Genomic DNA, 57,671 nt, shown 5'->3' with positions numbered 1-57,671 from the left:
CGGCGCGGAACCCCAGCCCACAAGGACGCCCAACGGCCCAACAGGTGCTCCGGAAAGCCGTGCGCCACCATGACGTGGGGCTGAAAACGACGACAGAGCCGGGCCAATGCCCAAAGAGTGGCCAAGTGGCTCCAGCCCGGCACGATCTCCAGGGCCAGGCCAGAGTCACGGAGTCTTTGCACCCGCTCGGGGTCGGTGCTTCGCTTGCGCCGCAGCACCAGCAGGGGCTCGAACTCGGTGCCTTGGGCCTGAGCCCGGGCCAGGTCGATGGCCACTTGAGTGGCGCCTGAGAAGCCGCCGGTGACGAAGTGGATGACGCGAATGCGCTGCGAACTCATCGGCCAAGTTTAGGAGCCCCGAGAATCCGCGCCAGCCATGAGTTCGACGCACCCCGACCCCATCCCCCTGAAGCCCACCGCGCAGCGGGTGTTGGGTTTCGTGACCCCTCACCGCCGCGGCCTGTTCGCGGCCATCGGCGCTTACGTGCTGGCTGCCTGCACCGAGCCTTTGATCCCGCAGTTGCTGAAGGTCGCTCTGGACGACGGCTTCTCCAAAGAAGCCCCCTTCCCCCTCTGGTGGGTGCCGGTGGTGCTTATCGGCTTGTTTGCGCTACGAGGCGTTTTCAGTTTTCTGGGCCAGTACCTGCTGCACTGGACCATTGGCCGCACGGTGGTCGACCTGCGCCGGGCACTGTTGGACGCCTTGCTGCGCGCCGATGCCAAGGTCTACACCCAGATGAGCGGCGGGGCAGCCGTCACCAAGGTGGTGGGCGACCCGCAGCAAAGCATCCAGTTGCTGGGCACGGCCTGCATCACGGTGCTGCGCGACGGACTGCCAGCGCTCGCCATGCTGGGCTACTTGCTCTACATCAATTGGAAGCTGACGCTCTTGACGCTGGTGACCCTGCCGGTGATGAGTTGGGTGCTGAAGAAAGTGAACCGGCGCGTGCGGCAGACCGGCACCCGGGCCTACGACGCGCAGATTCACCTCTCGGGTGTGGTGGACGACATCGCCCGCGCCTGGAAGCTGGTGCGCAGCTTCAACGCCGCTGCCTTCGAGCGCGAGCGTTTCGCCCAAGCCGCCGCTGCAGTGCGCCTGAACGCCTTGAAGCAAACCGCGGCCAACGCGCTGGCGCAGCCGCTGTCGCAGATGGTGGCCTCGGTGGGCATCTCGGTCATCGTCAGCATGGCGCTGTACCAGGGCCGCGAAACCGGTGCCACGCCGGGCGAGTTCGTGGAGTTCGTCGGGGGCTTGCTGCTGTTGATGAGCCGCGCCCGCCACTTGGCCGAGGTGGCGCAGCCCATCACCAATGGCTTGATCGTGGCTCGCGGCTGCATGGACCTGCTGGACACCCCGGCCGAAGCCGACCCCGGGAGCACGGTGCTGGAGCGGGCCCGTGGCGACTTGGACCTGCAAGACCTGCAGCTGACCTACCCCGGCGCCAACCACCCCGCACTGAACGGCCTGAGCCTGCGCATCCAGGCCGGGCAAACCGTGGCCTTGGTGGGCCCCTCGGGCGCGGGCAAGAGCAGCGTCATTCACCTGCTGCAAGGCTTTGCCGAACCCCAGGGCGGACGCTTCTTGGTGGACGGGGTGGATGCCGCCAGCCTCACCCGGGCCAGCCTGCGCTCGCAGTTTGCGGTGGTCAGCCAGGACATCGTGCTGTTCGACGACACCGTACTGGCCAACGTGGCCTACGCCCAAACGCCCGACCCCGCCCGCGCCGAGGCCGCGCTGCGCGACGCCGCGCTTTGGGACTTCGTGCAAACCTTGCCCCAGGGCCTGCACACGCGCATCGGCAACAACGGCAGCACGCTCAGCGGCGGGCAACGCCAGCGCCTGGCCATCGCCCGCGCGCTGTACCGCGACGCCCCGATCTGGATTTTTGACGAGGCCACCTCGGCGCTGGACACCGAAAGCGAACGCGCGGTGCAAGAGGCCTTGGCTCGGCAACAGGGGCGCAAAACGCTCATCCTCATCGCCCACCGCCTGAGCACCGTGCGCCATGCCGATGCCATCCATGTGCTACAGGCCGGCCGCGTGGTGGAAAGCGGCACGCATGCCGACCTCATGGCCCTTGGGGGCGCCTACGCGGCGCTGGTGAGCCTGGGGGACGAGGCCTAAGATCGACCCATGCTCCAAGGCGTGCGCACCCTGCTGCTGTTGACCCTGCTGCTGGCCTTGCCGCTCAAAGGCATGGCCGCCGTGGGGTTCATGGCCTGTGCCCCGCTGCCCACCCCGCCCTCCGCCCTGTCGGTGGCGATCGCCGTCGCAGCACCGGCGCCCTGCCACGGTGAGCACAGCCAGACCATGGCGCCCCAAGACAGCGATGCACCGGCCCCTGAGCTTGCCGCCAGCGGCAAGCCCGGTTGCCAAACCTGCGCGCCCTGCTGCACGCCGGCCATGCCCGCGCCATGGCCGCTGCTGCCCACCGCCCCCAGGGAGCAGGCCGCGCCCGTGGCCGCGCTGCCCACCGGGGCCACCGACGCGCCCCACCCGGCCCTGGACCGCCCTCCGCGCAGCGCGCGCTGACCGCCTCGTCCCGCCCCCACCGCCTCGCGGTGGGCTGGCGCACCGCCCACCCACGCCGGCGGTGCGCGCCTTGTCAGCGCATGCCCCATGACTCCCCTGCCTTGCCCGCCGCCGCTGGTGGCCTGTGTTCTGGCCAGCGTCTTGCTGGCACCCATCGCCACCCCCCACGCCCAAGAAGCGCCCCCCCACGCGGGCGCCGTCCCACCCAGCATGGCCAGCGTGTTGGATGCAACCGCCCCCGTGCCACGCCCCGTCACGCGCGAGGCCTGGCGCCGCTGGTCGGCGCTCGGCCTGGAGCCCCTACCGCCCCTGGATTGGCGGGCGGCCAACGCCCAAGTGCTGCGCGTGGGCGGCTGGCGCACCTACGCCCGCGAGCCCCTGCCGGGCACCGAGCTGCAGCCCACGCCAACCCCCAAGGGTGAGCCGCGATGAAGGCCCGCCGAGCCCACCGCTGCCGCTTGGCGGTCACCCTGACTCTGGCCATGGCCCTGGGCGGGTGCGCCACCGCGCCCCCCGAGGCGTCGGCCCCCTGGGTGCACGCCGAAGTGAACCGGCGCCTACCGCCCGGAGCAGCCAGCACCGAGCCCCCCGCGCCCTTGAGCGACACCGCGCTGCGCGAAGCCCTGGCGCAGCCCCTGGACGCCGACGCCGCGGTGCGCCTGGCCCTGCGGCAGCACCCCAGCGTGCACGCGCGCCTGCACCGCCTGGGCGTCGCCGAGGCCGAGGCCTGGCAGGCCCTGCAATGGCCCAATCCCGGGCTGTCCCTCGGCCGCCTGAGCCAAGGCGGCGCCCTGAGCTGGGAAGCCGGCCTGCACCTGGACCTGGTGCGCCTGCTGATGCGTCCTCAACGCCAGCGCGTAGAAAGCGCCAAGCTCCAGGCCGAACGGCGCGAAGCGGCCGCCGAGCTGCTGCGCTGGGCCCACGCCACGCGCCGCGCTTGGGTGCAGGCCGTGGCCGCCCAAGAAGCCTGGCGCTACCAACGCCAAGTCATGGACGCCGCCGAGGCCAGCGCCGAATTGGCGCGCCGCATGGAAGCCGTGGGCAACTTCAACGCCCTGCAGCGGGCCCGGGAGCAAACCTTTCTGGCTGAGGCTGCGCTCGGTCTGGCCCGGGCGGAACAACGCCGCCACCAGAGCCGCGAGCGGCTGGTGCGGCAACTGGGCCTGTGGGGCGAGTCGGTCGATGCGCTGAAACTGCCCGACCGCCTGCCCCCCTTGCCTGCCACACCGCCCCCCTCGGCAGGGCTCGAAGCCCGCGCGCTGCGCGAGCGGCTGGACATCGACGCCGCGCGCTGGACCCTGACCCAGAGCCAGGCCGACGCCGACCTCGTGCGCGGCACCCGTTGGGTCGATGCGCTGGCCTTGGGCCGCAATTGGCACCGGGGCCACGACGAACCCACGGAAACCGGCTGGACGCTGAGCCTGGCCTTGCCCGTGTTCGACGGCGCTGGCCCCCGCGTGGCCCGCGCCCAAGCGCTGCAAGCGCAGCGGCTCCAGGAACTGGCCGCGCTGGCCCTGCAAGCGCGATCGGAGGTGCGCGAAGCCGACCTGCGCCTGCAGCACGCCCACGACATCGCCCGCCTGCACCGCGACGCCCTGCTGCCCTTGCGTCAACGCATCGCCGACGAGCAACTGCTGCGCTACAACGGCATGCTCACCGGGGTGTTCGAGTTGTTGGCCGACACCCGCGCCCAAATCCAGGCGGTGGCCTCCACCATCGACGCCCTGGAGGCCTACTGGTTGGCCCAGACCGACCTCGACCAAGCCCTCATCGGCAGCCCTGGCGCCAGCGGTGCGGAGCCCCACGCCGCGCCCACTGCTTCGTCCTCCTCGCCCTCCCACGCCGCCGTGACGGCCCCCCACTGAAAGCCCGCATCCCATGTTTCAACGACGCTTTTTCCTGGGCGCCGCCAGCGCGGTGGGCGCCGCGGCCGTCAGCCGCCCGGCGTTGGCCGGCCTGCCCGAACCGGTTCTGCAATCGCGCCCCGACACCATGCCGCCGCTGGAGCCCCCCAACGGCCGCCCCTACCGCCCCGTCCTCACGTTGAACGGCTGGACCCTGCCCTGGCGCATGAACCAAGGCGTCAAAGAGTTCCACCTCGTGGCCGAGCCCGTGGTCCGCGAAATGGCGCCCGGCTTCAAGGCCCACCTCTGGGGCTACAACGGCCAAAGCCCCGGCCCCACCATCGAAGTGGTCGAAGGCGATCGCGTCCGCATCTTCGTCACCAACAAGCTGGGTGAAGTGACGAGCATCCACTGGCACGGCCAGCGCCTGCCCAACGGCATGGACGGGGTCACCGGCTTGAACCAACCCGGCATCCCGCCCGGCAAAACCTATGTCTACGAGTTCGTGGCCCGTCGGCCCGGCACCTTCATGTACCACCCGCACGCCGACGAAATGGTGCAAATGGCCATGGGCATGATGGGCTTCTGGGTCACCCACCCCAAAGGCCGACACCCCCTCATCGACGACGTGGACCGCGACATCTGCTTCCTCCTCAACGCCTACGACATCGACCCCGGCAGCGCCACGCCCAAGATCATGACCATGCTGGACTTCAACCTCTGGAGCTGGAACAGCCGCATCTTTCCGGGCATCGACCCGCTGGTGGTGGGCTTCAAAGACAAGGTGCGCATCCGCATCGGCAACCTCACCATGACCAACCACCCCATCCACCTGCACGGGCACGAATTCCAGGTCACCGGCACCGACGGCGGCCCCACACCCAAAAGCACCCGGCGCTTCGACATCACCGAAGACGTGCCCGTGGGTGCCATGCGCCAGATCGAGTTTCTGGCCGACGAAGAAGGCGACTGGGCCTTCCACTGCCACAAAGCCCACCACACCATGAACGCCATGGGCCACAGCGTGCCCACCCTCATCGGCGTGGACCACACGGGCGTGGCCGGCAAGATCCGCCAACTCATCCCCGACTACATGGTCATGGGCGAGCGCGGCATGAAAGACATGACCGAAATGGAAATGCCCCTGCCGGCCAACACCGCGCCCATGATGGCCGGCCAAGGGCCCTTCGGTGCCGTGGGCATGGGCGGCATGTTCAGCGTCGTCAAGGTGCGCAAGGGCCAAAAAAGGGGCGATCACACCGACCCCGGGTGGTACCGCCACCCACCGGGCACCGTGGCCTACGAGTACCAAGGCCCCCTGCCGCAGCCAGCCCGCTTCCAGGCCGAAAGCCCTGGGCTCATGCCGCGGGTCCAGCGCCCCAGTGCCGACGTCGAAGTCACCATCCGCAAGCCGGGCGCGCACTCCGGCGGCGGCCACCACTGACCCCTACAACCCACCCACCCCTCCAAAGGAGTCATCGCCCATGGTCCCCCTCCGCCCCATCAGCGGCTTCATCGTGGCCTGCACCGGGCTGCTGTCCCCCGCCCTCCATGCCGCCGACGGCCACGGTAACGGCCACGGCCATCACCCCAGCCCAAGCACCACGGCAGCCTCGGCGCCAGCCGTCGTCGACACCACCGAGGCCGAGGTGCGCCACATCGACCGCGAGAGGCAACGGCTCACCCTCCGCCACGGCGAACTGCAAGGCCTGAACATGCCCCCCATGACCATGGTCTTCCGGGTTCGCAACCCGGCCCTGCTGAACGGCCTGCAGGTCGGCACGCGGGTGCGGATCCAGGTTGTCAGCGAGGGCGGCTCGATGGTCGTCACCGACCTTCAAGTTTTGCCCTGAGGGGGCTTACCCGGATGGGCCTCAGCCGTTGACAGGAGCGTCCCGTGGGGGTTTGAACGAACCGATGGGCGGCCGCGCTGGAAACACCGCGTCCAGGAGACTCCCCCTACCGGCCTACCCCATCAGCGGTACACCCACTGCGCGCCGATGCCACTGGCGCGCAGGTCGGCGAGGGCGTCGTCGCTGGGCCAGTGCAGGGAGGCGGGCCCCAGCTCGGCCACGGCCTGCACGTCGGGCAGGCGCAGGGGCCAGCGGATGGGCAGGCCGCGCCTGAGGGTGTCGCCGTCGTCGGTGGCGATTTGCTGCGGCGGGTGGCGGTCCACCCAGGCGCGCACGGCTTGCACTTGGCCCGCGGTGGGGCGCGGCAGGTCGATTTCCAGCGCCTTGGCGTAGCGGCTGCGCACGCCGGCCAGATCCCACACCTGGGCGCCCTGGGCGCGCAGGCCGCCGCTGAAGCGGTCGTTGCGCACGTTGGCCTGAACGAAGACGAGGCGGTCTTCGGTGAGCAGGGTCTTGTGGGCCTCGTACAGCTCGTCGTTGAGCACGACCTCCAGGGCGTCGCTGCCGTCGTCCAGCTTGAAGATGCACACGCGGCCGCGCTGGCCGTTGACGATGCGCAAGTCGCCCACGATGCCGGCCAGCAACTGGGGCTCGCGGCTGTCGGCCACTTCGCTAATCTGCTTGGGCTGCAGCCGGCGCACCTCGGCGGCTTGCTCGTCGAACAGGTGGCCGCTGAGGTAGAAGCCGATGGCCAGCTTTTCGTGGGTGAGGCGCTCGCGCACGCCCCAGGGCTTGGCGTCGAGCAAGTCGGGCTCGCTGGCTGGGGTGTCGGCGAAGTCGAACAGGCCGCCTTGGGCGGCGTTGGCTTCGAGCTGCTCCGCGTGCTGGAAGGCCAAAGCCACGGATTCGAGCACGCGCTCGCGCTGGGGGTGCAAGCGGTCGAAAGCGCCCGCCTTGACCAAGGCTTCGACCGCGCGCTTGTTGACGGCACGCCGGTCCACGCGGGCCGCAAAGTCGAACAGGCTCTTGAAGGGGCCACCTTCTTGGCGCGCGCGCTCGATGGATTCGATGGCGCCCTGCCCCGTGCCCTTGATGGCGCCCAGGCCATAGCTGATGAGCTTGGGCCCCAGGGGCACGAACTTGAGCTGGCTGCGGTTGACGCAAGGGGGCTGGAAGTCGATGCCGAACTGTTTGGCGTCGGCCAACAAGATCTTGAGTTTGTCGGTGTTGTCCGACTCGATCGTCATGTTGGCCGCGAAGAACGCGGCCGTGTGGTGCACCTTGATGTAGGCCGTGTGGTACGCCAACAAAGAGTAGGCGGCGGCGTGCGACTTGTTGAAGCCGTAGCCGGCGAACTTCTCCATCAGGTCGAAGACCTCGTCGGCCTTGTCCTGGTCGATGCCCTTCTCGGCCGCGCCCTTGCGGAACAACTCGCGGTGCTGGGCCATCTCCTCGGCCTTTTTCTTGCCCATGGCCCGGCGCAGCAGGTCGGCGCCGCCCAAGCTGTAGCCGCCCATGAGCTGCGCGGCCTGCATCACCTGCTCTTGGTACACGAAGATGCCGTAGGTTTCGGCCAGCACCTGCCCCAGCAGCGGGTGCGGGTACTCGATCTTTTCTTTGCCGTTTTTGCGAGCGCAAAAGCTCGGGATGTTCTCCAGCGGGCCGGGCCGGAACATGGCGTTCAGCGCGATGAGGTCTTCTAGGCGCGTGGGCTTGGCCTCTTTGAGCATGCGTTGCATGCCCGTGGATTCAAACTGGAACACCGCCTCTGTCTTGCCCTCGGAGAACAGCTTGTAGGTCTTGGCGTCGGTCAGCGGCAGCTTGTCGTAGTCGAAGCCGGGGACCTGGGGGGTGATGTAAGCCTTGGCCAGCTCCAGGATGGTGAGGGTGGCCAGGCCCAGGAAGTCGAACTTGACGAGGCCGATGGCTTCGACGTCGTCCTTGTCGTACTGGCTCACGGCCGAGTCGCTGCCGGGCTGTTGGTAGAGCGGGCAGAAGTCGGTGATCTTGCCCGGCGCGATGAGCACGCCGCCGGCGTGCATGCCGATGTTGCGCGTCAGGCCCTCGACCTGCGTGGCCAGGGCCAGCAGGGTGGCCACTTCTTCTTCGTTCTTCTCGCGCTCGACGAGCTCGGGCGCTTCCTGGCGGGCGTAGATGACGCCACCGTCGGGCTTGTCGGGCACGGGGGCAAGGGTGACGGTCTTGCCCGGTGGCGCGGGCACCAGCTTGGCGATGCCGTCCACGTGCCCGTAGCTCATGCCCAGCACGCGGCCCACGTCGCGCAGCGCGGCCTTGGCGGCCATGGTGCCGAAGGTGGCGATCTGGCTCACCGCGTCGCGGCCGTATTTGTCCTTGACGTAATCGATGACGCGGTCGCGGTTGCCCTGGCAGAAGTCGATGTCGAAGTCGGGCATCGACACGCGCTCGGGGTTCAGGAAGCGCTCGAACAGCAGGTTGTAGGCCAGGGGGTCGAGGTCGGTGATGCCCAGCGCGTAGGCCACCAGCGAGCCCGCGCCCGAGCCGCGGCCGGGGCCCACCGGGCAGCCGTTGTTCTTGGCCCAGTTGATGAAGTCGGCCACGATGAGGAAGTAGCCCGGGAACTTCATCTTGATGATGGTGTTCAGCTCGAACTCGAGCCGTTCGGCGTAGCGCGGGCGCGCGGCGTCGCGCTCGGCTTCCACGGGAAACAGGTGCACCAGGCGCTTGGCCAGCCCCTCGAAGCTGAGCTTGCGGAAGTAGTCGTCCATGGGCATGGGCGAGCCGTCTTCCAAGAGCGGCGTGGGGAAGTCGGGCAGTTGCGGCTTGCCCAGCACCAGGGTCAGGCTGCAACGCTCGGCAATAGACACGGTGTTGGCCAGGGCCGAGGGGAGGTCGGCAAAGCGCTCGGCCATCTCAGCCTGGCGCTTGAAGTGCTGATCGGGCGTGAAGCGCTTGACCCGCTTGGGGTTGTCCAGCGTTTCGCCTTCGGCCACGCAAACGCGCGCCTCGTGCGCGTCGAACTCGTCGGACGCCATGAACTGGATGGGGTGCGTGGCCACCACGGGCAGGCCGCACTGGGCGGCCAGTTGGGCGCTGGCGCGCACCAGCCGCTCGCGGGGCAGGCCTTGCACGCGCTGCAACTCGACGTAGAAGCGGCCGGGGAAGGCGGCCGCCAGCTCTTGCGCGGCGGCCGTGGCGCGCGCCGGGTCGGTGTCGGCCATGGACAAGGGGCCGTGGACGAAGCCGGAGAGGCAGATCAGCCCCTCGCCCAACTCGGCCAGCCACTCGCGCTTGAGGCAGGCTTGGTTGCGGATGACGTTGTGGCGCCAGCCTAGGCTCAAGAGCTCGCACAGGTTCAGGTAGCCCTGCGTGGTTTGCACCAGCAGCAGCACGCGTGGTGCAGGGCCCTGGGGCGCCCCGGGCATGGCGGCGCCGTCGGGCTCCAGCCAGCAGTCGGCGCCGATGAGCGGCTTGACGCCTTTCTTGCGCGCCGCCTTGTAGAACTTGACCGCCCCGAAGAGGTTGCCCAAGTCGGTGAGCGCCATGGCCACTTGGCCGTCCTTGGCCGCGGCCTTGACGGCGTCGTCCACCCGCACGATGCCGTCGACCACCGAGAACTCGGAGTGCACGCGAAGGTGACAAAACGGGCTGGGCGGGGCAGGGGCGCGGTCGTCGGCGGGGCTCATGGGGGCATTGTCGCGGGCTCGTCGGGCCCGTCGGGCCGGAACGGACCCAGGCTGTGGGGGGCTGGCGAGGCGTGCTCGGCGCTGTTCCACCAGTAACGCCGCTCCCGCCCGCGCCAGCACCCCTGGGGCGATGGGGCGCCGTGCGCCGACCACCACTCGAACGCGCCGCACGCCGCGCTGGTGAGCAAGGGCACATCCGCCACCGCATAGCGCTGGCGCACCACCAGGGCCGGATGGCCATGCCGATTGCGGTAGCCGCTTTGCGCCAAGGCCAAGCGGGGCGCCACGGCCTCGATGAGGGCGGGCGTGGACGAGCTGGCGCTGCCGTGGTGGGGCGCCAGCAGCAGATCGGCCCGCAGTGCCCCCGGGACGCTGCGCTCCAGCATCTCGCGCTCTTGGGCGGCGGGCAAATCGCCGGTGAGCAGGGCGGCGCGGCCGGCGCGGTCCTGCACGTGCAACACGCAAGAGGCGGCGTTGTCCCAGCCCGGCGTGGCGGCCGTGGGGTGCAGCCATTGCAGGCGCACGCCGTCCCAGTCCCACGCCGTGCCAGCCACGCAGGGCTGCAGACGCTCGTGCAAGGGGTGCGTGGGCGCCACCCGGCCCCACCAAGCGCGCACCGGCAGGCCCTGGGCCACGCTGAGCGCGCCCCCGCTGTGGTCGGTGTCGCCGTGGCTGAGCACCACGGCGTCCAAACGCCGAACGCCCTCGGCACGCAGCAAGGGCAACACGGTGCGGGCACCGGCATCCTGCCCCGCAGGGCCCCAGCGCGGGCCGGCGTCGAACAGCAGGTCATGTCGGGCCGTTTGCACCCACAAGGCACTGCCCTGCCCCACGTCCATGACGGTGATGCGGAAATGCCCGTCCGTGGGGCGATCGGGCGTCCACAGCAGCAGGGGCGCCGCCGCCAGCCCACCAGCCCAGCGCCAGCGCCACGGCAGGCGCGTCAGGGCCGCCGCCACGCCCACCAGCGCCAGAGCCATGGCCCACGAGGGCGCCTGGGGGTGTGTCCATACGGCACCGGGCCAGGCGGTGGCCCAGCGCATGAGCGCCCACAGCGCGTCGGTCAGCCACTCGGCCACGGTCCACAGGGGCGGCAGCAGCAGACCCAGCAGCGACAGGGGCGTGAGCGCCAGCGACACCAAGGGCACGGCCACCAGGTTCACCACCACCCCCGCGACCGACACCTGGCCAAAGAACAGCAGTGACAAGGGCAGCAAACCCACGGTGATGAGGGCCTGCGTGCGCACGAGCTCGCGCAGGGCCGAGGCCAGGCGAGCGCCCTCTCGCGCCACGGCGCCGCCATGCATCAGCACCGCCACGGCCACAAAGCTCATCCAGAAGCCGGGCTGCACCAGCGCCCAGGGATCGGCGGCGCCCACCACGGCGCCCGCCAACAGCAGCGCCACCGGCCAGGGCCACTGCCGACCGGCGCTGCCCAGCAGGGCCAGCACGGTGATCAGGCCCACAGTCCGTTGGGCCGGCACGCCCCAGCCCGCCAACAAGGCGTAGGCCAAAGCAGCGGCCCAACCCAGCCAGCGCGCCGCCGACGGCGCGGGCCAGGTCAGCGCCAGGCCGGGCACCGTGCGCCACAGCCGCCGCACGGCCAGGCTCGCCAGCCAGGCAAAGGCCGTGATGTGCAGGCCGCTGATGGAAAACAGGTGCACCACGCCGGCATCGCGCAGCAAGGCCCAATCGCCGGCAGGCAAGGCGGCTTGGTCGCCCAGGACCAAGCCACCCAGAACGGCGCGGTGGCGCGGGGCCTCGACGTGGCTCGCGATGGCGTCGCGCAGCCGTTCGCGCAGCGCCACCAGGCTGTGGGCCGGCGCGGGCTGCAGCTTGACGCCCCCGAGCACGCTGCCCTGCGCCCTGATGCCGCGCTCGAGCAGCCACAGCTCGGCATCGGGCAGGTGGGGGTTCTGCGGCAGGTGCACGCGCTTGAGGCGCAGCGTCCAGCGCCAGCGCTCACCGGCGCGCGGCTCCAGATCGCGGCCGGCACCCGCAAACCAGTTCAGGCTGAGCCCGCGCGGGATGGGCACGGCGTCGCCGCTGATGGGGTCTCTCGCTGGGCCTTCGGCCTCGACCATGAGCCGCCAACCGTCCACCCCGCCAAAGCCGTCCACCGCGGTGGGCAAGCCGACCACCTCGCCCTCCACCACCAGGTCGTGCCCTTCCCAAGCGGGATCCAGGCCCGATGCCAGCCGGACGTCGGCCCGCCAACCCGCCCAGGACAGGCCCAGCACCAGCGCTGCCACCCCAACCCCAAGGCCCGAGCGGCGCCACGCGGCCGCCACCAGCAGCGCCAGGCCCAGGGCCGCACCCAGCGCCGGAGCGCCGTTGGGCCAAGACGGCACGAACTGCAGACCGGCCAAACCCACCATCCAGGCGGCCAGCATCCCACCCCATTGCCAAGCCGACCCCACACCCAGCCGGGGCGGCGCAGTGTTGGAGGCTTCGGTCGAGCGCATGCGGGGCATTGTTGCGGCCGCTACGATGCCGCCCCTTTCCCTCAGTTCCAGGAGTGGCCATGAGCGCTGCCGCCATCCAACAACGACTCGACGAGCTTGGCATCACGCTGCCAGCCGTGGCCGAGCCCGCCGCGGCCTATGTGCCCTTTGTGCAGACGGGCCAACTCGTGTTCATTTCAGGCCACATCGCCAAACGGCCCGATGGCGAACCATGGACGGGGCAACTGGGCTTGAACATGGACACGGCCACGGGCCAACAGGCCGCGCGGGCCATCGCCATCGACCTGATGGGCACCCTGAAGGCCGCCTGCGGTGGCGACCTGGGCCGCGTCAAGCGCATCGTCAAGCTGATGAGCCTGGTCAACAGCACGCCCACCTTCACCGAGCAGCACCTGGTCACCAACGGCGCCAGCGAGCTGTTCCAAGCCGTGTTCGGCACCGAGGTGGGCTCGCACGCACGATCGGCCTTCGGGGTGGCGCAAATCCCGCGCGGCGCCTGCGTCGAGATCGAGCTCATCGCCGAGTTGGCCCCGTGATCAGCGAAGGCCTGATGCGCCACACGCCGCGCCTGATGGTGCTGCTGGGCTTGCTTTGCCTGGCCAGCTTGGGGGTGGCCCTGGTGGCGCAGTACCAGTTTGGGGTGAAGCCCTGCCCCTGGTGCATCCTGCAGCGGGTGCTGGTGATGGCTTTGGCGGCGGTCGCCCTGGTGGGCGGTGGGCTGGCCTGGGGCCTGAAGAAGTCGGGGCGCCTGCGCGGAGCGCAAGTCGCCTCGCGGGTGCTGGCGGTGCCGGTGGTGCTGTTGGCACTGGCCGGGGTCGTGGCGGCCACCTACCAGAACGCCGTGGCCTCGGACAGCGCCAGCTGCACCATGACGGTGGCCGACCGCTTGATCGCCGCCACCGGTCTGGAAGACCTCTGGCCCGCGGTGTTCATGATCACGGCCAACTGCGCCGAGGCGCATGCCTACCGGCTGCTGAGCCTGCCCTACGAGGTGTGGAGCGGGCTGCTGTTCGCGTCGGCCCTGGGCGTTGGGCTGATCGCCCTGCTGCGCGGCAACCGAGGCTGAGCCGCCGGCAGTGCTACAGCGGTCGGGCCCAGACGGGCCCGCCGTCGTCGATGCGCAAGTGGCGCCAATCGGCAAAGCCAGCGGCCTGCAGCGTATGGCGCCAAGGCTGTGTCGAATCGGCGGCGCGGCCCAACACCGCCTGGGTGGCAGCCGGCAACAAAGCGCCGTGCACCGGCTGCCGGGGCAACAAGGGGCCCAGGTGCGAGGTGAAGGCCGGGCCCAAGCGCTCCACCTGGCCCGGCGCCACCTGCGGCGCGAAATGCCGCACCAGCCCTTGCCAGAAGGGGCTGTGCCCCTGCGGGTCGCGCCAGCCGGGCAATTCCGCCACCACCAGGGTGCCGGCCGGACGCATGGCCCGCAACACCGACAGGGCGTGCTGCACCAAAGCCGGCCACAAGCTTTCATCCCCGCCCCAAGCGCTCAGCTCGGCTTCACCCGTGGCGTCGTGACCCAGCAGCAGCAGGGGTTGGACCTGGTAGAGGCCCAGCTCGGATGCGGCGTGCACCACGCGGCCGAGGTGGAAGTGGTAGCGGGGCCGCGACCGCCCCATCTCCGGTTGAACGTGCAGCCAGGCGTGGCGGTCTTGGGACTCGGCCCACCACCATTGGCCGCCGGTTTCTTCGTGAGCCACGGCGCCCTGGGGTGCCTGGGGCAAAAGGCGAAACGTCGGGCTCATGCTTCGTCACGCTCCAAAGGGGTGATCAGGCCACCTTCGCCCCAAGTGGCTGGGGCTGTCCCCCACAACACGCGGGCCTCGAAGCCCTCGCGCCGGCCATGGCAGGCGATGACGGGCACGGGTTCTGCACGGGGCGTCCGCGCCCGGGCCGCGCGCACGCTGCCCAGCGCATGCAAACGGCCTTCGGTGATGGGGCCGCCGTCGAAGAGGTCGATGTAGGTCTCGGCGTCGAAGCCCTCGTCCTGCAAGATGGCGAAGGGCAGTTCGCCATCGGGGTGCAACTGGCCGATGGCGCGTTGCGCCGCCTCGGGCAGCAAGGGCACGTACACGGGCGAGGTGGGCATGAGTTCGGCGATGAAGGCCTTGCTGCGCCCCCCGGCCAAGGCCTCGGCTTGCGGGTAGTCCATGGCGAAGAAACGGCGCCCCACGGCATCCCAGAAGGGACTGTTGCGCTGGGCATCGAGCCAACCGGGGTGCTCGGCCACGATGCGGTCCGAAAAGCGCTGGCTGAATTGCCGGATGAACAGCAGGCGGCCGCGAGACAACAACTGCGGCGCCGCGCCCTCGGCCCACTCGGGTTCGATGTAGAACGAGGTGAGCAGCGTGGTGCCAGTGAGGTCGTGGCACAGGTGCAGGGTGTGGGTGCGCTGCGTGATGCCCAGGCCAGCGCTGCTGGCCACCACGAATTCGTTGCGGTAGCTGTAAAAGCGCGAGCCGTACCCGGCTCGCGCGGTGATGCCGCTGCAGCCCACCAGTCGATCGGTGGCTTCGTCGTGCAACACGAACAGGTAGCGCTCCTCGCCGCTGACCTCGTCGTCATCGGTGGCAAAGGCCTGCAACGAGTGCTCGATGCGTTGGGCCAACCAGGCGGCATCGTTGCGCAGCGAGCCGATGCCGGGGCTGGCGCCCGCTGCCAGGCGCTGCAGGCCGTCGAGGTCGTCGCGCCGCACGGGGCGCAGGCACAGGGTGGGTTCAGAGGTCATGCCGCTCTCACGTCGCGGTGGCCAACGGCACCGCCCAGCTCTTGCTGGCGGTGCTCGCGCCACCCGGCGGCTTCACGGGCGCGCTCTTCGCGCGGCGTGCAGCCGAAGGTGGCCTTGTAGGCGTTGGAAAAATGGGGGCCGCTGGAAAAGCCACACGCCAAACCCACCTGCAAGATGGACTGGCCGGTGCGCTGCAGCAATTCGCGGCTGCGGTTCAGGCGCAGCTCCAGGTAGTAGCGGCTGGGCAGCGCGTCCAGGTGTTGCTTGAACAGCCGCTCCAACTGCCGGCGCGACAGGCCCACAAGTCGGGCGATGTCGTCGGTGGGCAGCGGCTCGGCCAGGTTGGCCTGCATGAGGGTCAAAGCCTCGGCCAGCTTGGGCGGCATCAGCGCGTGGCCTTGGGCTTCGCCCAGCACGCGTTCGTCGCGCCCGCGCAGGCTCGACAGCCCCAAGCGCCCACCCAACTGCCGGGCCAGCGCATCGCCATGTTCGCGCGCCAGCCATGCCAAGAGCAGGTCTGGCAGGGCCAGCGGTCGGGCGCAACTGAGCACCGGCCGGGGCGGCAGGTCGATCTCGTAGAGAGATTGGCTCCACACGGCATCCGGATGCTGCTGCTGCAGGTGACCCGTCAGCCAATCGATGGCACAGGCTCGACGTCCGTTCAACAGGCCCGCCGCGGCCAGCCACAACACGCCCCCCTCGACTGCGCCCAGCAGAGCACCGCGCTGCGCCACGCGCTGCAGTTGGGCGGGCAGTGAGGCCAAGGCGTCGCTGCTGGCCAGGAGACGCCAAGGCGCCAGCACCCACACGTGGGCCCAGTCGCGCTGGGGATCGAAGGCCTGCTCCTGCGCGGGGCCGACCGCGCACCAATGCGGCCGAAAGGCCGGCTCGGGCAGCAGGGCGTTGGCCCCCTCCAGCAGCTCCACCAGGAGCTGGCCGCCCAGGCGCGAGGCACCCGGCAGCTGGAGGATGGCCACGTCCTGCATGCGCCCTACTTCAAGCCACCCGACAGGAAGGCTTTGAGTCGTTCCGACTGCGGATTCACCAGGATGTCCTTCGGGTGCCCCGCCTCGATGACCTTGCCTTGGTGCAGGAACATCGTGTGGTTGGACACCTCGCGTGCGAAGCCCATCTCGTGCGTGACGACGATCATGGTGCGGCCTTCGGCGGCCAGGTCGCGCATGACCTTGAGCACCTCGCCCACCAGCTCGGGGTCGAGGGCCGAGGTGGGTTCGTCGAACAGCATGAGCTCCGGCTCCATGGCCAGGGCGCGGGCGATGGCCACGCGCTGCTGCTCGCCCCCCGAAAGCTGGGCGGGGTAAACGTCCTTGCGGTGCGCCACACCCACGCGGGCGAGCAAGGCCTCGGCCTTGTCCAGGGCTTGGGCCTTGGGCACGCCCAGCACGTGCACGGGCGCCTCGATCACGTTCTCCAGCACCGTGCGGTGGGCCCACAGGTTGAAGCTCTGAAACACCATGGCCAAGCGTGCGCGCCAACGCTGCAATTGCTTGGCGTCGGCCGCCTTGAGGCTGCCGTCGCGGTCGGGCACGAGCTTGAGCTCTTCGTCGCCCAACTGCAGACGCCCCTGGTGGGGTTGCTCGAGCAGGTTCAGGCAACGCAAGAAAGTGCTCTTGCCGCTGCCGCTGGAGCCGATGAGGGTGATGACATCGCCCTTGTTCGCCGTGAGCGACACGCCCTTGAGGACCTCGCGGTCGCCGTACTTCTTGTGCAGGTTGTCGACGGTCAGGCTGTGCATGGGCGAAAAGGTCCGATCAGGCGCTCAGGAGCTTGCCCGTGCGCTTGGCCTCGAACCCAGCCACCCGGGCCAGCTTCTGGCCCGCCTGGGCCCATCGCTGTTGCTCACGGGCGTAAAACAGCCCATCGACGGGGCTGCGCAGGAGGGTGGATTCTCCGCCGATCGGATCGATGACCTCGACCATCGCTTGCCCTGCCTTGACTTCGGCCCCCGGCTCGACGTGGTAGACCAGCACGCCGGCGTGCGGCGCATTCAGGGGCAGCGACCCCGCCAGCGGGCGCAGGCTGCAGTCGAAGGGCTCGGTCGAGCCTACGTCGCCCTGGATGAAGCCTTGGCGGGCCAGGAAGCGCAGCAATCCGTCGGCGTCTTGCGCCGCCAGCGCGTGGCTGACGTCGGCCTCACCCCGGTGCTCCACCGTGGCTGCAAAGCAGGCCAGGTCGACCGGGTGCCCAGGCAACAGGGCCTGCAGCTTGGACCACACCATGGAGCAGGACTCGTCGAACGGGAAGTCGCCACTCTCCTCGGCGATCAGTGCCAGGGGGGCTTGCAGGCAGCGCCCCAGGTCTCGCGTCACCTCGGGGTGGTGCGGCGTGGTGTAGAGGTGCATGACCGCCTGGTTGTCGCAGTGCAGGTCCAGCACGATGTCGGCGTCGATGGTCAGGTCCAGCAGGGTTTGGCGCAGCGACTGCAACTCGGTCTCCACCGTGCAGGCCGCGAGCGCCGCGTGCATCGCGGCACGCAGCAACCGGGTGTTGGTGCGGGCGTCGTCGCTCAGGCGGCCTTGCACCCGCTCCGCCGCAGCCGCAGCCAGGTCGGGGTAGTGGCGGTTGAAGTTGTGGCCGCTGTTGATCTCAAAACGACCCTGATGCCGCCCCCACAGGTGCTGCGCCAGGCCGATGGGATTGGCGGCCGGCACCAGCACGACTTCGTGCTTGAGCTGCCCTGCGGCCTCCAACGAGGCCAGACGCTGGCGCAGGTGGTAACCCACCAGCAGGGGCGGGATTTCGTCCGCGTGCAACGCGCACTGCAGCAAGGCCTGCCGGCCGCTGTGGGCTGGCCCAAAGTGAAGGCTGAGCAAACTGCGCTGCGTGCCGCTGGGGCTGCCGCGCAGCACGTGGTGTTGGGATCTCATGGAATCGTTCGGTCGGAGGGTCAACGCGCGTCGGCGGCGCGGTTCGGGGTCAGCGCTTGGTACAGCGGGGTATTCAGGCGCACCGGGGTCACGTCCAGCCGGATGCGGGTCACGGTGTAGTCCTCGCCGCCCCAGGCACCGGTGAAGTAGCCGCGCGAATCGGCCGCCTTGGACAGTCGGAACTCGAAGCCCAGCGTCGGATCGAGGTCGTCGGCCGCTGCCTTGCTGCCTTGCGCCAGCGCCCGCCCGTTGAAGGCCAGGCCCAACAACTCCTCGTCCGGGCTGTCCACCAACTGGGCCATGGCGTTGGCGATGGTGCTGTCGCCCAACATGTCGGGGTGGAAGGGGGCGCGCTTGAAAAAGGGCTTGAAGTCGGGGCTGCGGGGGTTGATGGTGCCCGCCAGCTTCTCCGGTGCTGGGGTGGTAACGCCGGTGGCGAAGTCGTGGCGATCGCCACGCTCCAAGTAGCTGAGCAAGGCCCCTTGCACGTTGAAGGCCGACAAGTCGGTGCGACGCTGGGCCGCGCTGAGGTCCACCACCAAAACACCGCGCGCCCCGATCACCTCCACTTGGTGCCCGCGGATGATGGCGCCGCTGTTTTCTTCCACACCCAGCCCCCAGCGGTAGCCCTTGGCCTGCATCACCGGCAGGATGCGACCGATGCGGCCCCGCTTGAGGAAGTGCTGGTCCACGAAGATGTCCGGACCGGCGAAACCCAGGCCGCGGTCGATTTCCTGCCCCTCGCGCATGCGCCCCTTGAGCACAGCCAAGGTGTCTTGCGCATCGCGAAACATCCACTCGCTCATGATGGCCGCGCCGGCGCTGGTACCCGCCACCACCCCCCCGCGCTCCAAAACCTGCCGCACCGCTTGCAAGACGGCCGTCGAGCGCCCATCGGGGCGCAGGGTGCTGGTGATGAGCTCTTGCGCACCGCCGCTGAAGAAAACGCCTTGCATGCGCGAGACGCGCTGCGCCAGCGCCGCGTCGTCGCGCAGCGCCTTCCATTCCGTGGTGGGCAATCGTGGCGCCACCGGAATCACCTCGGCCTTGGCACCGGCGGCATTCAGGGCCTGGGCGATGCGCTCCCCGCTGCGCTCAGGGTTCTCGGCGGCGGTGGCAAACACGGCGAACGTCGCCCCTCGGCCGCCGGCCTCCTGCACCAAGCGTGACCACACGGCCGTGTTGTCGACCTTCAACGCGCCCCCGAGGGCCACGACAGCACCCGGCGGACGCGGCGCCGGTGGGGTGGCCACCGCCCATGTGGCGACCAAGGCCAGGCCCAAAGTGAGGAAGGTGCGCAAAGAATTCATGGGAACAGGGGATGGCAAAACGGGAAAGGCCCCAAGGCCCCAAGGTCCGGGTCGGGCCCTTGGCATGCGATGGATTCTGGTGGGCCCAGGGCCCAGGGCGTCTGCGGGAGCACCCGCAACGCACCCTGCGGGTGCAAGTCCGTGTCGCATCGAGGCAATCCGTGCGGCGGCCGCGCCACGCCGGTTGTCGCCAAGCGACACCGATTTGCACGCATGCGACTCCTGCTCCAGAACCCGCTCCTGCGCGCCTTGCCGAGCTTCCTAGAGTTCAACCCGTCACTTCCACCGCTGGACCCCTGCCATGCCTCTGCACCCCACCCTCCGCCTGAGCCAACTCGCCCAGGCCAGCCTCCTGGCGCTGACTTCCGTGGCCAGCGCCGTCGCGCTCGCCCAGACCGCCCCACCACAACAACTCGACCGCGTAGAAGTCACCGGCTCCAGCATCAAGCGCATCGACGGCGAAACGCCGCTGCCGGTGCAAATCGTCAAGCGTGCTGACATCGACAAGGCCGGCGTGACCACCGCGGCTGAATTGCTGCAGCAGCTGACGGCCAACGTGGGCGGCCTGACCGACGGCGCCAGCATCACCGACACCGCGGGCAACCAGCGCGGCTTCAACGGCGCCAACCTGCGTGGCCTGGGCGTGTCCAGCACCCTGGTGCTGCTCAACGGCCGCCGCCTGGCCAACTTCGCTTCGCCCGGTGACAACGCTGGCGTCGACTTGAACAACATCCCCTCCGGCGCCATCGAGCGCGTGGAAGTGCTGAAGGACGGCGCCTCCGCCATCTACGGCACCGACGCCATGGGCGGCGTCATCAACTTCATCACCCGCAAAGACTACCGTGGCGTGGACTTCCGAACCTACGCCCTGGCCACCCACGAGGGCGGTGCCAGCAAGAAGACCTTCTCGGCCTCGGCCGGTGTGGGCGACTTGCGCACCGACCGCGCCAATGCATTTGTGGCTGTGGATGTCCAGAAGCTGGGCGCTCTGAACAGCAACCAGCGGGACTTCATCCTCGAGTACGACCTGGCCACGCGCCTGCCCCAGCAGCTGTCCAGCAACACCTTCCCGGCCAACATCGACCTGAGCACCGCCCAGCGCACCACGCTGAACAACTTCGTGCTCGCCAACCCGACCACGGCGCTGCGCGGCTCCAACCCCGACGGCACCTGGGGCGCCCGCCGCGTCAACCTGGACAAAGCCAGTTGCACGGGTGGCCTGAACCCCAACTCTCGCGCGCCCACCGGCCCCGGCGGTCTGGAAGGTTGCTCCTACAACTACATGGGCGACGCCGAGATCTACCCGGCCTCCGAAAAGCTCGCCCTGGTGGGCCGCGCCACGGTGCAGTTGGCCGATGACCACCAGTTCTTCGCCGAGGCGCTGCTGAGCAAGACCTCGACCGATTACGCCGCCTCGCCCGCCACGGCCCGCTTCCGCACCAGCTCGGGCATCCGCCTGCCGGCCTCCCTGCAGGCCGTGACCGGCGTGACCACGCCGATCGACTTCCGCTTCCGCCTGACCGACGCCGGCAAGCGCACCAGCCGCGTCGACAGCGAAGCCACCCGCCTGGTTGCTGGCTTGACGGGCACCTGGGGCGATTGGGACTACGACACGGCCCTCAACCACAGCGTGAACAAGGCCACCGACACCAACCTGTCGGGCTGGGTCTCGTTCAGCCGCCTGGAGTCGGGCATCCGCGATGGCCTGTACAACCCCTTCGTGCGCAGCACCAACCCGGCGGCCGGTCAGGCCTTCATGAACTCCATCCGGCTGGACGGCGCTGCCCGCATCGCCGAAGGCAGCTCCACCAGCTGGGACGGCAAGCTGACGCGCGCCATCGCCTCTCTGGGCGGCGGCGATGCCGTGTTGGCCCTGGGCGCTGAAATCCGCCGCGAAAAGACCGAGTTCTCGTCCAGCGCCGTGCTCAAGAGCAACGACGTGAACGGCGACCGCTCCAGCGCCGGCGCGCTGTTGGCCGACACCTCGCACAGCCGCGACGTGGGTGGTTTCTTCGCCGAACTCAATGCGCCGTTCACCAAGGCATGGGAAGGTCAATTCGCCATCCGCCACGACCGCTACGACGGCGTGTTCGACGCCGCCACCGGCCGCACCTCGCCCAAGCTCAGCACCACCAACCCCAAGCTGGGCTTGAGCTTCCGCCCCAGCAAGCAACTGCTGGCCCGCGCGTCGTATGGCACGGGCTTCCGCGCCCCGTCGGTGTCGGAGATGTTCCGCCCCCTGCGCTCGGGCATCACCGCCAGCTTCGTCAAGGACCCCGTCTCGGGCGAAGTGGCCCAGATGCCCATCGACCGCGCCTCCAACCCCGAACTGCAACCGGAAAAGTCCAAGCAGGCCAGCCTGGGCGTGGTGTTCGAGCCCAACCGCAGTTTCAGCGGCGCGATCGACTTCTGGACCATCCGCAAGACCGACATCATTTCGGAAATCGGCGAAGAAACCATCTTCACCAACCCGGTGTACTACAACAACCCGGCCATCGTGGTGCGCTTCTCGGACGGCTTCGTCAACTACGTGAACGTGAAGAAGGAGAACCGCGGCAAGCTGAACACCTCGGGGGTGGACGTCAACCTCAGCTGGCGTGGCGAATCCACTGCGGTGGGGCGCTTCGGGGCCAGCATCAACGGCACCCTCGTCACCGAGTACAAGTTCAACACCGACCCCCGCTCGCCGCTGGTGGACGGCCTGGGCAAGTTCCGCGATGACAAGGCCGTGCAGCGCTGGCGCCACAAGCTGAACATCGACTGGGACTACGGCGATGTCGGCCTCACGCTGGGCAACACCTTCATGTCCGGCTACCGCGACCAAAACGTGGACGGCCTGTCGGCCCCGGCTTGGAGCAACCGCGACGTCAAGGCCTACTCGCTGTGGGACCTGACGGGCAGCTACCGCTTCAACCAGAACCTGCGCTTGCGTGCCGGCGTGCTGAACCTGTTCAACACCGCGCCGCCGTTCACCAACCAGTCGCGCTACTTCCAGGTGACCTGGGACCCGACCTACGGCGACCCCCGCGGCCGCAGCTACTTCGTCAGCCTGAACTACGCCATCAAGTAAGACGGGCCCGACGACCCAAAGCCCCGCCGGCTCGCGCCGTGCGGGGCTTTGCTTTTGGGCGGCGGAAGCCGCTTAGCCGTCGGACTTCGGCCGACGCTCGTGCCGCAACTGGTCGGCCATCTCCTCGCGGCTGATGACCTTGACGCCCTCGACGCGCCCTTTGACCTTGTGTGGGATACGCGAACCTGTCAGCGTCAACTTTGTAGGCGCGTCGGCATCCACCGAGGCGGTTTGCGATGAAGGTACGGCACAAGCCGTCAAGCCCAACGCAACGAGCAGGGACATGAGGGCGAGTTTGGGGCGATAGGTCATGAAGTGATCCCAGAGCAAACGCGAAGCGCTTAGTTTCCGCTCAATCCCTGACTCGCGCCGTGCGGGGCTTTTTCATGCCAGCGACGCCAGCCCGCCCGCTCGGCGCCAGGGCGGCAACGCCGCCCCTCGGTCCATCGCCTGGGCCACCGCATGGTCGGCCGCCGAGTCGTGCAGGCCCTGACGCTCGCACCAAACCGCGTCGAAGCAGGTCTCCCGGTAACGCTCACCGCTGTCGCACAGCAAGGTGACGATGGAGCCGCCCTGGCGCTGGGCGGTCAACTGCTGCGCGCACACCAAGGCCGCCAGCAAATTGGTGCCCGTGCTGGGCCCCACGCGCCGACCCAAGCGCTCGGACAGCAGGCGCATGGCCGCGACGCTCCACGCATCGGGCACCTTCACCATCGCGTCGATCACGTCGGGCAGGAAGGAAGCCTCGACCCGAGGCCGACCGATGCCCTCGATGCGAGAGCCGCAATCCAGGGTCAGCGCGAGGTCGCGGCTCAGGTAGTGGTCGAAGAAGACCGAGCGCTCCGCGTCCGCTCCGCACACCCGCGTGGCGTGTCGGCCGTATCGCACAAAGCGCCCCAGCGTGGCCAAGGTGCCACCCGTGCCGGCGCTGCACACCAGCCAAGCGGGCACCGGGTGCCGCTCGCGCGCCATCTGGGTGAAGATGGACTCGGCGATGTTGTTGTTGCCCCGCCAGTCGGTGGCCCGCTCGGCGTAGGTGAATTGGTCGATGTAGTGGCCCCCGCCTTCGCGCGCCAGGCGCGCAGCCTCGGCGTACACCTGGGTCGGGTCGTCCACCAGGTGGCAGCGCCCCCCCTGGAACTCGATGGCCTGGCGCTTGGCCTCGCTCACCGTGGCCGGCATCACGGCGATGAAGGGCAGGCCCAGCAAGCGCGCAAAGTAGGCCTCGCTCACCGCCGTGGAGCCACTGGAGCTTTCCACCACCGGCGCACCCTCTTTGAGCCAGCCGTTGCACAGCGCGTACAAGAACAGCGAGCGCGCCAGCCGGTGCTTCAGGCTGCCGCTGGGGTGGATGGACTCGTCCTTGAAGTACAGGTCCACACCGGGGAAGCCGGGCAAGGCCAAGGGGATCAAGTGCGTGTCGGCGCTGCGCTGGAAGTCGGCCTCGATCCGCCGCACGCATTCGGCCACCCAGGCCCGCGCGCCGCCGCTTGAACTCATTCGGTCCACCCCTGTGCGGCCATCAGCCTCGCCACCTGGGCCTTCAGCGTTTCCACCTCGGCGCGCAAGGCGCTCAGCTCGTCGCTGGCGGCTGGCGGTGCCGAGGCGTCGACGGTCACAGGGCCGCTCAGCAGTGCCGCCCAGCGCGCTTCGCGGGCGCCCGGCGCTTTGGGCAGCTTCACGGCCAGGGGCGGTTCGCGCTCGGCCAACTCGTCGAGAAAGCCTTCGACGGACGAGATGTCCACAAAGCGATGCAGGCGCTCCGTGTTCAGCCGCAACTCGGCCGCCGTTTGCGGCCCGCGCAGCAACAGCACGGTGAGCAAGGCCTCGGCTTGGCCCGGCACGCCGTACACGCGCTTGAGGTTGTGCTCAAAGCGCGTGACCCGCGCGCCGCTCACCTCGAACACCAAGCTCAGGTCTCTGAGTTCGATCAACGCGGCCAGCACCTCGGCGTCGCTCAGGGCCATCACCGGGTCGCGCGCCGTCTTCTGGTTGCAGCCCTGGGTCAGGGCGTTGAGCGAAAGCGGGTAGGTGTCGGGCACCGTGTGCTGCTTTTCCACCAGCACGGCCAGCACGCGGGCTTCCGTCGCAGTCAAATCTCGAATCACGTCAGTCCTGTTGTTTCGGGCCTTGGGCCGCGTCGGGGGTGCGCGTCAAACGCCAAAGCCGTCGTCGGCCTGGATGATGGCGCCGTTGATGAAGTGGCTCTCGTTGGCGCACAGCATCAGCAGCGTGGTGTCCAGGTCTTGCGGCTGGCCCACTCGCTTGCGCGGCAGCATCTCGATGAGCTTCTTGCCGTGCTCGGTGCCCCAGTGGTGGTGGTTGATCTCGGTGTCGATGTAGCCCGGGCAGATGGCGTTCACGTTGATGCCGTACTTGCCAAACTCCAACGCCATGGCGCGCGTCATGTGCACCACGCCAGCCTTGCTCATGGCGTAGATGCCGATCTGGCTCAGCACCCGCAGGCCCGCCATGCTGGCGATGTTGACGATGCGACCGCCGGTGAAGCTGCCGGGCGCTGCGCCCTTGGCCCGGGCCAGCATGCGCTTGGCCACTTCCTGCGCCACGAAGAAGGCGCCGCGCAGGTTGGTGTTCATGACGAAGTCCCAGTCGTCGGCCGACACATCGACGATGCGCTGGCTGGTGGACACGCCGCTGTTGTTGATCAGGATGTCGATCGTGCCCATCTCTGTTTCGGCGTGGGCCACCGCCGACTTGATCGACGCCAGGTCGGTCACGTCCAAGCTCACCACGTGGGCATCGCCCCCGTTGGCCTCGATCTCGGCACGCAAGGTCTTCAACTTCTCCACGCGCCGGCCGGCCAGCACCACTGCGGCGCCGGCCGTGGCCAAGGTTTTGGCGAACTGAGCGCCCAGGCCGCTGGACGCGCCGGTGACGAAGGCCACACGGCCGGACAAATCGATGGCGTAACTCATGGTGTTTTGCAATGGGTGGGCTGCGAATCCGGCCACGTTACCAGTCGGAAAACTACGGGTTCTCCCCGATGCCTCCTGGGGCATTTCCTCTACAAAAAAGCACGATCGTTCGTTTTTTTGTCGGCATCCCTAGAATCCGCGCCCATCCCAGCACCGCCCTCAAAGGCCACGCCATGACGAACGAAGAAATCCTTGCCCAATTCGGTCCGCGCGAATCGATGGAGTACGACGTCGTCGTTGTGGGCGGCGGCCCGGCCGGTTTGGCCACGGCCATCCGCTTGAAGCAGCTGAACGCCGACCTGAGCGTGGTCGTGCTGGAAAAGGGCTCTGAGGCCGGCGCCCACATCCTGTCGGGCGCCGTGATGGACCCGCGCGCCATCACCGAGCTCTTCCCCAACTGGAAGGAACTGGGCGCCCCGCTGAACCAGCCGGTCAGCAGCGACGACATCCTGTTCCTGAGCGAGACCGGAGTCACCCGCACGCCCGATTTCCTGGTGCCCCGCAACCTCCACAACGACGGCTGCTACGTGGTCAGCCTGTCCAACGTGGTCAAGTGGATGGCCCAGCAGGCGGAGAGCCTGGGCGTCGAGGTCTTCGCCGGCTTCGCGGCGGCCGAGGTGCTGTACGACGAGCAAGGCCGCGTCAAGGGCGTGGCCACCGGCAACATGGGCGTCAAGAAGGACGGCGAGCCGGGCGACGACTTCCAACTCGGCATGGAACTGCACGGCAAGTACACCGTGTTCGCCGAAGGCGCCCGCGGCCACCTGGGCAAGCAGCTGCTGGCCAAGTACCGCCTGACCGAAGGCAAGGACGTGCAGACCTTCGCCATCGGCATCAAGGAGCTGTGGGAAGTGCCGGCCGACAAGGCGCAGCCCGGCAAGGTGGTGCACACCGCCGGCTGGCCGATGACCGACGACACCTTCGGCGGCGGCTTCCTCTACCACCTGGACGGCAACCAGGTCACCCTGGGCTTCGTGATCGGCCTGGACTACCAGAACCCGCACATGAGCCCCTTCGAAGAGATGCAGCGCTGGAAGGCCCACCCAGCCATCCGCGCCCACCTCGAAGGCGGCAAGCGCATCGGCTACGGCGCGCGCGCCATCAACAACGGCACGCCGCAGGCCCTGCCCAAGACCGTGTTCCCCGGCGGCGCGCTGGTGGGCTGCGACGCCGGCTACCTGAACGCCGCCCGCATCAAGGGCAGCCACGCCGCCATCAAGAGCGGCATGCTGGTGGCCGAAGCGGCCGCCGCCGCCCTGACCGCCGGTCGCGCGCAAGACGAATTGGTCGAGTACCCCGCCGCCTTCGAAAAGAGCTGGCTGTTTGAGGAACTGCAGCAAACCCGCAACTTCAAGCTCTGGTTCAAGAAGGGCAAGACCGTGGGCCAGCTGATGACCGGCATCGAGCAGTGGCTGCTGCCCAAGCTCGGCGTGCAAAGCCCCCCCTGGACCCTGCACAACCACAAGGCCGACCACCAAGCCTTGAAGCCGGCCTCCGCCTGCCCGCCGATTGCCTACCCCAAGCCCGACGGCAAGATCACCTTCGACCGCCTGTCCTCGGTGTTCATCTCCAACACCAACCACGCCGAAGACCAGCCGGCGCACCTGACGCTCAAAGACGCCGGCATGCCCGTGGCCACCAACCTGGCCACCTACGCCGGCCCCGAAAGCCGCTACTGCCCGGCCGGTGTGTACGAGTACGTCAAGAACGACGACGGCAGCGACCGCCTGCAGATCAACGCGCAAAACTGCGTGCACTGCAAGACCTGCGACATCAAGGACCCGACGCAGAACATCGTCTGGATCACCCCCGAGGGCAGCGGCGGACCGAACTACGTGGGGATGTGACCGCGTCCGGGTGGGCGACAGCGGCTTAGCGGTCGTCCCGATTCTTCAGCAGCAGCCACGCCAACAGCAGCGTGGCGAGCACCAACACGCTCGCGACGATGGCAAAACCGTGGCGGTGCTCACCAAACGGCACGCCGCCCACGTTCATGCCGAACAAGCCGGCCATCATGTTGATGGGCAAGGCCAGCACCGTGACCACCGTCAGCATGAACAAGCTGCGGTTGTTGCTTTCGGCCACTTGGGCCGCGATTTCTTCCTGCAACAGCTTGATGCGCTCTTGCAGAGCGCCGATGTCGCGCAACGCCACCGAAAACTCTTCGGTGCTCTGCCGCAACTCCAACACATCCAACTCGGGGATCCAGCGTGGAGGATGCTGCAACAAGCGGAACAGCGAGCCGGGCTCCGGCGCCAGCAGGCGCTGCAAGCGCACCAGCAAGCGCCGCCATTGACCCAAGCGAACGCGCTTGGCCTCCAAACGACCGGCGAGCAATTGGTCTTCCACGTCATCCACCTGCTCCGAGGCCTTGCGCACGATGTCGATCAAGACGTCGGCCTGGTCCCTCATCAAGTGCGCCAGCAAGTCGATGCTGGACCGAAAGGTCTCACCCGCCTTGACCACACCGCGCAATCGGTCCACCGTGCGCAGCGGCTGACGGCGGCAGGTCACCAGCAAGCGTCGATCGGCCCACAGCCACATGGTCGCCGTGTCGGTGGGCTCGAACCGAAAGTCAAAGCTCACATCGTTGACGATGCCCACCAACGAATCCTCGTCGCGTTCGATTCGGGTGGAGCGCGAGGCACTGCTCAGCGCCTCGATGAAGGCGTCGGGCACAGGCACGATGTCTTTCAACCAAGGCAGCGCCGCGTTGTTGGCCAAGTTCAAGTGCAGCCATAGGAATCCCTCCGAATCCGGGTTCGCCAGCCACGACCTCGCATCGGTCGGCGACAGTGCCTGCGCCACCTCGCCCGGATAGAACTGGTAGGACCACAGCACACCCAAGTCGTGGCGTTCGAAGACCATCACACCACCACCGGCTCCGGCTCCAGCGTCACCCCAAAGCGCGCATACACCGACGCTTGGATGGCCTGGGCCAGGGTCAGCACCTCACCTCCGCGGGCTTCGCCCCGGTTGACCAAGACCAGCGCCTGCTTCTCGTACACCCCGGCCCCACCCACGGTCTTGCCTTTCCAGCCGCAAGCATCGATCAACCACCCAGCCGCGAGCTTGCAGCGTCCGTCCTCTAAGGGGTAATGCACCAGGTGAGGGTCGCGGGCGATCACTTCACGGCACTTCTCGGCGCTGACGATGGGGTTCTTGAAAAAGCTGCCGGCATTGCCGATGACGGCGGGGTCGGGCAGTTTGGCGCGCCGGATGGCCATCACCCACTCGGCCACCTGCAACGGCGTGGGCTGCGCCACGCCCGCCGCCTCTTGCGCCCGCTGCAAATCCAGGTAATCCAGTTGCGGCACCCAGCGCTTGGGACAGCGAAACCGAACCCGCAAGATCACGCTGCGTCCGGCCAAATGCTGCTTGAACACACTGTCCCGGTAAGCGAAGTGACAAGCCGCACGGTCGAGTCGGACCAAGCGACCGCTCATCAGGTCCAGGGTGTCGAGGCTGTCGAACCGGTCTTTCAGCTCCACCCCATAAGCACCGATGTTCTGGACGGGTGCGGCCCCGACCGTACCCGGGATGAGCGCCAGGTTCTCCAGGCCGCCCACCCCCTGCGCGATCGACCACATCACCCATTCGTGCCAGCGTTCGCCGGCGCCGGCCTCAAGGACCCAATCGTCGCCATCGTCCAGCACACGCCGCCCCGGCACCTCCACCTTCAGCACCAAGGGCTTCAGGTCCTGCGTCAGCACCAAATTGGATCCGCCCCCCAAGATGAACTTGGTCGCTCGTCCCCAGTCCGGGTGGTTCACCACCCACCGCAGATCGGCGTCGCTGCGGATGCGCACCAAGCGACGCGCCCGCGCAGGCAGGCCAAAGCTGTTGTAGGGGCGCAGGTCGACATCACACTCGACGTCGGGGGGAGCAAGATCAGGCGGCATCGCCGAGAATTCTCCCCGCCTTTCATTGCAGACCACGACACCATGCCCAGCTTTGACGCCGTCCTCGAACCCAATTTCGTTGAAATTCGCAACGGCGTGGACAACGCCGCCAAGGAAGTCGCCACCCGCTTTGACTTCAAGGGCACCGGCGCCCAGGTCGAACTGAAGGGCAAGGAGAAGGACGCCAGCATCGAGATGACCGCCGACTCCGACTTCCAACTCGAGCAACTGGAAGCCGTGCTCATCGACAAGATGACCAAGCGCAAGGTCGAACTGACCTACTTTGAGCGCGACGGCAAAGTGGAAAAGCTGGGCGGCGACAAGGTGCGCAAAACCTGGAAGGTGCGCGCCGGCATTCCCTCCGACCTGTCGAAGAAGATCGTGGCCAAGATCAAGGACAGCAAGCTCAAGGTGCAGGCTGGCGTCCAGGGGGACGCCGTGCGCGTCACCGGCAAAGACAAAGACCTGCTGCAGGCCACCATCGCTTTGCTGCGCAAAGAGATCGACGACACGCCGCTGTCCTTCAACAACTTCCGCGACTGAGGCCGGTTCATGCCCTGGCGTTTCATCCTTGGTCTGCTCATGATGCTGGGGCCCCTTGCCGCGGCCGCCGTGAGCGTCAGCTTGAACGGCACCCTCGGCCCGCAAACGGCCTTGCTCGTCATCAACGGCCAGGTCAAGCCCGTTCGCGTGGGCAGCACCGTGGATGGGGTCAAGCTGCTGAGCCTGAACGAACAAGGCGCCAGCGTGGAAGCCGAAGGCCAGCGCCTCCAGCTCACGCTCGGCGCCACGCCCGTGGCGCTGGGCGCCGGCAGCGGCGGCAGCGGCGGTTCGCGCGCGGTGCTGTTCGCCAGCGGAGGCGGGCACTTCGTCAGCGACGGCAGCATCAATGGCCGCGCCACCCGCTTCATGGTGGACACCGGCGCCACCTACGTGGCCCTCGGTGAGGCCGAGGCCCGACGCCTGGGCATCGACTTCAGCAAAGGCCGCCGCGCCCCGTTCAACACCGCCAACGGCGTCGTCGAGGGCCACATGGTCACGCTCAACCGGGTTCGCCTCGGCCAAGTCGAGGTTTACCAAGTCGAAGCCGTCGTCATGCCAGCTGCCATGCCGGTGATCTTGCTGGGCAACAGCTTCTTGAACCGATTCCAAATGCGCCGCGACGCCGACACCCTCACCCTCGACCGCCGCCCCTGAGCGCTCTGCCCCCTGTGACCCTGCTTCGATCCCGAACCCTGGCCCTGGCTCTGGGCCTCGCCCTTGGCGTTTCCGCGCCACAGGCCAGCGACAACCGCAAAGCGGGTCAGTTTTACGAAGACGCGCTCAAGCGCGTTCAGGCCCGCGACTTGGACGGCGCCACCATCCAACTCAAGAACGCCCTGCAAGCCGACCCCAAGATGCTGGCCGCCCACCTGCTCTTGGGCAAGGTGGCGCTGGACAACGCCAACCCAGGCGCGGCCGAAGCGGCCTTGAGCGAGGCGCTGCAGTTGGGCGCCAGCCCGACCGAAGTCGTCGTGCCCTTGGCCCAGGCCCTGCTGATGCAGGGCAAGCAACCCAGCATGCTGGTCGACGAGCGTCTGCAGCCCGGCGGGCTGCCACCCGCCGTTCAGGCCGAGCTGCTGTTGGCCCGCGCTGCAGCGCAGTCGGACCTGGGCGAGACCCGTGCCGCATTGGCGTCGATCGAAGGCGCCCGGCGCCTGGCACCCCAGCGGCCAGAGAGCTGGCTGGTGGAGGTGCCTCTGCGCATCCGCACCCAGGCTCTTCCTGAGGCCCTCAAGGCGGCAGATCAGGCGCTGCGACTGGCGCCTCAATCGCCCGAAGCGCTGTACCTGCGCGCCACGGTGTTGCACGCGCAGGGCCAATTGGCTGCGGCCCTCGCCGGCTACGGCCAAGTGCTGACCCAAGACCCCAGCCACCTGGAGGCCCTGGTGGCGCACGCCGGCTTGGCGTTGGACCTGGAGCAGGTGGATGCCGCTCGGGCTACCCTGGCCTCTGTGCAGCGCCAACACCCGCGCGACCCCCGCGGCGCCTATTTGCGCGCCCTCTTGGCCGACCGCGATGGGCAGCGCACTGAGGCCCTGGCCGCGCTGCGCAGCGTGGTCGACCTCGTCGACCCGGTGCCCATCGACCGCATCCGCTTCCGCCCGCAGTTGTTGCTCCTGGCCGCCATATCGCACCACGCGCTCGAGCAACCCGACAAGGCCAAACCCTACCTGGAGCTCATCGCTCGTCAACAGCCCAAGAGTCCGGCGGTCAAGCTGCTGGCGCAAATCCTGTTCGACCAAGGCCAAACCGAGAACGGCATCCAAGTGCTGGAAAGCTTCCTGCGCGTGCAGCCGCAGGACGCCCAGGCCCTGTCCATGCTCGCCATGGGCCACAGCGCCGCTGGGCGCCATGGCAAGGCCATGGCCCTGACCCAACAAGCCCTCAGCGCCAGAGACGATGCCGACCTTCGCGGCGCGCTGGGCCTGGCCTTGTTGCGGTCCGGCCAAGTCGGCAACGCCCGCGAGCAGCTCGAGGCCGCCTATCAGCGAGACCCCCGCAATCCCCGCCACGCACAAGCGTTGGCCATGCTTTACCTGCGGCAGGGCCAGGGCAAGCTCGCCGTGCCGGTGGCGCAGAGCTGGGCCCAAGCGCAACCCACGCAGCCCAGCGCGCAGCACGTGCTGGGTGCCGCCCTGGCTGCTGCGGGAGATGCCAAAGGCGCTCGCGCCGCCTTCGAGCGGGCGTTGCAACTCGAGCCCAACGCCCTGGAGCCCCAGGTCAGCCTGGCCCGCCTTGACGCGCAGGCCGGTCAGTGGGACGCCGCCGAGCGGCGCTTGCTCAGCCTGAGCGAACGCCACGAGAACGCCGTCGACCCGCTGCTGGAGTTGGCCCGTGTTGCGCTGCAGCGCGGCAAGCTCGACGACGCGGCCCGCTGGCTGGAGCGCGCTGCTGGCGTGGCTCCCCAGCGCGACGTCCGTGCCAGCTTCGCCCTGGTCGATGTGCTTCTGCAGAAGGGCGATGCTGCGCGGGCCCTGGCCGCGGCCAACACCTTGGTGGCGCGCGTCCCGGAAGACCCTGCCGCGCTGCAAGCCCAGGCCCTGGCCCATTTGGCGGCGGGCGATCCCAAATCGGCCCGTCAGCCCCTGGCCAACGCATCGCGCCGTCAGCAAGCCGACGCCGCCCTGCTGACCGACATCGCCAACCTCCAACTGCGGGCCGACGACCTGCCTGGCGCCACCTACACCCTCGAGAAGGCGCTGCAAGCCCAACGCGACCACCCCCCCGCCCTGCTGCTGATGGCCTCGCTCGAACTGCGCAGCGGACAAATCGACAAGGCCGAGGCCCGCTGGCGTCAGCTGCTCGCCATCCGCTCGCGCTCTGCGGCCACCCACCACCTGGCGGCCGACATCGCGATGGCCCGCCGGCAGCCGGCCCAGGCCCTCGAAGCCCTGCGCAAAGCGCACGCCGTCCAGCCCAGCACGGCCACGGTGATGCGCTTGTTCATCCACCAAGTGCAACACGGCGCCAGCCCAGCCGCCATCGTGCTGGCAGAGGGGTGGCTCACCAAGCGCCCCCAAGACACGGCCGTTCGGCAAGCGCTGGCCAACCAACAGGCCGCCACTGGGCAATGGGCTGCCGCCCGCTTGAGTTATGACCAATTGCTGAAACAGCAGCCCCGCAACGCCGATGCCTGGAACAACCTGGCCAACGTGCACCTCGCACTCAAGGATGCCAAGGCTGCGTCCCTTGCCGCCGAGCGGGCATTGGCGGCCCGGCCCGGCTTCGCTTTGGCCCTGGACACCCTGGGCTGGGCCCTCCACCTGCAAGGCCAGCACGACAAGGCCTTGAGCCTGCTCCGCGATGCCCGACTGCGGGCCCCGGACAACGGCGAGATCCGTTACCACTTGGCGGCCGTGCTGGCACAAACGGGCCGTCGCGCCGAGGCCAAGACCGAAATCGAAGCGGCCCTGGCCCAGCCCGGCTCGCTGGAAAGCGCCCCAGCCGCTCGCGCCCTGGCCAACACCCTCAAGTGAGGGGCTCCTTCAAAGGTGGGACCTGTCGTCAACCCTTACAGTCCGAACGAGTGGCCGTGCCGACTCGCGGGCGGAAGGTTGTATCGGCCTGATCGACCGATGCCCTGACAGCCCGGCGCGATCTTTGCTTAACTCAGTCAAGTCTCTGAACGTCACGGAACCCTTGATGAAACTCACCCACGTTGCCGCCCTGTTTGCCCTGGCTCTGGCCAGTGCTGGCACCTTGGCAGCCACCAACTGGAGCCTGGGCAGCAGCGCCAGCTCCACTGGGGTCGACTGCAACTACCGCTCCGGCAGCAGTGGTGAGATCGAAATCAACAAATCGACCAACACCAGTGCCGCCACCCTGGCTCACGGCAACACCTGCCGCATTCAAGGGCGCGACGCGGTGACCGGCAACCTGACGGCCGCACCCAACGACAACGCCATGGTGTCGGCATGGTCCACCACCAACCAAGCCGGCGGCACCACGTACTGGGAAGACGCCAAGCTCAAAGGCTGGCTCAACTCCGGCTTTGGCGTGACCAACCGCGATGCAAGCAGCGGCGACGCCAACGAAGGCAATTCCCCTGAGCACGCGGTGGACAACGACCAGCGCACCGATGGCGTGCTCTACACCTTCACGCAGAACATTGCGCTGCAAACGCTGCGCCTGGGTTGGAGCAGCAACGACACAGACTTGGCCGTGTTCCGGTTTGTGGGCGCAGGGCTGCCGCCGCAACTCTCGACCACCACCGCCGGGGGCTTGATCTCCGCCGGCTGGGAGCACGTGGGCAACTACGCCGACGTCGGCACCAGTGCTTCGCTTTGCTTGGCGGGCCGCAACAGCAACGGCACCTGCAAAACCAACCAAGCCGCCTCCAGCTGGTGGCTGATCACCGCGTACAACCCGACCTACGGGGGTAACCTGAAGAACACCGGTACCCTGAACGCTTGCAACGACTACTTCAAGTTGTTGACCGTGTCGGGCGACAACAAGGTGTCGGAACCCGCAGCGCTGGCGCTGGCCGGATTTGGCCTGTTCTTTGCCGTGCGCTGGCGTCGTCGCCCCGCGAGCGTCAACGCTTGATCCGACTCGCCCCCTGACACAGGCCGCCCCCGGGCGGCCTGTCGCATTTCTGGGCTGGCACCGCCCACTCAGTCCCGGAACACCCTCACGTGGGGCGACTCACCCAGGCGCACCACACCGCGGTACATGCCCTCGCTGTTGAACGGCATGGCCCAGCGGCCTTGCGCGTCCAAGGCGATCAGCCCACCCGAGGCGCCCAGCCGCTCCACGTCTTCGTGAATGACCGCCTGCGCAGCGTCTTGCACGCTGGCACCGGCCCAGCGCATCCGGGCCGCCACGCTGTGGGCTGCACAGGCACGGATGAAGGCCTCGCCTTGCCCTGTGCACGACACCGCCACGCGCTCATCGGCCCAGGTGCCGGCGCCCAACAGGGGAGAGTCGCCCACGCGGCCGGGCCACTTGCCCGTCATCCCCCCCGTGCTGGTGGCGGCGGCCAAGCGGCCTTGGGCGTCCAGCGCCACGGCCCCCACGGTGCCCATCTTGGTGGTGTCGTCCAGGGGCGCCGCTGGCGTGTCATGGTGGTCCAGCCAAGCCCACGCCTGCGGCTCACGGCGCCAGGCCGCCCACTGCCGGCGCCGCCACTCGGTGCCGAACACTTCATTGGCCACCTGGGGCACTCCAGCCCGTGCGGCAAAGGCATCGGCCTCGCCCCCGATGAGCAGCACCGGCGCATCCACCGCCTCCAGCAGACACCGGGCCGCTCGGGCTGGATGGAGGGTGTGGCGCAGGCCGGCCAGGGCTCCCGCGCGCCGGGTCGCACCACAGGCCACGGCCGCGTCGAGCTCATGCTCGCCGCGCGCCGTCAGCACGGCTCCGATGCCGGCGTTGAACGGGGGTTCGTTCTCCAGGTCTTCCACCGCCTGACAGGCCAAGTCCAGGGCCGACGCGCCCTGCCGCATGGCCTGGTCGGCTCGGCGCAGCACGCGCTCCAAGGCGGCTTCGTAGGGGCCAAGGCTCCCCTCATCGCCGACAACGGGTCGTCGGATGGTGCCGGCACCACCGTGAATGAGCAGGGTGGGGATGACCATAATCTTGGGGATGCGCATCTTTCGGGGTTTCCATCATCGGGGCAAAGCGCCAGCGTGCGCGCTGACCATTGGCACGTTCGATGGCGTGCACCGGGGCCACCAGGCCATGCTGGCCCTGCTTCGCTCCGAAGCCCAGCACCGCGGTTTGCCGGCCTGCGTGTTGACCTTCGAGCCGCATCCACGCGACCATTTCGCCCAACGACTGCAGCGCCCGGACATGGCGCCGGCGCGCATCGCCAACCTGCGCGACAAGCTGCTGGAGTTGGCCCGCTGCGGCATCGACCAGGCCGTGGTGCTGCCCTTCGGTGACGCCTTGGCGTCGCTGAGCGCACGGGAGTTCGTCGAACAGGTGCTGGTGAGCGGTCTGGGCGCGCGGTATGTGCTGGTGGGCGATGACTTTCGCTTCGGCGCCAAGCGCCAGGGCGACTACGCCACGTTGGATGCGCTGGGCAACGAGCATGGCTTCGACGTCGCGCGGATGATGAGCTACGAGGTGCATGGCCTTCGCGTCAGCTCCAGCGCCGTTCGCCAAGCCCTGGCCGCCGGCGATATGGCGCAAGCCCAATCCCTGCTGGGGCGACCCTACGCCATTTCGGGGCATGTCTTGCACGGCCAAAAACTGGGCCGCACCTTGGGCCTCGGGTTTCGCACGCTGAACCTGCGCGTGGCGGCTCGCAAGCCAGCGGCGCAGGGCATCTTCGTGGTGCGCACGCACGGGCTGGGCCCTGAGCCCCTGGACGGCGTGGCGTCGCTCGGCTGCCGACCCACGGTGGACGACAGCGGTCGCATGCTGCTGGAGGTGCACTGCCTGAACTGGCCGCCTCACCTGGGCCTCGAGGGGGGCTACGCTAAACTCGTCCGCGTGGAACTGCTGCACAAACTTCGCGACGAAGCCCGCTACGACGGGCTGGATGCGCTGACGGCCGCCATCGAGGCCGACGTGGCCGCGGCTCGGGGCTGGTTCGCCTCCCACGCGGCCGAACGACGCCAGACCACTCGCGATCGAATTTGAGGGCCCGCCGCGCTCCGCGGCTGCCGAACGCCCTCCCCGCTTCTCCTTTGACTGCGCCTTGCCGCAGCGCACCGCCATGAGCACCACGCCGGACTACCGTACCACGCTCAACCTGCCGGACACCGCCTTTCCCATGCGCGGCGACCTGCCCAAACGCGAGCCAGGCTGGGTTGCCGACTGGCAGGCCCAAGGCCGCTACGAGGACCTGCGCGCGGCCCGCCAAGGTGCGCCGAAGTTCGTGCTGCACGACGGCCCGCCCTACGCGAACGGCGCCATCCACATCGGTCATGCCGTGAACAAGGTGCTCAAGGACATGGTCGTGAAGAGCCGCCAGTTGGCGGGCTTCGACGCGGCCTACATCCCTGGCTGGGACTGCCACGGCCTGCCGATCGAAAACGCCATCGAGAAGCAGTTCGGCCGCAACCTCAGCCGCGACGAGATGCAGGCCAAGAGCCGCGCCTACGCCACCGAGCAGATCGCCCTGCAGCGCAAGGACTTCGAGCGACTGGGCGTGCTGGGCGACTGGAGCCACCGCTACGCCACGATGGACCCGAAGAACGAGGCCACGCAGATCCGCGTCTTCAAGCGCGTGGTGCAGCGCGGCTTCGTGTATCGAGGTCTCAAACCGGTGTACTGGTGCTTCGACTGCGGCTCATCGCTGGCCGAGTTCGAGATCGAGTACGCCGATAAGCAGAGCGACACCCTGGACGTGGCCTTCCCCTGCGCCGAACCAGCCAAGCTGGCCGCAGCCTTCGGCGTGGGTGCGCTGGACTTCGAGGTCAGCGCCGTCATCTGGACGACGACGGCCTGGACCCTGCCCGCCAACCAGGCGCTGAACCTGGGCCCGCAAATCCCCTATGCCTTGGTGAAGACCGCCCAAGGCGGCTTCGTCGTGGCACAAGCGCGCGTGGACGACTGCCTGAAGCGCTGGGGCCTGGAAGGCGACGTGGTCGCCACTTGCCTGGGCCAGGCCCTGGACGGCGTGCGCTTCGAGCACCCTCTGGCGCGAACCCACGAAGGCTACCGCCGCACGGCACCGGTCTATCTGGCCGACTACGCCACCGACACCGACGGCACGGGCTTGGTGCACAGCGCGCCGGCCTACGGCCTGGACGACTTTTTCTCGTGCATGGCCCATGGCATGCGGCACGACGAGATCCTGAACCCGGTGCAAGGCAACGGCGTGTACGCCGCCGACCTGCCGCTGTTCGGCGGCCTGCACATCTGGAAGGCCGTGCCCGTCATCCTGGACGCGCTCAAGGGCGCAGGCCGCCTGTTGAACACCACGCGCATCACGCACAGCTACCCGCATTGCTGGCGCCACAAGACGCCGGTGATCTACCGCGCCGCCTCGCAGTGGTTCATCCGCATGGACGCGGCCGGCCCAGGCACCGAGGGCGTGTTCGCCAGCGAAGCCCCGGCCGAGAGCCTGCGCGAGCTGGCCCTGAAGGCCATCGACGCCACCGCCTTCTACCCCGAGAACGGCCGCACCCGCCTGCGCGACATGATCGCCAACCGGCCCGACTGGTGCATCAGCCGCCAGCGCGCTTGGGGCGTGCCCCTGCCGCTGTTCCTGCACAAGGAAACCGGCGAACTGCACCCCGACACCCTCGTGCTATTGGACAAGGCCGCCGAGGTGGTCGAAGCCGGTGGCGTGGAGGCCTGGAGCCGGCTGACCAGCACCGACGTGCTGGGCGCCGAGGGCGAGCAGTACGCCAAGTGCACCGACATCCTGGAGGTGTGGTTCGACTCGGGCTCCACCTTCGAGCACGTGCTCAAAGGCAGCCACGCCGGCGCGGCCCACGCCGAGGGCCCAGAGGCCGACCTGTACTTGGAAGGCCACGATCAGCACCGCGGCTGGTTCCATTCCGCCCTCCTGCTGGGCGCTGCGCTGCACGGCCGCGCCCCCTACAAGGGCCTGCTGACCCACGGGTTCACGGTGGACGGCCAGGGCCGCAAGATGAGCAAGTCGGTGGGCAACGTGGTCGCGCCGCAAACGGTCAGCGACAAGATGGGCGCCGAGATCATCCGCCTGTGGGTGGCTGCCACCGACTACAGCGGCGACTTGGGCATCGACGACAAGATCCTGGCCCGCGTGGTGGACGGTTACCGTCGCATCCGCAACACCCTGCGCTTCCTGCTGGCCAACGTGAGCGACTTCGATCCCGCCACGGACGCCGTGCCGGCCGAGCGGTTGTTCGAGGTGGACCGCTACGCCCTGGCCCGAGCCAGCGCCTTGCAGGACGAGATCCGCGGGCACTACGACGTCTACGAATTCCACCCGGTGGTGGCCAAACTGCAGGTCTATTGCTCGGAAGACCTTGGCGCTTTCTACCTGGATGTGCTCAAGGACCGCCTTTACACCACGGCCCCCAAGAGCCTGGCCCGGCGGTCGGCCCAAACCGCGCTGTGGCAAATCACGCACGCCATGCTGCGCTGGATGGCGCCCTTCCTCAGCTTCACCGCCGAGGAGGCCTGGCCGCTGTTCGCCCGAGCCGGTCAACCGGGCGTGGCGGGATCGGGGCGCAGCGTGTTGGAAGAAACCTTCTGGCGCTTCGAGGGCGCCGATGCGAGCCTGCTGCCCAAGTGGACGCGGCTTTTGGCCTTGCGAGCCGATGTCAACAAGGCCCTCGAGGCCTTGCGCACGCAAGGGGGCATCGGCTCCTCGCTGCAGGCTGAACTGAGCCTGACCCTGCCCAGCGACGACCTCGCGCTGGCGCAGTCCCTCGGAGAAGACCTGAAGTTCGTGTTCATCGTCAGCAAGGTCACGCTCCAGGCGGGTGACCGGGTGGGCTTGGAGGTGCTCCCGAGCCCAGCGGCGAAGTGCGAGCGTTGCTGGCACTACCGCGACGACGTGGGCCGCAACCCGGCGCACCCGGGCCTTTGCGGCCGCTGCGACGACAACCTGCATGGCGCCGGTGAAACCCGGTCGATGGCGTGATGGCAACCGCTGCCAAACCTTGGTGGCGCTGGCTGCTGATCGCGGCCGTCATCGCCGTGCTGGATCAATTCACCAAGACGCTGATCCTGGGCGAGTTCAGGCTGCACGAAGGTCGCGTGGTGACCTCGTTCTTCAACCTGGTGCGCGCCCACAACCCGGGGGCCGCCTTCAGCTTTTTGGCCGATGCCGGAGGCTGGCAGCGTTGGTTCTTCACCGGCTTGGCGCTCGCCGCCACGGTGTTCATCACCTGGATGCTGCGCAAGCATGGCGAGCAAAGGCTGTTTGCCTGGGCACTCACCTTGATCCTCGGCGGCGCGGTGGGCAACGTGGTCGATCGTCTCATGCACGGCTACGTGGTGGACTTTTTGCAGTTCCACTGGCGGGGGGCTTACTTCCCCAGCTTCAACCTGGCCGACAGCGCGATCACCCTGGGTGCGATTCTGTTGATCGCGGACGAAATCCGTCGCGTGCGACAAGCCCGCTGACGAAGGACGCGAAAGGCTGCGTGCTAGGCTGACGGTCTGCATGCTGAGCTCCGACGCGCACCCAACCGAAGACGCCGCCGCGCTGGCGGCTTGGCGGCATTCGGCGATGTTGATGGCCTGGTTCGAACCCCGGGACGGCACCATCCTGCGAGCCAATCCCGCCCTCAAAGAGTGGCTGGGCATCGTCGGGCACGCCGACCTGGCCCAGGTGCTGGGACACGCCGACATGGCGCTCGAGGTGTGGGCGCATTTGCGCGCTGGGCGCGATTGGCACACCCGCCTGAAGCTCGACAACGGCCAAGGCGCCCGCTGGTTTCAGGTGTCGGTGCGGCAGCCACCGGACGAAGGCCTGGCCCTGCTGACCGCCCTGCCCGTTCGAGCGCCCGACGAAGAGCTGGCCGAGAGCCAGTCGGCCTTGGTGTCCCACCTGAGCCACGAGTTGCGCACCCCGCTGACGGGCGTGATCAGCTTGACCGAGTTGGTGCTGTCCAGCACCTTGGGGGACCGCCAACGCAAGCTGCTGGACATGGCCTTGCAAAGCGGCCGCAATCTGCTGGAGCTCATCAACCACACCCTCGACCTGGCCAAGGTGGACGCCGGCGCCATGAAGCTGGACGTGCGGGCCTTTGCCCTGCACGACTGCCTGCGCGATGCGCTGCAGCCCCTGCTGGCCGGCGCCCACGCCAAGGGCGTTCAGTTGCAGGCCCGCGTGCAGCCTGGGGTGCCCAACGACATGGTCGGCGACCCGCTTCGCCTGCGCCAAGTGCTGGGCAACCTGGTGGGCAACGCCCTGAAGTTCACGGCGAAAGGCCAAGTGCGGGTGGATGTGAGCCGGATCAGCCAAACGGGCTCGCGCCTGCGGCTGCGCTTCGCCATCACCGACACGGGCCTGGGCATGACGCCCGCCCAAGTGCAACAGCTGTTTGCCCCATTTGCCCAGGCGGACGCCAGCATCGCGCGGCGCTTCGGAGGCACGGGCCTGGGCCTGATGATTTCGCAGCGCCTGGTGGGCCTGATGGGCGGCAGCCGTATCGACGTGGAGAGCAGTCCCGGTGTGGGGTCGTGCTTCAGTTTCGAAGTGGAGTGCCAGCGTGCGGCCAGCCCCCTGGGCCCGCCCCCTCCCCCACGCCCGGCCGACGCAGCCCGAAACGCCGTTCGCTGACGCTCAGCTCTGAGGCCTCTCCAGCAGCGTGCCTCGCAGCCCCTTCAGCTTGGGGTTGACCACGGGCACCGTGAGCATGGTGCTCGTCACAGCCATCAAGAGCAGGGCCGTGAAGGTGGCGCCGGTGATGACGCCTTTGTCCAGCAGGATGTTGGCGAAGATGATTTCGATCAGGGCCTTGGTCTGCAACAGCCAGCCCACCACGCTGGCTTGCCCTGGGGGCCAACCCAGCAGCCGCCCTGCCATCCGGATGCCAAGAAGTTTGCCGCTCAGGGCCGCCAGCAGCAGCCAGCCCGCCACGAGGAAGACGGCGACACCGCCCACGTCCCAGTTGGTGCGCAGCCCGGTGCTGAGGAAGAAGACGGGCATCAGCACCAGCAGCACCATGCGGCGCAGGGCGTCGAGTTGCTCGCGATCGAACCAGTCAGCGTCGATGACAACCCCGGCCAGGAAGGCACCCACCATGTAGTGCAACCCGCACCAGTCGGCCCCCAGCGCGCACAAAACCAACCAGATCAGGGCCAGGTACCAGCGGTCGCTCTCCGGCACGCGCTGCATCAGCCGCCGGAACAGCAGGCCCAGCACCACGAAGGCCAACACGAAAGCCGCTTGTTTGCCCACCCGCTGCCAATCCAGCAGCACGATGGCCAGCACACTCCAGATGGCGATGTCGTCCAGGCTGGCATAGCGCAGGATGCGCTGCCCCAATGGGGTGCCCAAGATGCCCATCTTTTCCATCAGCAACACCAGAATGGGCAAAGCCGTGACGGCGCAGCCCATGCCCAGCCCCAAAACGAACTGCCAGTCTTGGGCCTTGGGGCCGATCCAGCCCTCGAAGGGCAGCAATGCCACAGCCGCCAAGCAGCCGAAGATCAGGGGGGTGAACAGCGCCAAGCCCGCCGTGAGGCCACTCTCGCGCCTCTCGCGCCACGCGGATTTGAGGTCGAGTTCGACGCCTGCCAGCATGACGAACAGGCTCACCGCCCACCAAGCCACCCCGTTGAGCGACTGCACCACCGACGGGGTGAACACGAACTGGTAGTACTCGGGGAAGGCCGCCCCCAGCACGCCGGGGCCCAGCAAGACGCCGGCCACGATTTGCACCACGACCAGAGGCGCGAAGTACTCGGTCCTCCCCAGTCGCCAAACGAGGTAGGGCACGCTCAGGATGATGAGCATGGCCACCAGGTAGATCTCGGTTGTGTTCACGGAATCCCAAAAAGAAAAGGTGCCCTGGCAAGGGCATCTGGCCTGGGGCGCGAGGCGTGGGTCAGCCCGACAGCCCCAACAAGCGGAAGGGGCCACGCCCCGCCGCCGCGCTGATCAAGCCCAGCACGCGGCCGGGTTCGGCGCCCACTTGGTCCCAAGTGAAGCGCCAGGTCCAATTGTCACCACCCAGGGTACCCGGCGTGTTCATGCGGGTGCTGCTGCCCAGGCCGAGCACATCCTGCATGGGGAAGATGGCCAGATTGGCCACCGAGTTGCTGGCGGCGCGGATCATGGCCCAGTGCACGTCGTGGTCGCCGCAAGCCAAGTAGGCGCCGGCAAAAGCCCGCTCGCGGGGCTTGGCGTTGTGCCACCAGCCCTTGGCGGTGTCGTTGTCGTGGGTGCCGGTGTAGACCACGCACTCGCGCACGTAGGTTTGCGGCAGGAACTCGTGGTCGCCCTCGGCGCCGAAGGCGAACTGCAGGATCTTCATGCCCGGGTAGCCACAAGCGTCGCGCAGCTCGATGACGTCGGGCGTGATCAGGCCCAGGTCTTCGGCAATGATGGGCAAGTCGCCCAGTTCGGCGGCAATGGCGTCGAACAGGCCTTTGCCTGGGCCCTTGACCCACTCGCCTTCCATGGCCGTGGGGCAACTGGCCGGGATCTCGTAGTAGCCGGCAAACCCACGGAAGTGGTCGATGCGGAAGACATCGGCTTGGGCCAGCGCACGGCGCACGCGGTCGGTCCACCATTTGTAGCCGCTGCGCTTCATCTTGTCCCAGCGGTACAGCGGGTTGCCCCAGCGCTGGCCTTGCGGGCCGAGGTCGTCGGGCGGCACGCCGGCCACCACGGTGGGCTGGAAGTTCTCGTCCAGGAAATAGAAGTCGGGCGCGGCCCAGCAATCGGCGCTGTGGTGGGCGATGAAGATGGGCAAGTCGCCCACCAAGTGGATGCCCTTGGCGTTGGCCGCTTGCTTGACGGCGGCCAGTTGGACGTCGAACTGCCATTGCACGAAGGTCCAGAAGGCGATGTCCGCAGCATGTTCTTTGCGGGCCTTGGTCAGGGCCGCTTTCTTGCGGCCGCGCAGCTCGGGCGCCCAGTCCCACCAGCAGGCCCCTCCATGCGCCGACTCCAGGGCCATGAACAGGGTGTAGTCGTCCAACCAGTAGGCCTGCTCGGCCGCCCAAGCGGCTTGGGCCTCGCGCTGCGCCGGCGTGGCCTGGGTCTCGAAGCCGGCAAAGGCCGCGCGCAACTGCTGCAGACGCCAAGGCACCACCTTGGCGAAGTCAACGCGCTGGTCGCTGAAGCCCACCGGCGTGGGTGCGGCCAGCCAACCGGCATCGATCAGGGGCTCCAGGGCCACCATCAGGGGCGACCCGGCAAAGGCAGACACCGACTGGTAGGGCGAGTCGCCCGGCCCGATGGGGGTGGTGGGCAACCATTGCCACAGGGTCTGCCCTGAGGCTTCCAGCCACTCGATGAAATGGAAGGCCGAAGGTCCCAAGTCGCCAATGCCGAAGGGGCCGGGCAAGGAGGTGGGGTGCAGCAGCACGCCGCTGGCGCGTTGGTTCAGGTCCATGTCAGATTTCTGGATGGTCGTTCTTGAGGAGGACGAGGCCGTGGGCCGGCACGACGAGCGGCAAGCCGGTGGGCACTTCGCCGGGGTGCAACACGCCGGCGGAGTCGATGAGCAAGTTCCAGGGACCGTGCACCAAGGTGAACGGTGTGTTGTTGGGTTCGGGATTGAACAGCAACAGCAAGCGCGGACGGCTCTTGGCACCCGTGTGCATCCAGCAGGCAAAGGCCTTTTGGGCGTCGGTGTGCCAGTCGTGCCCCTGCATCTCGGTGCCCGCGGGCGTCAGCCAGTGCACGGTGGCTTGCATGGCACCTTCGGCCATGCCAATGAACCAGCGCGGGTGACGCAGCAAGGGCTCTTGCGCGCGCAGCTCGAAGCAGCGGGACACAAAGGCCAGGAGGTCGGTCGGAGCGTGCCGCCAGTCCAGCCAGGTCGTGGCGTTGTCTTGGCAATAGGCGTTGTTGTTGCCGCCTTGGGTGTTGGCCAGTTCGTCGCCCGCGTTGATCATGGGCGTGCCTTGGCTGAAGGCCAGGGTGGCCAGCATGGCGCGACGCACGCGCTCGCGGCGCTGGCGCACCAGCGGGTCGTCGGTCGGACCTTCTACACCGAAGTTGGCGGCCAATTCGCCATCTCGGCCGTCGCGGTTGTCCTCGCCGTTGGCGTGGTTGTGCTTGCGCGCGTAGCTGACGACGTCGTTCAGCGTGAAGCCGTCGTGGCAGGCGACGAAGTTGACGCTGGCGGTCGGACGGCGCAAGCCGTGATGAAACACATCGCTGGAGCCCGTGAGACGGCGGGCGAACTCGCCGCGGCTGGCCCCGGCGCCCAACCAGTAGCTGCGGACGGCGTCGCGGTATTTGTCGTTCCACTCTAGGAAACGGCCCGGGAAGTGGCCCACTTGGTAGCCGTTAGGACCGGCATCCCAGGGTTCGGCGATGAGGTGGACCCCAGCGAGCACCGGGTCCTGCCGCAAAGCCGTGAAGAACGCGGCGTTCGGGCTGTAGCCTCGATCGCCACGGCCCAGCACGGGGGCCAAGTCAAAACGGAACCCGTCGACCCCCATTTCCTGCACCCAAAAGCGCAGCGAGTCGAGCACGAACTGAGCCACGCGAGGGTGATGGCAATTCAGGGTGTTGCCACAGCCGGTGAGGTTTTCGCTGCGGCTGCGATCGTCGGCCAGCAGGTGGTACCAGCAGGCGTTGTCCAGCCCGCGGAAGCTGAGCGTGGGGCCGAATTCGTTGCCCTCGGGTGTGTGGTTGTAGACCACGTCCAGCAGCACCTCCAGCCCCGCCGCATGCAACGCATGCACCATGGCGCGGAACTCGTCGCGCACGGCGCTGGGGTCTTTGGCATGGGCCCAACGCGGGTCGGGCGCGAAGAAGCCCAGGGTGTTGTAGCCCCAGTAGTTGCGCAGGCCTTTGTCGGCCAGATGGGGCTCGTCGATGGCGTAATGGACGGGCAACAACTCCACCGCGGTCACGCCCAGGGTCTTGAGGTGGGCGATGGCCGCTGGGTGGGCCAAGCCGGCATAGGTGCCGCGCAGGGCCTCCGGCACCCCGGGGTGCTGCTGGGTGAAGCCCTTGACGTGCACTTCGTAAATGACCAGCGACTCGGTGGCGTGGTGCGGCGCGTTGCTGCGCGGGTTGGGGCCAGACAAGGGGGTCGGCACGCGCGCCTTGAGGGCGTGCGGCGCGTTGTCACGCGTGTCAAAACTGCGCGGCCCTTCGGGGTCGCCCACGCAATAGCCATGGTGCTCGGCGCGCCAGCCAAAGCGGCCGACGATCTCCTGCGCGCAGGGATCCAGCAGCAGCTTGCGCGCGTTGTAGCGGTGGCCCCGCTCAGGCTCGTAAGGCCCATGGGCGCGCAGGCCGTAGACCAGCCCCGGGCCGACGCCCGGCAAAAACCCGTGCCACACGCCGTCGTCGGGGCCGTGCAATGCGTAGCGACGCAACTCTCGCTGGCCCTCGGTGTCGAACACGCACACTTCGATGGCATGGGCGTGTTCGCTGAAGACAGCGAAGTTGACCCCACCATCGCGCACGCTGGCCCCCATGGGGCTCACGCGGCCCGGTTGCATCTCCATCGGCAGGCCTTGAAAAGCGGCTGTCATGCTCAGGCCGGGACGAAAAACACCGTCGCCAAGGGCGGCAAGGTCACGCTGAGGCTGTGAGAGCGACCGTGCGCGGCTTCCGGCTGCACCGGGATTGCGTGCGGGCCGTTGCCCATGTTGCTGCCGCCGTAATGCTCGCTGTCGCTGTTCAGCACCTCGCGCCAGGCGCCCTGCGTGGTCGGCACGCCCAAACGGTAGCCGTGTCGCGGCACGGGGGTGAGGTTGCACACCACGAGCACGCTGCCGCCCTGGCCGTCGTGCCGCAACCAGGCATAAACGCTGTTGTCTTCGTCGTGGCTGGCTAGCCACTCGAAGCCCTGAGACTCGCAGTCCAAGCGATGCAAAGCTGGCGTTTGGCGGTAGAGGGCGTTGAGGTCACCCACCCAGCGGCGCACACCCGCGTGGCGGCTGTCGTCCAACTGATGCCAAGGCAGGCCCACGCTGTGGTTCCATTCGCCGCGCTGGCCCCATTCCTGACCCATGAACAGCAGCTTCTTGCCCGGGTGGCCCCACATGAAGCCCAAGTAGGCGCGCGTGTTGGCGAACTGCTGCCACTCGTCGCCCGGCATCTTGTCCAGCAGGCTGCCCTTGCCGTGCACGACCTCGTCGTGGCTGATGGGCAGCATGAAGTTTTCGCTGAAGGCGTACACCAGCCCGAAGGTCATCTGGTGGTGGTGGTAGCGGCGGTGGATGGGGTCTTCGTGGATGTAACGCAGGGTGTCGTTCATCCAGCCCATGTTCCACTTGAAGTGAAAACCCAGGCCGCCCAGGTAGGTGGGCTGGCTCACACCGGGGAAGGAGGTGCTCTCCTCGGCCACGGTGATGCTGCCCGGCGCCTCTTGGCCCAGCACGGCGTTGACGTGCTGCAGCAGCGAGATGGCCTCCAGGTTCTCCCGACCGCCGTGGTGGTTGGGCACCCACTCGCCGCTGGGGCGCGAGTAGTCCCGGTAGAGCATGCTGGCCACGGCGTCGACACGCAGGCCGTCCACGCCCCAGCGCTCCACCCAGTACAGCGCGTTGCTGGCCAGGAAACTGCGCACCTCGCTCCGCCCGAAGTTGTAGATGAGGGTGTTCCAGTCGCGGTGGAAGCCCTCTTTCGGGTCTTGGTACTCGTACAGCGCCGTGCCGTCGAAGCGAGCCATGCCGAAGCCGTCGGTCGGGAAGTGAGCGGGCACCCAATCCAGCAGCAGGCCCAGGCCGTGGTCATGGCAGGCCTGGACGAAGACCTCGAACTGCTCGGGTGGGCCGAAGCGGCGGCTGGGTGCGAACAGGCCCAGGGTTTGGTAGCCCCAGCTGCCATCGAAAGGGTGCTCACTGATGGGCAGCAGCTCGATGTGCGTGAAGCCCAGTCCAGCCACGTAGGCCGGCAAGGTGTTGGCCAATTCCTCCCAGGTGGGGAAGCCACCATCGCGTCCTTGGCGCCACGAGGCCGGGTGGCACTCGTACACGCTGATGGGCGCGTCGCGCCGATTGGCTTCGGCGCGGCCGGGTGGCAGCGGTCGCCGCGGCGGCAAAGCCGCCACCACGCTGGCAGTCTCGGGGCGCAGTTCGCTGGCGCGTGCGTAGGGGTCGGCCTTGAGCGGCTGCAGGTGGCCGTCGGCGCCAATGAGCTCGTACTTGTAAAAGTCGCCCACCTGCGCGTGGGGCACGAAAAGCTCCCACACGCCAGCGTCGTGCCGCAGGCGCATGGCATGGCGTCGGCCATCCCAAGCGTTGAAGCTGCCGACCACCGACACCCGACGGGCGTTGGGCGCCCACACCGCAAACCGCACACCGGTCACGGCGCCGTGGGTCACCGGCTGGCTGCCCAGGATCTCGAAGGCGCGGGCTTCGTTGCCGTCACGCAGGCGACGAAGCTCGTCGTCGCTCAACTGCGGCCCGTAGGCATAAGCGTCGGCGTACTCGCCCTCACCACCCGACAGCCATTCGATCTTCAGCCGGTAGTCGACGCGCTCGCGCCCAGGGAGGCGACCTTCAAAGAGACCCTCTCCGAGCGGCGACAAGGTCGCCACCACCCGCCCCCCCACGACGGCCGACACGGCCGCCGCCTGCGGATTCAGCACCCGAAGCCAGAGGGCGCCGGCCGCGTCGGTGTGAAGCCCGAGGACGGCGAATGGATCGCCATGACGGGCTTGCACCAAGGCCTGCGCCACACCAGCTTCGAGCATGTTCACCCCAGAGATTTCAAGGACCAGACGCGTTCGACGTACTCGGCGATGGTGCGGTCGGACGAGAACCAGCCCATGCCGGCCACGTTGCGCAGCGCACGTTCGCTCCAGGCTGCACTTTGCCGGAACAAAGCGTCCACGCGGCTTTGCGCGGCGACGTAATCCGCGAAATCGGCCATGAGCATGTAGCCGTCTCGATGCGTCAGGTTGTCGATGATGGCGCGGTAGCGCTCGGGGTCGCCGCTGCTGAACGTGCCATTGGCGATGGCGTCCATCACGGCCTTGAGCTGGCGGTTTTCCTCGATGTAGAGCTTCGGGTCGTAGCCCAATTGCTTCATCTTCTGCACACCCTCGGCGCGCAGGCCGAAGACGAACATGTTCATCACGCCCATGGCCTCGGCCATTTCGATGTTGGCGCCGTCCCAGGTGCCGATCGTGATGGCGCCGTTCAGGGCGAACTTCATGTTGCCCGTGCCGCTGGCCTCGGTGCCGGCGGTGGAGATCTGTTCGCTCAGGTCGGCCGCCGGGATGATGGTCTCGGCCAAGCTCACGCCGTAGTTGGGCAGGTAGACGAGCTTGAGTTTGTCGCCCACGCGCGGGTCGCTGTTGACCACGCGGGCCACGTCGTGCGCCAGCTGAATGATCAGCTTGGCCATGTGGTACGCCGAGGCCGCCTTGCCGGCAATGACCACGGTGCGCGGCACCCAGTCCAGGCCGTCCGGCGCCTTGTTCGGGCTGGCCAGAATGGCTTGGTAGCGGGCGATGACGTGCAGGATGTTGAGCAGCTGGCGCTTGTACTCGTGGATGCGCTTGATCTGCACGTCAAACAGGCTGGCGGGGTTCACCACCGTGCCCAACTGCGTGCGGATGAGCGCGGCGAGCTTTTCCTTGTTCTCGCGCTTCACGGCCTGGAAGGCGCGCTGCAACTCAGCGTCGCCAGCCAACTTGCCCACCTTGCTCAGGTCGGCCAGGTTCTTGCGCCAGCCGCGGCCGATTTCGGCGTCCAACAATCCGCTCAGACCCGGATTGGCCTGCGCCAGCCAGCGACGCGGCGTCACGCCGTTGGTGACGTTGTGGAAGCGCTCGGGGTAGAGGCGCGCGTAGTCGGCAAAGATGGTTTGCACGCACAGGTCGCTGTGCAGCTTGGCCACGCCGTTGACGCGGTGCGATGCCACGATGCTGAGCGCAGCCATGCGCAAGCGGCGCTCGCCGTGATGGCCACCGTGGTGGTCGCCCTCGTCGATGATCGAAACGCGGCGCAGCAGGGCTTCATCGCCTGGGCACTGGGCCTTGACCTCTTCCAGGAAGTGGTGATTGATCTCGTAAATGATTTCGAGATGGCGGGGCAGCAGAGCCTCGAACATGCGCACCGGCCAGGTTTCCAGGGCCTCGGGCATCAAGGTGTGGTTGGTGTAGCTCACCGCTTGGCGGGTGATCTTCCAGGCGGTCTCCCAACCCAGGCCGTGCTCGTCCACCAACAAGCGCATCAGCTCGGCCGGCGCCAAGGCGGGGTGCGTGTCGTTCAGGTGGATGGCATTGAGCTGGCCCAGATTCATCAAGGTGCCGTACTCGCGCAGGTGGCGGGCGATCAGGTCTTGCAGCGAGGCGCTGACCAAGAAGGCCTCTTGCTTCAGGCGCAGCTCGCGGCCGGCCTCGGTGCTGTCGTCGGGGTACAGCACCCAGTTCAGCGCGTCGGCGGCCACACGGTGGCGGCTGGCCTCGATGTAGTCGCCGCGGCAGAAGGCCTGGAAGTCGATCGGGTTGGCGCTGCTGGCGTGCCACTGGCGCAGGGTGCTCACCCGCTCGCTGTGGTGAGCCGGCACGATGAAGTCGTAGGCCTGGGCCATGATGACCTCGCCGCCCACCCAGCGCCGTCCACCGGCTTGACCGGCGTTGGACGAGTCGCTGACCACACGACCCCCGAACCGCACCGGGTAGCGGCGCTCAGGACGGATGATTTCCCAGGGGGCACCCATGCGCATCCAGTCGTCCGGGCTTTCGATCTGGCGACCGCCGTCGATGCCCTGCGCAAACATGCCGTACTGGTAACGCAGTCCGTAGCCGAAGCTGGGCAGGCCGAGCTCGGCGAAAGAATCCAGGAAACAAGCGGCCAAGCGGCCCAGGCCGCCGTTGCCCAACGCCGCGTCGGGCTCGCGCTCCAACACATCGCTCAGGCCCACGCCGCCAGCGTGCAGGTCCAGGGCCTCTTGCATCACCTTGTCCAAGCCCAAGGCCGCCAACGCGTTGCCCAGGGCGCGGCCCATGAGGAACTCCATCGACAGGTAGTGCACGCGACGCACGGCCGCGGCTTCGCCGCGTTGGTTGTCTTGCTGCTGGGTGCCGACCCAACGTTCATTGAGCAGGTCGCGGCAGGCGTGGGCGGCGGCACGCAAGATGGCATCCTTGCTGGGCGTGCCGGGCGCTTGAGACAGTTCACGGGCCAGCGCAGTCTTGAAAGCCGACTGCAGGCTGGCACGGGTGCGGGTGCGTTCGGTGGCGGACATGCTGGTGCGGCCCTTCGTGGAGGAAACGGTGGGGGTATCGGCGAGACGGCTCATCGTGTGTAGGAAAGTTACCGCGTCGGCGGCAGAGCTTCTCCGGATGGGGCCAGTCGCATCAAAAAGCCAGCAACCGGCCGGTCGCAAGAATGCCGCACCGCGGGAACGGGGGCCATCGGCGCCCCTTGAGGAGCTCCGACAACCCACCCCGCATGGGCGACGCCTGGCACAAAGTATCGCGCAGCCGCGCCTCGATGTGTAGTTTGACTACATAGGGCATCCCCTAGGTTTACCCTAAGTTCTTGTTTTTCAACCCCTTACATCGACCCAACTCCGGGATGCACTCTGTTGTGAAACTACAGAGTGATCGGTATATTGGCGCGCATCCTCAGCCGTCCGTTCGAGGCGGTCACCCCAGATCTCCGGAGTTCAACCCATGGCCCACGTTCAATTCAAGAACGTGCAGAAGGCGTACGGCGACGTGCGCATCCTGCACGGCATCGACCTCGAGATTCGCGATGGCGAGTTCATGGTCTTCGTGGGCCCTTCCGGCTGCGGAAAGTCCACCCTGTTGCGCACCATCGCGGGTCTGGAGGACATCACTGGGGGCGAGTTGCGCATCGGCGGTCGCCTGGTGAACGACGTGCCACCCGCCGAGCGTGGCATCGCCATGGTGTTCCAGAGCTACGCGCTCTACCCGCACATGAACCTATACGACAACATGGCGTTCGGGTTGAAGCTGGCCAAGGTGCCCAAGGACGAGATCGACCGCGCCGTGATGCACGCGGCCAAGATCCTGCACATCGACCACCTGTTGCAGCGCAAGCCCAAGGACCTGTCGGGCGGCCAGCGCCAGCGCGTGGCCATCGGCCGCGCCATCGTGCGCAAGCCCGAGGTCTTCTTGTTCGACGAACCGCTGTCCAACCTGGACGCCGCCCTGCGCGTGCGCATGCGCTACGAGTTCGCCAAGCTGCACGAGGACCTGAAGACCACCATGGTCTACGTGACGCACGACCAGGTGGAGGCCATGACCCTGGCCGACCGCATCGTGGTGCTCAGCGCCGGCAAGATCGAGCAGGTGGGCAGCCCGCTGGAGCTGTACGAGCACCCCGACAACCTCTTCGTCGCTGGCTTCATCGGCAGCCCCAAGATGAACTTCATCGAAGGGGAACTGGTCACGGGCACCGAACGCATGGCCCTGGTCAAGCTGGCCAATGGCGCCAGCATCGAGGCGCATGTGGACGCCAGCCGCGCCCAGCCCGGTGACAAGGTGACGCTGGGCGTGCGGCCCGAACACTTCGTGCTGGGCGGCGAAGACAACCTGCTGGCGGTCACCGTCACCTTCGTCGAAAACCTCGGTGGCGCCACCTTCGCCTACTGCGCCTTCCCCGGCGTGGACGACGCCCTGACCTGCGAGTTCGATGGGCGCGCGCGGGTGCGCGCGGGCGACGACCTGCGCCTGCGCCTGCCCCCCGAGGCCGCGTACTTGTTCGACGCCTCGGGCCGCGCCTTCCGGCGGCTGACCCCGAGCGGCACCTTGGCCCACACGGCCGGCGCCCAGGAGGCGGCATGAGGTGGATTGCCCTGAGCCTGTGCGCCACCTTGATCGCGCCGACGGCGCTGGCCGAGAACCGGCCCAAACTGCTCGTCTGGATCAACGGCGACAAGGGCTACAACGGCCTGCAGCGGGTGGGCGACGCCTTCGAGCGCCAAACCGGCGTGAAGGTGGAAGTGCAGCACCCCGAGGGCGCGCCTGAGAAATTCCAGCAAGCCGCTGGTGCAGGCAAGGGGCCCGACGTTTTTTGCTGGCCCCACGACCGCGTGGGGGAGTGGGCCAAGGCGGGTCTCATCGTGCCCGTCCGGCCCAACAAAGCCATCCGCGACGAGATCGAATCCAGCGCCTGGAACGCCTTCCGCTACCGCGGCAAGGTTTGGGGCTACCCCATTGCCATCGAAGCCAACGGACTGATTTACAACAAGGATTTGGTGCCCACGCCACCGGCCACCTTCGACGATGTGCTGGCGCTGGACGCCGAGCTCTCGCGCCAGGGCAAGAAAGCCATTCTGTGGGACTTCAACAAGAGCTTCTTCAGCTGGCCCATGCTGGCGGGCGCCGGCGGCTACGTCTTCGGCCAAGACGCCAACGGCGACTACGTGCCGCAAGACGTGGGCGTGAACACGCCGGGCGCGGTGAAGGCGGGTGAGACGCTCAAGCGCTTGGTCGACGCCAAAGTCATGCCCAAGGGCGCCCGTTACGCCGAGATGGAAGCTGGCTTTGCGCGCGGCTCGGTGGCCATGATGATCAGCGGGCCCTGGGCCTGGGACAACGCCAGAAAAGCCAAGATCAACTTCGGCGTGGCGCCCATCCCGGCGGTGGTGCGGGGTCAACCGAGCCAGCCCTTTGTGGGGGTGCTGGGCTGCATGATCAGCGCCCCCAGCAAGCTCAAAGACGTGGCCCGCGAGTTCGTCGAAAACCACCTGCTGCGCCCCGAGCAGCTCAAGGTGGTGAACGCCGACGTGCCCCTGGGCGTGCCGGCCAACAAGGCCTTTTACGCCGAGTTGTCGGCCGACCCGAACATCCGCGCCACCATGGAAAACGCCCGATTGGGTCGGCCCGTGCCCAACGTGCCCGAGGTGGGCCGCTTCTGGACGGCCATGGACGCCGCGCTCGAAGCCATCACCAATGGCCTGCAATCGCCCCAGGATGCGCTCGATGGCGCCGCCGCCCGCATGAAGGTGACCCGATGAGCACCGCCGCCCTGTCTCAGCCCTTGATGGCCTCGTCCCGCGCCGAGGTGTCACCCTGGATCAAATGGCCGCTCACGGCCGGCTTGGCGTTGGCCTGCCTGTATTTGGTCTTCGCCATCATCGCCGCCGGTCAGTACCTGTGGGGAGCCGGCATCCTCATCCTGTTCGCCTCGGGCTTCTACGTCTACCTCAGCAACGCCAGCTTTGCCTACCGCTACCTGTTCCCGGGGGTGATCGGCATGCTGCTGTTCGTGGCGTTCCCGCTGATCTACACCTTCCAGCTCGGTTTCACCAACTACTCCTCCAGCAACCTGCTGTCCGAGGACCGCGCGCGGCAATACCTGCTGGACCAACAGGAGTACGACGAGGCCGAGGCGCTGGCGTACCACCTGCACGCCGACGGCAAAGAGTTCCGCGTGGTTCTGCGCCAGGGCGACGATCCGATCTGGGTGTCGGGGCCCTTGGCGCTGCGCACTGGCAAGACCCCGCCGGTGGTGGCGCTGCAAACGCCATCGCAAGCCAGCTTTGCCATCGGCCAGCCCCTGGGGCTGCGCGAAGTCATCGAGCATCGCGAAGTGCTGCAGCAACTCAAGCTGCAGGTGCCAGGCGGCGAGGAACTCCGCTACGTCGGCCTGCGGGAATTCGCACCGATGCATCGTCTGTGGCGCGCCAACGCCGATGGCTCGCTCACCGAAACCGCCACGGGTCGCACGTACATCCCCAACCGAGACACCGGCTTTTTCACCGCCGCCGACGGCAGCACCTTGCAGCCGGGCTTCAAGGTCTTCGTGGGTTGGAAGAACTACAGCCGCATGCTGGGCGACGCCGACTTCCGTGGCCCCTTCATGGCCATCTTCGTGTGGACGGTGGTCTTCGCCGGCCTGACGGTGCTGTTCTCGCTGGCCGTGGGCATGAGCCTGGCGGTGCTGCTGAACTGGGAGGGCCTGCGCTTCCGCACCACCTACCGCACCCTGCTGTTCCTGCCCTACGCGGTGCCCGGCTTCATCAGCATCTTGGTGTTCAAGGGCCTGTTCAACCAGAACTTCGGCGAGATCAACGCCATCCTCGACGCGCTGTTCGGCATCAAGCCCGCGTGGTTCGCCGACCCGTTCTTGGCCAAGGTGATGATCCTGATCGTCAACACCTGGCTGGGCTACCCGTACATCATGATCTTGTGCGCCGGCTTGCTGAAAGCCATCCCGGCCGACCTGTATGAGGCCAGCGCCCTGGCCGGTGCCGGGCCGCTGACGAACTTCTTCAAGATCACGATCCCGCAGATCATCAAGCCGCTCACGCCGCTGCTGATTTCGGCCTTCGCCTTCAACTTCAACAACTTCGTGCTGATCGCGCTGCTCACCGACGGGCGGCCCGACTTCCTCAACACCAAGTTGCCGGCCGGGCAGACGGACATCCTGGTCAGCTACACCTACCGCATCGCCTTCCGCGATTCGGGGCAGGACTTCGGCTTGGCCGCGGCCATCAGCACGCTGATCTTCATCTTGGTCGCGCTGCTGTCGATCGCCAACCTGCGCCTGACCAAGTCCAACGATTCGGGAGCCCGCTGATGGCCATCGTTCAAGGCAAGAACCAAAAGTGGCGCACCTTCTTCGCCCACGCTTTCTTGTGGGCGCTGATCGCGCTGACCATCTTCCCGCTGCTGGCCGTGGTGTCCATCAGCCTTCGCCCTGGCAACTTCGCCACGGGCAGCCTGATTCCCACCGAGATCAGCCTGGAGCACTGGAAGCTGGCGCTGGGCTTCAGCTACCAGGGGCCTGACGGCTCGCTGGTGGAGCCGCCCTTCCCCGTGCTGCTGTGGCTGTGGAACTCGATCAAGGTGGCCACCATCTCGGCCTTCCTGATCGTGGCCATTTCCACCACCGCGGCCTACGCCTTCGCGCGCCTGCGCTTCCCCTTCAAGGCCGGTCTGCTCAACAGCATGCTGCTGCTGCAGATGTTCCCGGTGGTTTTGGCGCTCGTGGCCATCTTTGCCATCTTCGAGACCATCGGCTCCTACATCCCCTGGCTGGGCGTGGAGACGCACGCCGGCTTGATCGTGGCCTACCTGGGCGGCGTGGCCACCCACATCTGGACCATCAAGGGCTACTTCGAAACCATCCCGGTGGAGATCGAAGAAAACGCCAAGGTCGACGGTGCCACGCACTGGCAAGCCTTCCGCCACGTGCTGCTGCCCATGGCCGTCCCGATCTTGGTGGTGGTCTTCGTGCTGGCCTTCATCGGCACCATCATTGACTACCCAGTCGCTTCGGTGCTGTTGCGCGAGGAAAGCAACCTGACCCTCGCCGTCGGCACCAAGTACTACCTGAACGACCAGCGCTTCCTGTGGGGCGACTTCGCCGCCGCGGCCGTGCTCTCGGGCCTGCCCATCACCCTGGTGTTCTTGGCCGCGCAGCGGTGGATCGTCTCGGGCCTGACGGCCGGGGGCGTGAAGGGCTGACGCCCTTCCTTTCGCACCCCAACGAAGGATCGCGATGAAAACCATCCGGGCTCTTGCTGGCGCTCTGACCGCCTTTGCAATCGGTTCCATACAAGCGGCACCGCTCACCGCGGCCGAGTCGGCCGATCGCGCCCGCTTCGCCGCGCGCGAGCAGGATTGGCGCAATGGCGCGGTGGTTTACCAAATCATCGTGGACCGCTTCGCGCCCAGCCGCGACTTGGAGGCCAAGCGCACGCTCTACCCCGCGCCCAAGACCCTTCGCCCTTGGTCCGAGCCGCCCAAGCCCGGCCCCTACCTGGAAGACCAAAGGCTCAGCGCGCACGAGTTGGACTTCTGGGGCGGCGACCTCCCCAGCGCCACGGCCCGGCTGGAGCACGTGCAGCGCCTCGGCGCCCAGGTGCTGTACCTGAACCCCATCCACCTCGCCTACACCAACCACAAGTACGACGCCTTCGACTTCCAGGCCATCAGCCCCGAGTACGGCACGCGCGCCGACTTCAAAGCCTTGGCCGCCGAAGCCCACCGGCGCGGCATGAAGGTGGTGCTGGACGGCGTCTTCAACCACATGGGCCGCAACGCGCCCAAGTTCCAGGACGCGCTGGCCAACCCACAAAGCCGCTGGCGCGACTGGTTCGCCATCGGACCGCAGTACCGCGGCGGCGCGCGCGCGTGGACGGGCTTCCAGAACCTGCCCGAGCTGAACCTCGAGAACCCTGCTGTGCGAAAGCACCTGTGGCTGGACCGCGACTCGGTGGTGCGCGGCTACCTGCGCGACGGGGCCGACGGCTGGCGCCTGGACACCGCCTTCGAGCTCGGCCACGCCTACCTGCGCGAACTGACCGACGCCGCCCACCGCGAAAAGCCGGGCTCGCTGGTGGTGGGCGAGATCGTGAATCACCCGGCCGCCTGGCTGAAGTCCATCGACGCCGTCATGAACTTCACCCTGCGCGACCTGCTGCTGGGCCTGGTCCGTGGCGAGATGGAACCCGCCATGGCCTCGCGCCTGATGGCCCGGCTGGTGGACGACGCGGGCATCGAGCCCCTGCTCAAGTCCTGGGTCGTCATCGACAACCACGACATCCCGCGCATCGCCACGCAACTGCCCGACCTGCCGCAGCGCCGCTTGGCGCAGGCCCTGCAGTTCACCCTGCCCGGTGCGCCCAACCTGTACTACGGCGTGGAAGTGGGCATGACCGGTGGCGCCGACCCCGAGAACCGCGGCCCCATGCGCTGGGACCTGGTGCGCGAGGACCACCCAGACATGGTGTGGACGAAGCAGCTCGTGGCGCTGCGCCAGCAGCACCGCGCGCTGCGCATCGGCGACTACCGCGCCATCGACGCGCAACGCCTGTTCGCCTTCGAGCGCCACACCGACCGCGCGCTGGAAACGCGCATCGTCGTGGCCAACCCCAGCGACCAGCCCGTGCGCGAACGCTTGATGGTGCGCAACGCCCACCTGATGGACGACACGCCCATGGTGGACGTGCTGGGTCTCGTGCCTGGGCCGGTGGTCGCCGGCTTTGGCCCCGGCTTCGTCACCGTGGACGTGCCCCCGCGTGGCGTGCTGGTGCTGGCGCCTCGCCCCAAAGACCTGGGCGGCTACAGCCGCTACAAACGCGTGCCCTGAGAGGTTCCCATGAAGCTCGCCCCGCTGTTCGCTTTGCCCCTGCTGATGGGAGCCGCCATGGTTCACGCTGCCGACCCTGCCAACCGCTTCGACGCCGAACTGAAGGGCCGCTTCGAGGCCCGCGAAAAGGACTGGCGCAACGGTGCCATCGTCTACCAAGTGCTGCCCGACCGCTTCGCGCCCGCGGCCAACCTGGAGGCCAAGCGCCACCTCTACCCCGCGCCCAAGGTGCTGCGCAGCTGGGATGAAACGCCCAAGCGCGGCACGTACGTGGAAAGCGCCAAGCTGTGGAGCCACGAGATCGAGTTCTGGGGCGGCGACCTGCAGAGCCTGCGCGCCAAGCTGGATCACGTGCAAGGCCTGGGCGCCGACGTGCTCTA

Annotated in this window: 45 protein-coding genes (1 of these 45 running past the window's edge); 24 read left to right on the top strand and 21 right to left on the bottom strand. The window is 67.9% G+C overall.

The features are described from left to right. Positions 1-338, bottom strand: partial view of a glycosyltransferase gene (locus O9335_RS00225; protein ID WP_298381769.1) — the beginning only. The gene continues 763 nt to the left of window position 1, outside the view; only the first 338 of its 1,101 coding nucleotides appear in the window; it begins with the start codon at positions 336-338; the stop codon falls past the left edge of the window. 37 nt (positions 339-375) lie between these two features. Here O9335_RS00225 and O9335_RS00220 point away from each other — a divergent pair, with 37 nt between their 5' ends. From O9335_RS00220 to O9335_RS00195, 6 genes are all read left to right on the top strand, one after another. Next, a complete protein-coding gene (locus tag O9335_RS00220) occupies positions 376-2,124 on the top strand; it encodes an ABC transporter transmembrane domain-containing protein (protein WP_298381766.1) in 1,749 nt (582 codons plus the stop codon). 9 nt (positions 2,125-2,133) lie between these two features. Beyond that, positions 2,134-2,532 carry a hypothetical protein gene (locus O9335_RS00215; RefSeq protein WP_298381762.1) on the top strand — a complete coding sequence of 133 codons (399 nt, stop codon included), beginning with the start codon at positions 2,134-2,136 and terminating at the stop codon, positions 2,530-2,532. Positions 2,533-2,619: 87 nt separating this feature from the next. Then, a complete protein-coding gene (locus O9335_RS00210) occupies positions 2,620-2,964 on the top strand; it encodes a hypothetical protein (protein WP_298381758.1) in 345 nt (114 codons plus the stop codon). Beyond that, positions 2,961-4,397, top strand: a complete 1,437-nt coding sequence (locus O9335_RS00205; protein ID WP_298381755.1) for a TolC family protein — start codon at positions 2,961-2,963, stop codon at positions 4,395-4,397. The genes O9335_RS00210 and O9335_RS00205 overlap by 4 nt, the downstream gene beginning before the upstream one ends. 13 nt (positions 4,398-4,410) lie before the next feature. Next, on the top strand, positions 4,411-5,820 hold the full coding sequence (locus O9335_RS00200; RefSeq protein WP_298381752.1) for a copper oxidase: 1,410 nt from the start codon (positions 4,411-4,413) through the stop codon (positions 5,818-5,820). A gap of 40 nt (positions 5,821-5,860) precedes the next feature. Continuing rightward, positions 5,861-6,229 carry a copper-binding protein gene (locus O9335_RS00195; protein ID WP_298381749.1) on the top strand — a complete coding sequence of 123 codons (369 nt, stop codon included), beginning with the start codon at positions 5,861-5,863 and terminating at the stop codon, positions 6,227-6,229. A 122-nt stretch (positions 6,230-6,351) separates the two neighbouring features. Here the strand turns inward: O9335_RS00195 and dnaE are convergent, their stop codons facing one another. Further along, on the bottom strand, positions 6,352-9,894 hold the full coding sequence (dnaE, locus tag O9335_RS00190) for a DNA polymerase III subunit alpha (protein ID WP_298381746.1): 3,543 nt from the start codon (positions 9,892-9,894) through the stop codon (positions 6,352-6,354). Continuing rightward, the gene (locus O9335_RS00185) at positions 9,891-12,359 is read right to left on the bottom strand and encodes a DNA internalization-related competence protein ComEC/Rec2 (protein WP_298381743.1); all 2,469 of its coding nucleotides are present in this window, start codon (positions 12,357-12,359) and stop codon (positions 9,891-9,893) included. The genes dnaE and O9335_RS00185 overlap by 4 nt, the downstream gene beginning before the upstream one ends. 59 nt (positions 12,360-12,418) lie before the next feature. Here O9335_RS00185 and O9335_RS00180 point away from each other — a divergent pair, with 59 nt between their 5' ends. Together O9335_RS00180 and O9335_RS00175 are read left to right on the top strand one after the other, a co-directional pair. Further along, positions 12,419-12,895, top strand: coding sequence for a RidA family protein (locus O9335_RS00180; protein ID WP_298381741.1), 477 nt, complete (start codon positions 12,419-12,421; stop codon positions 12,893-12,895). Continuing rightward, positions 12,892-13,425 carry a disulfide bond formation protein B gene (locus O9335_RS00175; protein WP_298381739.1) on the top strand — a complete coding sequence of 178 codons (534 nt, stop codon included), beginning with the start codon at positions 12,892-12,894 and terminating at the stop codon, positions 13,423-13,425. The genes O9335_RS00180 and O9335_RS00175 overlap by 4 nt, the downstream gene beginning before the upstream one ends. Before the next feature lie 13 nt (positions 13,426-13,438). Here O9335_RS00175 and O9335_RS00170 read toward each other — a convergent pair whose 3' ends face one another. Genes O9335_RS00170 through O9335_RS00145 form a run of 6 tightly spaced genes read right to left on the bottom strand, consistent with a single transcriptional unit; the run spans position 13,439 to position 19,282 of the window. Further along, positions 13,439-14,101: an arginine N-succinyltransferase gene (locus O9335_RS00170; RefSeq protein ID WP_298381736.1), complete on the bottom strand. Its 663-nt coding sequence runs from the start codon at positions 14,099-14,101 to the stop codon at positions 13,439-13,441. Then, positions 14,098-15,084 (bottom strand): arginine N-succinyltransferase, encoded by a 987-nt coding sequence (locus tag O9335_RS00165; protein ID WP_298381732.1) that lies wholly within the window; start codon positions 15,082-15,084, stop codon positions 14,098-14,100. Before O9335_RS00165 ends, O9335_RS00170 begins: the two co-directional genes overlap by 4 nt. Next, positions 15,081-16,070, bottom strand: coding sequence for a GlxA family transcriptional regulator (locus O9335_RS00160; RefSeq protein ID WP_298381730.1), 990 nt, complete (start codon positions 16,068-16,070; stop codon positions 15,081-15,083). The genes O9335_RS00165 and O9335_RS00160 overlap by 4 nt, the downstream gene beginning before the upstream one ends. 5 nt (positions 16,071-16,075) lie before the next feature. Then, positions 16,076-16,840, bottom strand: a complete 765-nt coding sequence (locus O9335_RS00155) for an ABC transporter ATP-binding protein (RefSeq protein WP_298381727.1) — start codon at positions 16,838-16,840, stop codon at positions 16,076-16,078. 16 nt (positions 16,841-16,856) lie between these two features. Further along, entirely contained in the window at positions 16,857-17,972 is a 1,116-nt protein-coding gene (locus O9335_RS00150; RefSeq protein ID WP_298381724.1) for a succinylglutamate desuccinylase/aspartoacylase family protein, read from the bottom strand. Between the two features lie 20 nt (positions 17,973-17,992). Next, positions 17,993-19,282, bottom strand: a complete 1,290-nt coding sequence (locus O9335_RS00145; protein WP_298381720.1) for a cyanophycinase — start codon at positions 19,280-19,282, stop codon at positions 17,993-17,995. A gap of 301 nt (positions 19,283-19,583) precedes the next feature. Here O9335_RS00145 and O9335_RS00140 point away from each other — a divergent pair, with 301 nt between their 5' ends. Further along, on the top strand, positions 19,584-22,352 hold the full coding sequence (locus tag O9335_RS00140; RefSeq protein ID WP_298381718.1) for a TonB-dependent receptor: 2,769 nt from the start codon (positions 19,584-19,586) through the stop codon (positions 22,350-22,352). Between the two features lie 72 nt (positions 22,353-22,424). On the opposite strand, the gene O9335_RS00135 is transcribed toward O9335_RS00140, so the two are convergent. The 4 genes from O9335_RS00135 to O9335_RS00120 form a co-directional block, all read right to left on the bottom strand. Next, on the bottom strand, positions 22,425-22,664 hold the full coding sequence (locus tag O9335_RS00135) for a hypothetical protein (protein WP_298381716.1): 240 nt from the start codon (positions 22,662-22,664) through the stop codon (positions 22,425-22,427). 72 nt (positions 22,665-22,736) lie between these two features. After that, a complete protein-coding gene (locus O9335_RS00130) occupies positions 22,737-23,852 on the bottom strand; it encodes a PLP-dependent cysteine synthase family protein (protein WP_298381714.1) in 1,116 nt (371 codons plus the stop codon). Then, positions 23,849-24,457 carry a YceH family protein gene (locus tag O9335_RS00125; protein ID WP_298381789.1) on the bottom strand — a complete coding sequence of 203 codons (609 nt, stop codon included), beginning with the start codon at positions 24,455-24,457 and terminating at the stop codon, positions 23,849-23,851. Before O9335_RS00125 ends, O9335_RS00130 begins: the two co-directional genes overlap by 4 nt. Before the next feature lie 48 nt (positions 24,458-24,505). Further along, positions 24,506-25,288 carry an SDR family oxidoreductase gene (locus tag O9335_RS00120; RefSeq protein ID WP_298381711.1) on the bottom strand — a complete coding sequence of 261 codons (783 nt, stop codon included), beginning with the start codon at positions 25,286-25,288 and terminating at the stop codon, positions 24,506-24,508. A gap of 173 nt (positions 25,289-25,461) precedes the next feature. On the opposite strand from O9335_RS00120, the gene O9335_RS00115 reads away from it, so the two are divergent. Then, entirely contained in the window at positions 25,462-27,135 is a 1,674-nt protein-coding gene (locus O9335_RS00115) for an electron transfer flavoprotein-ubiquinone oxidoreductase (protein ID WP_298381708.1), read from the top strand. Positions 27,136-27,160: 25 nt separating this feature from the next. Here O9335_RS00115 and O9335_RS00110 read toward each other — a convergent pair whose 3' ends face one another. Together O9335_RS00110 and murB are read right to left on the bottom strand one after the other, a co-directional pair. Beyond that, complete coding sequence (locus O9335_RS00110) at positions 27,161-28,156, bottom strand: transporter (RefSeq protein ID WP_298381705.1); 996 nt, start codon at positions 28,154-28,156, stop codon at positions 27,161-27,163. Next, positions 28,156-29,190, bottom strand: coding sequence for a UDP-N-acetylmuramate dehydrogenase (gene murB, locus O9335_RS00105; RefSeq protein WP_298381702.1), 1,035 nt, complete (start codon positions 29,188-29,190; stop codon positions 28,156-28,158). Before murB ends, O9335_RS00110 begins: the two co-directional genes overlap by 1 nt. 42 nt (positions 29,191-29,232) lie before the next feature. Here murB and O9335_RS00100 point away from each other — a divergent pair, with 42 nt between their 5' ends. The 4 genes from O9335_RS00100 (at position 29,233) to xdp1 (ending at position 34,278) form a co-directional block, all read left to right on the top strand. Then, positions 29,233-29,733 (top strand): YajQ family cyclic di-GMP-binding protein, encoded by a 501-nt coding sequence (locus tag O9335_RS00100; protein WP_298381697.1) that lies wholly within the window; start codon positions 29,233-29,235, stop codon positions 29,731-29,733. A gap of 42 nt (positions 29,734-29,775) precedes the next feature. Beyond that, positions 29,776-30,387 carry a retropepsin-like aspartic protease gene (locus O9335_RS00095; protein ID WP_298381695.1) on the top strand — a complete coding sequence of 204 codons (612 nt, stop codon included), beginning with the start codon at positions 29,776-29,778 and terminating at the stop codon, positions 30,385-30,387. Positions 30,388-30,401: 14 nt separating this feature from the next. Beyond that, positions 30,402-33,209, top strand: coding sequence for an XrtA/PEP-CTERM system TPR-repeat protein PrsT (gene prsT, locus O9335_RS00090; RefSeq protein WP_298381691.1), 2,808 nt, complete (start codon positions 30,402-30,404; stop codon positions 33,207-33,209). Between the two features lie 166 nt (positions 33,210-33,375). After that, positions 33,376-34,278 carry an exosortase-dependent surface protein XDP1 gene (gene xdp1, locus O9335_RS00085; protein ID WP_298381688.1) on the top strand — a complete coding sequence of 301 codons (903 nt, stop codon included), beginning with the start codon at positions 33,376-33,378 and terminating at the stop codon, positions 34,276-34,278. 68 nt (positions 34,279-34,346) lie between these two features. Here the strand turns inward: xdp1 and O9335_RS00080 are convergent, their stop codons facing one another. Beyond that, positions 34,347-35,324 (bottom strand): isoaspartyl peptidase/L-asparaginase family protein, encoded by a 978-nt coding sequence (locus tag O9335_RS00080; RefSeq protein ID WP_298381685.1) that lies wholly within the window; start codon positions 35,322-35,324, stop codon positions 34,347-34,349. Here O9335_RS00080 and O9335_RS00075 point away from each other — a divergent pair. The 4 genes from O9335_RS00075 to O9335_RS00060 all read left to right on the top strand — a co-directional run bounded on the left by O9335_RS00075 (position 35,317) and on the right by O9335_RS00060 (position 40,906). Next, a complete protein-coding gene (locus O9335_RS00075) occupies positions 35,317-36,318 on the top strand; it encodes a bifunctional riboflavin kinase/FAD synthetase (RefSeq protein WP_298381788.1) in 1,002 nt (333 codons plus the stop codon). The genes O9335_RS00080 and O9335_RS00075 overlap by 8 nt on opposite strands. Before the next feature lie 76 nt (positions 36,319-36,394). Next, a complete protein-coding gene (gene ileS / locus O9335_RS00070; protein WP_298381682.1) occupies positions 36,395-39,259 on the top strand; it encodes an isoleucine--tRNA ligase in 2,865 nt (954 codons plus the stop codon). Beyond that, the gene (gene lspA / locus O9335_RS00065) at positions 39,259-39,744 is read left to right on the top strand and encodes a signal peptidase II (protein WP_298381679.1); all 486 of its coding nucleotides are present in this window, start codon (positions 39,259-39,261) and stop codon (positions 39,742-39,744) included. The genes ileS and lspA overlap by 1 nt, the downstream gene beginning before the upstream one ends. A gap of 40 nt (positions 39,745-39,784) precedes the next feature. Further along, complete coding sequence (locus O9335_RS00060; RefSeq protein ID WP_298381677.1) at positions 39,785-40,906, top strand: ATP-binding protein; 1,122 nt, start codon at positions 39,785-39,787, stop codon at positions 40,904-40,906. A 3-nt stretch (positions 40,907-40,909) separates the two neighbouring features. Here the strand turns inward: O9335_RS00060 and O9335_RS00055 are convergent, their stop codons facing one another. From O9335_RS00055 to O9335_RS00035, 5 genes are all read right to left on the bottom strand, one after another. Continuing rightward, on the bottom strand, positions 40,910-42,115 hold the full coding sequence (locus O9335_RS00055; RefSeq protein ID WP_298381674.1) for a cation:proton antiporter: 1,206 nt from the start codon (positions 42,113-42,115) through the stop codon (positions 40,910-40,912). Between the two features lie 61 nt (positions 42,116-42,176). Next, positions 42,177-43,691, bottom strand: a complete 1,515-nt coding sequence (gene malQ / locus O9335_RS00050; RefSeq protein ID WP_298381671.1) for a 4-alpha-glucanotransferase — start codon at positions 43,689-43,691, stop codon at positions 42,177-42,179. Position 43,692: 1 nt separating this feature from the next. Further along, positions 43,693-45,795: a glycogen debranching protein GlgX gene (gene glgX / locus O9335_RS00045; protein WP_298381665.1), complete on the bottom strand. Its 2,103-nt coding sequence runs from the start codon at positions 45,793-45,795 to the stop codon at positions 43,693-43,695. Positions 45,796-45,797: 2 nt separating this feature from the next. Next, entirely contained in the window at positions 45,798-47,963 is a 2,166-nt protein-coding gene (gene glgB, locus O9335_RS00040) for a 1,4-alpha-glucan branching protein GlgB (RefSeq protein WP_298381663.1), read from the bottom strand. 2 nt (positions 47,964-47,965) lie between these two features. Further along, positions 47,966-50,467: a glycogen/starch/alpha-glucan phosphorylase gene (locus O9335_RS00035; RefSeq protein ID WP_298381661.1), complete on the bottom strand. Its 2,502-nt coding sequence runs from the start codon at positions 50,465-50,467 to the stop codon at positions 47,966-47,968. 430 nt (positions 50,468-50,897) lie between these two features. Here O9335_RS00035 and O9335_RS00030 point away from each other — a divergent pair, with 430 nt between their 5' ends. The 6 genes from O9335_RS00030 to O9335_RS00005 form a co-directional block, all read left to right on the top strand. Further along, the gene (locus O9335_RS00030) at positions 50,898-52,034 is read left to right on the top strand and encodes an ABC transporter ATP-binding protein (RefSeq protein ID WP_298381659.1); all 1,137 of its coding nucleotides are present in this window, start codon (positions 50,898-50,900) and stop codon (positions 52,032-52,034) included. Next, positions 52,031-53,209 carry a maltose/maltodextrin ABC transporter substrate-binding protein MalE gene (gene malE / locus O9335_RS00025; RefSeq protein ID WP_298381657.1) on the top strand — a complete coding sequence of 393 codons (1,179 nt, stop codon included), beginning with the start codon at positions 52,031-52,033 and terminating at the stop codon, positions 53,207-53,209. The genes O9335_RS00030 and malE overlap by 4 nt, the downstream gene beginning before the upstream one ends. Beyond that, on the top strand, positions 53,206-54,774 hold the full coding sequence (malF, locus tag O9335_RS00020; protein WP_298381654.1) for a maltose ABC transporter permease MalF: 1,569 nt from the start codon (positions 53,206-53,208) through the stop codon (positions 54,772-54,774). The genes malE and malF overlap by 4 nt, the downstream gene beginning before the upstream one ends. Beyond that, entirely contained in the window at positions 54,774-55,664 is an 891-nt protein-coding gene (gene malG / locus O9335_RS00015; RefSeq protein WP_298381650.1) for a maltose ABC transporter permease MalG, read from the top strand. Before malF ends, malG begins: the two co-directional genes overlap by 1 nt. A 34-nt stretch (positions 55,665-55,698) precedes the next feature. Beyond that, positions 55,699-57,291 carry a glycoside hydrolase family 13 protein gene (locus O9335_RS00010; RefSeq protein ID WP_298381647.1) on the top strand — a complete coding sequence of 531 codons (1,593 nt, stop codon included), beginning with the start codon at positions 55,699-55,701 and terminating at the stop codon, positions 57,289-57,291. Between the two features lie 9 nt (positions 57,292-57,300). Next, on the top strand, positions 57,301-57,671 hold a 371-nt coding region (locus tag O9335_RS00005; protein WP_298381644.1), incomplete at its 3' end, for a hypothetical protein.

The sequence above is a fragment of the Inhella sp. genome, assembly GCF_027532025.1.
Classification (GTDB): Bacteria; Pseudomonadota; Gammaproteobacteria; order Burkholderiales; family Burkholderiaceae_C; genus Inhella.
Note: the sequence above shows the minus strand (reverse complement) of the source record. Positions and strands in the feature narration are given on the sequence as shown.

What these genes read in the sequence shown, in the direction of transcription:
- O9335_RS00165 (WP_298381732.1), bottom strand. Translation starts at nt 15,084, where the DNA reads ATGACCTCTGAACCCACCCTGTGCCTGCGCCCCGTGCGGCGCGACGAC.
- O9335_RS00120 (WP_298381711.1), bottom strand. Translation starts at nt 25,288, where the DNA reads ATGAGTTACGCCATCGATTTGTCCGGCCGTGTGGCCTTCGTCACCGGC.
- O9335_RS00080 (WP_298381685.1), bottom strand. Translation starts at nt 35,324, where the DNA reads ATGCGCATCCCCAAGATTATGGTCATCCCCACCCTGCTCATTCACGGT.
- O9335_RS00075 (WP_298381788.1), top strand. Translation starts at nt 35,317, where the DNA reads ATGCGCATCTTTCGGGGTTTCCATCATCGGGGCAAAGCGCCAGCGTGC.
- O9335_RS00060 (WP_298381677.1), top strand. Translation starts at nt 39,785, where the DNA reads ATGCTGAGCTCCGACGCGCACCCAACCGAAGACGCCGCCGCGCTGGCG.
- O9335_RS00095 (WP_298381695.1), top strand. Translation starts at nt 29,776, where the DNA reads ATGCTGGGGCCCCTTGCCGCGGCCGCCGTGAGCGTCAGCTTGAACGGC.
- O9335_RS00140 (WP_298381718.1), top strand. Translation starts at nt 19,584, where the DNA reads ATGCCTCTGCACCCCACCCTCCGCCTGAGCCAACTCGCCCAGGCCAGC.
- O9335_RS00170 (WP_298381736.1), bottom strand. Translation starts at nt 14,101, where the DNA reads ATGAGCCCGACGTTTCGCCTTTTGCCCCAGGCACCCCAGGGCGCCGTG.
- lspA (WP_298381679.1), top strand. Translation starts at nt 39,259, where the DNA reads ATGGCAACCGCTGCCAAACCTTGGTGGCGCTGGCTGCTGATCGCGGCC.
- O9335_RS00030 (WP_298381659.1), top strand. Translation starts at nt 50,898, where the DNA reads ATGGCCCACGTTCAATTCAAGAACGTGCAGAAGGCGTACGGCGACGTG.
- malG (WP_298381650.1), top strand. Translation starts at nt 54,774, where the DNA reads ATGGCCATCGTTCAAGGCAAGAACCAAAAGTGGCGCACCTTCTTCGCC.
- O9335_RS00145 (WP_298381720.1), bottom strand. Translation starts at nt 19,282, where the DNA reads ATGAATTCTTTGCGCACCTTCCTCACTTTGGGCCTGGCCTTGGTCGCC.
- O9335_RS00195 (WP_298381749.1), top strand. Translation starts at nt 5,861, where the DNA reads ATGGTCCCCCTCCGCCCCATCAGCGGCTTCATCGTGGCCTGCACCGGG.
- O9335_RS00100 (WP_298381697.1), top strand. Translation starts at nt 29,233, where the DNA reads ATGCCCAGCTTTGACGCCGTCCTCGAACCCAATTTCGTTGAAATTCGC.
- malE (WP_298381657.1), top strand. Translation starts at nt 52,031, where the DNA reads ATGAGGTGGATTGCCCTGAGCCTGTGCGCCACCTTGATCGCGCCGACG.
- malQ (WP_298381671.1), bottom strand. Translation starts at nt 43,691, where the DNA reads ATGGACCTGAACCAACGCGCCAGCGGCGTGCTGCTGCACCCCACCTCC.
- O9335_RS00035 (WP_298381661.1), bottom strand. Translation starts at nt 50,467, where the DNA reads ATGTCCGCCACCGAACGCACCCGCACCCGTGCCAGCCTGCAGTCGGCT.
- O9335_RS00160 (WP_298381730.1), bottom strand. Translation starts at nt 16,070, where the DNA reads ATGCAGGACGTGGCCATCCTCCAGCTGCCGGGTGCCTCGCGCCTGGGC.
- O9335_RS00210 (WP_298381758.1), top strand. Translation starts at nt 2,620, where the DNA reads ATGACTCCCCTGCCTTGCCCGCCGCCGCTGGTGGCCTGTGTTCTGGCC.
- malF (WP_298381654.1), top strand. Translation starts at nt 53,206, where the DNA reads ATGAGCACCGCCGCCCTGTCTCAGCCCTTGATGGCCTCGTCCCGCGCC.
- O9335_RS00185 (WP_298381743.1), bottom strand. Translation starts at nt 12,359, where the DNA reads ATGCGCTCGACCGAAGCCTCCAACACTGCGCCGCCCCGGCTGGGTGTG.
- O9335_RS00155 (WP_298381727.1), bottom strand. Translation starts at nt 16,840, where the DNA reads ATGCACAGCCTGACCGTCGACAACCTGCACAAGAAGTACGGCGACCGC.
- O9335_RS00200 (WP_298381752.1), top strand. Translation starts at nt 4,411, where the DNA reads ATGTTTCAACGACGCTTTTTCCTGGGCGCCGCCAGCGCGGTGGGCGCC.
- dnaE (WP_298381746.1), bottom strand. Translation starts at nt 9,894, where the DNA reads ATGAGCCCCGCCGACGACCGCGCCCCTGCCCCGCCCAGCCCGTTTTGT.
- ileS (WP_298381682.1), top strand. Translation starts at nt 36,395, where the DNA reads ATGAGCACCACGCCGGACTACCGTACCACGCTCAACCTGCCGGACACC.
- O9335_RS00135 (WP_298381716.1), bottom strand. Translation starts at nt 22,664, where the DNA reads ATGACCTATCGCCCCAAACTCGCCCTCATGTCCCTGCTCGTTGCGTTG.
- O9335_RS00220 (WP_298381766.1), top strand. Translation starts at nt 376, where the DNA reads ATGAGTTCGACGCACCCCGACCCCATCCCCCTGAAGCCCACCGCGCAG.
- O9335_RS00010 (WP_298381647.1), top strand. Translation starts at nt 55,699, where the DNA reads ATGAAAACCATCCGGGCTCTTGCTGGCGCTCTGACCGCCTTTGCAATC.
- O9335_RS00130 (WP_298381714.1), bottom strand. Translation starts at nt 23,852, where the DNA reads ATGAGTTCAAGCGGCGGCGCGCGGGCCTGGGTGGCCGAATGCGTGCGG.
- O9335_RS00115 (WP_298381708.1), top strand. Translation starts at nt 25,462, where the DNA reads ATGACGAACGAAGAAATCCTTGCCCAATTCGGTCCGCGCGAATCGATG.
- O9335_RS00150 (WP_298381724.1), bottom strand. Translation starts at nt 17,972, where the DNA reads ATGAGATCCCAACACCACGTGCTGCGCGGCAGCCCCAGCGGCACGCAG.
- O9335_RS00205 (WP_298381755.1), top strand. Translation starts at nt 2,961, where the DNA reads ATGAAGGCCCGCCGAGCCCACCGCTGCCGCTTGGCGGTCACCCTGACT.
- O9335_RS00215 (WP_298381762.1), top strand. Translation starts at nt 2,134, where the DNA reads ATGCTCCAAGGCGTGCGCACCCTGCTGCTGTTGACCCTGCTGCTGGCC.
- murB (WP_298381702.1), bottom strand. Translation starts at nt 29,190, where the DNA reads ATGCCGCCTGATCTTGCTCCCCCCGACGTCGAGTGTGATGTCGACCTG.
- glgX (WP_298381665.1), bottom strand. Translation starts at nt 45,795, where the DNA reads ATGACAGCCGCTTTTCAAGGCCTGCCGATGGAGATGCAACCGGGCCGC.
- glgB (WP_298381663.1), bottom strand. Translation starts at nt 47,963, where the DNA reads ATGCTCGAAGCTGGTGTGGCGCAGGCCTTGGTGCAAGCCCGTCATGGC.
- xdp1 (WP_298381688.1), top strand. Translation starts at nt 33,376, where the DNA reads ATGAAACTCACCCACGTTGCCGCCCTGTTTGCCCTGGCTCTGGCCAGT.
- O9335_RS00180 (WP_298381741.1), top strand. Translation starts at nt 12,419, where the DNA reads ATGAGCGCTGCCGCCATCCAACAACGACTCGACGAGCTTGGCATCACG.
- O9335_RS00110 (WP_298381705.1), bottom strand. Translation starts at nt 28,156, where the DNA reads ATGGTCTTCGAACGCCACGACTTGGGTGTGCTGTGGTCCTACCAGTTC.